Below are 41,806 nucleotides of genomic sequence, written 5' to 3'. Positions count from 1 at the left end.
GCCATTGCCAGAGCAAATGTAGTTTCATCGGCGGTAACTACGGTGTCTGAAGTTACGGTGTCGTCTACTAATGTTTGTGCTTTGCTAGAATCTACAACAACAGTATCCGGTTCATCAACCACTCTATTTGTCATCTTATTATTGCTTGAAAATGCTGTTGCACTTACTACCATCACTGCTGCTACTGCTACAAATAACTTTCTCATAATCTTATCGTTTTTAGTTTATATTTTCTTGTTTGCTTGTTCTGCTTAATATCATGCAAGTGGCGTGCCAATCGTACCAAAAAGTAGTAATACATTGATTCTCAAGAATAAAAAAAATCCACACTCCTGTGGCGAAGTGTGGAATTGTGGAATTTATGCAACCCGACTGTAGAATTTGTCCACAATCAGGACAGCTGATAAAGTTTGAGTTTGTTATAGAGCGTTTTCCGGTCGATGCCCAACAGTTGGGCCGCCTTGCTCTTGTTATTGTTCGTGGCCTGAAGTGCCTGGAGGATACGTTCCTTCTCTGATACGGCATCATGCAGGGCAAAAGTATTCTGCGGGGCAGCAGGACGCACCTCGGTAAGTTGCTCGCCCAAATCTTCGCGCGTGATGAAATCTCCCTTGGCCAACAAAGTGGCACGTTTAATCACATTTTTCATCTGACGCAAGTTACCGGGCCAGGAATAGGTTTGCAACGCCCGCTCGGCATTCATATCAAAACCAATCAAATCCTTGTCGAGCTCGCGGTTGGCCTGATCGAGGAAGAAATTGGCAAAAAGCAGAATGTCTTCCTGACGGTCCTTCAATGCCGGCATCTTCAACGTAAACTCATTGATGCGATGATACAAGTCCTCACGAAACTGTCCATTGGCAATAGCCTGCTCCAGATTCTCGTTTGTGGCACAGACCAGACGCACATCCACCTCGATTTCCTGAGTAGAGCCCACCGGACGGATGCGGTGTTCCTGAATGGCGCGCAGCAACTGCACCTGCACATCATAGCTCAAGTTTCCGACTTCATCCAAAAACAAGGTTCCCCCATTGGCCTCCACAAAAGCACCGGTCTTGTCGGTCACGGCTCCGGTAAACGAGCCTTTCACATGGCCGAAGAATTCGGAGGCGGCAAGCTCCTTGAGCATGGCACCGCAGTCAATGGCCACAAAAGGCTTGTCGGCCCGCTTGCTGAGCTGATGGATGCGGTGGGCCACATACTCCTTACCCGTACCGCTAGCTCCGTTGATGAGTACCGACATCGGGGTCGGCGCCACCAGACGCACATAATTATAGAGCATGCGCGCCGCTTCGCTTTCGCCTTCCAGAAAATTGTTCGTATAGGAGTCATGATCCGCTTCGCCCGCCACGACATCGAGTTTGCTGTCGTCGGGCAGAGGAGCGCTCAGGGCATCGTCAATCTTTTTAAGGAGTATGTCGGGCTGAACCGGTTTGGCAATATAATCGCTGGCTCCCTGCTTCATGGCATCCACCACATTTTGCACCTCGGCATAACTGGTCATGATGATAAACGGGGTGTTGTTGCCCATGCCGCGCAGCCAGGACAACAGATAAAGACCGTCCTCGTCGGGCAGACGGAGGTCGGAAAGCACCAGGTCGTATTCCTGCTGATGCAGGATTTTCCGGGCACGTGCGTTATTGCTCGCCGTATCCACGGCAAAGCCTCTTTTTCCTAACCAGGTTTTCAACATGGTAGAAAAAGTCAAATCGTCTTCTACAATTAAAATGGACTTCATTGTTCCCATATTTTATGACACTAAGGAGGCCTCGCGCTCTCCTTGTTTTATTATATCCTGAATCTGAAGCATCAGATTTCTGATCATTTCCTTTTCTTCCTCGTTCATGGTGTTCATGGTGCGTTTGGTTTCCAACACTTTCAACACCTGACACACTTCCTGCGCGCCGAGCATGGTGTACGAAGGGAGCATCTTGTGAGTTATCTCTCCCACACGCCTGATGTCTTCCTGCTCCAAAGCCAGCCTCATCTGCTCCACATTCTGTGTGCTTTCGGCCACGAAGGTCTCCAGAATCTGCCGCGAAGCCTCACGGTCTCCGTCGGCAAAAGCCAGCAGATTCTTGAAATCGAGCTGCGGTTCCGTAGCGGGAGCCGGTTCGGGCGTTTCATCGACCTGCACACCGGTACTCATTCCCAGAACACGTTCTACGGTCTTGACCAGTTCACCGGCATTGAACGGCTTATACAGGCTGGCCGCAAATCCGTGGGCTACAAAATCCTGCTCGCTCATGTCGCTGCGAGCGGTAATGGCCACCACCGGAATACTCCGTCCGCAAGTGCCCGAAAGGGCACGGACCGATTTCAGCAGCTCAAAACCGTTCATTCCCGGCATCTGTATGTCGGTAAACAAAAGGTCGTATTCCTGTTTCTTCAGGGCCTCGAACAGTTCTTCAGGGCTCAGGCAACAAGTCAGTTCCAGTTTCTGGTCGCCCAGAGTAGACTCGAACATCGCCCGGTTCAACTGCATCTGTATGCGGTCATCGTCAATCATCACCACACGCAGTTTGCCCCGCATCTGCGGCATCTCCTCATCCGCTTTCTGATGCAGCGGCTCGTGCTTCAAAGGCAGATAAACATGAAACGTGGTTCCATGCCCTACATGGCTGCCTATGCGGATGCTTCCGCCCAAAAGTTCCACCAGTTTCTGAGTAATGGACAGTCCCAGACCGAAACCTTCCTGTCCTTGCGCACTGGTAAGGCGGGTAAATGCTTGGAACACTTTCTTCTGTTCCTCAAGCGACATGCCGCAGCCGGTATCTTTCACGGCGATATGCATCAGGGGTTCTTCCAGTTTTACCTGAAGTGTGATTCCACCCTTTTCCGTAAATTTCAGCGCATTACTCAACAAGTTGTCGGTAATCTGACGAATGCGGAAAGGATCTCCCGCAAAGCTTCCGTTCAAGGCCTCGTCCAGTTCGGCGGTAATCTCCAGCCCTTTCTTATGGGCCAACGGCACGAAGCTGGTAAACAAAGTCTCGAAAAGCTGCTTGGGATTGAATGCCACACTCTGAATGTCCATCTTATTGGCATCCAGGCGATGAAAATCAAGCAGCGAAGTGACCAGCCGGAGCAGATGCTGCGCCGAACTGCGCATATTCTCCAGATAGAACTGCGAACGCTTCTCCTTGAGCAGGCGCGAAAGCAAATCTATATATCCCAGAATGGAGCCGACAGGAGCCTTGATATCATGGGTGATGGTGAGCATCAGTCGTTCACGCACCTGCAACAGGTCTTCAGCCCGCTTCTTGGCCTTTTCCAACTCCTTGCGGTAATGATTGCTCTGTGTGATGTCTCTCCACACGATAAAGGAGAACACCAAAGCCAGCAACACCGCCGATATGGAAATAATGGCCAGAGTCAAAGCCGCTTTCTGACGGATCTCGGCCTCACGTTGCATCCTTCGGTTCAGCAGTTGCTGTTCTTCCTGCTCGATGGTTTCCAGCATTTGGGTAACCTTCAGGCTGAGCAAGGCACCGGATGCCTGCTGTTCTTTCAGCCGGTTACGGATCAGGTCAGTGCGGCGTGACTTCTGCAGCGACACGCTGTCTTCTGCCCGCTGCAAGATATTCACCAGCGTGTCGGCCGCATTATAGGCTTCCTGCTGCACCGTGTCGATATAAACCTCCTGAACCACTTTGTTCACCTCGGTGGAATCTTCCTTGGCCGGAGAGAAAGCCTCGGCCAGACGCTGGAAGAATCGTTTCTTCTTTTTCTGCTTGACAACATAAGACTGATTGTTAGTGATCACCTTTTTCTGGATCTTCGGCTGGTTCACCACCGTATCCTGCTGAGCAATCATTTTCTTGATCTGGCTTTTGTAGGCCTGATTCTCCTTGGTGTCGCTCACCAGATGGAGCAACGACCGCATGTTCTTTTCCTTTTGTCCCAACAAATCCTTCAGTGTGTCGAGACGCAGGCGCTGCCCTTCGTCGGTAAATACAGTCCGCAGAGAGTCTATTGCCTCGCAAGCGCTCTTCATGGCTTCCTGATAGGCCTGTGAATTCGGAATCTGCCCGATGCTGACATACTGAGCCACGATTTCGGCTTCATACAGCCGGCTCACCACGGTATTCACGGCACGACGGCGCTCGGTGATGGCTTTTTCGGCCTGCTCAGACCGCTCCAACAGCATCAATTTGTCGTAGATATAAAAAATCGACACCATAAGCAGCAGAATAAGGATCACATAGCCAAAGGCCACCTTTATGGAAGTTCCCAGTTTCATCAATCCCTCCTTATTTCTGTCGTTCTATACAAGCAAGATAGTCGTAATGACCGCCTTCGAGAATCTTGGTCGCCGTAAAACCGTATTCCGAAGCATAATAAGATAATGTTTCAAAATCTACATAGAGCCAGTCGAACTTCGGACCGGAAACATTTCTGTATTTCATCTGATAGTCCACTTCTCCATAATAAGCGGCATTCAAGTCAATGTCCAGACTTCCGTCCTCGTTCTCAAAAATATATCTCAAGTCGGACGAATCCATATAGACGCGTCCTCCCTCGGCAAGTAAAAGCTTCATCTTGTTGAAAAATGCAGGCATGTTCTCCAGCTTGCCCACAATGCCCGATCCGTTCATCAGAAACAGGATGGTGTCATACTGCTCGGCAAAGGTCGGGTCGAACAGGTTGACCACACGGGCATCCCACACCCCTCTCTCCTGCTGTACCTGTACCGACAGCGGAGAAATGTCTATGGCAGTAACTTCCAGCCCTCTGTTCTGCAAGACCAGACTATGACAACCCGCACCGGCTCCCACATCGAGCACACGCCCCCGGGCCAGTTCCAGAGCCTTTCGCTCGATATCCGACATGTCTTTCTCTTCGCGGAACAACAGAGGCACCGGCAATTCATCTTCGTCAAACAAAGAAGAAAGCACGCGTAACTTGGAGGCTTTCCCCTTTTTCATATACTCCTGCAATGCCGCCCCCATCGGGTCGGAACTGGAATCCAATACTGTGGTTATCATAAAAAATAGGCTTTTGATATTATCGCAAATATAATGTTTTTTTTCGGCAACAGGGAGGACTCTCCCCGCGCAGCGTGTTAAAAATGAAAAATGCCTAGCGCTCCACGCGTTTTGCCTTCACACGTGAAGAGGAAACAAAGGCGCCGACAAAGGTAAGCACTCCGGCCAGCAACAGCGCATTATGAGGAGCTGAATCGGGAGTGAGGTGGAACATCAAAGCCACCAGAGTGGCTCCCGTGGTCTGACCGACGAGACGGGCCGTAGCCTGCATGCCGCTCGCACCTCCACTGCGATAGGCTGGAGCGGAACTGAGCATCAGGTGATTGTTGGGCGACTGGAACAGTCCGAATCCCAAGCCACACAGCATCAGTCCGGCAATCAGCAGCATCTGTGGCGCAGACGCCGGCATTGTAGACAACAGAAAACATCCGCAACTCATAATCAGCAGACCGATACCTCCTAACAGTCCGGCGTGAATCTTGCCGACCAGAAAGCCGGCAACAGGTGAAGCAAATACGATGACCAGCGGCCAGGCTGTCATAAACAAACCGGTACGCACGGCATCAAACCCAAAAGTGTGGTGCAACAGAAAGGGAATGGATACCATGGCCAGCATCTGCGAAGTGAAAGAACAAATACTTGTCAGAACGGACAAACCGAAAACCGGTATGCGCAACAGGTCAAAAGGCAGCATGGGATAAGGTTGCGACAACTGCTGGCGCACAAAGAGTGTGCCCACAGCAAGCAACAAAACGAGTCCGCCAAACACCCAGGTCAGGCTCGCACCATGAGCATAAGCTTCCAATGTGCCGATAAAAAGACCGAAAGTAAGGGCATTCATACAAGCCGAACGATAATCAAAACGGCGCCCTTCGATGCGTGTAGGATTATCGGGCAGATATTTCCAGGCAAAGTAGAAAGTGACCACTCCCACCGGAATGTTGATGGCAAACAGCCAGGGCCACGAAGCCACGGCAAGAATACCGGCGGCCAATGTCGGACCGGCCACAGCGGCCAAAGCAACCACCATGGCATTCAGTCCAAAGCCCTTGGGCAAATGTTTTTTGGGATAGATCAGGCGCACCAGTGAGCCGTTCACACTCATCACCATGGCAGCACCCACTCCCTGCAACATGCGCGAAAGCACAAGCTGTGTCAGGGTTACTGAAAAGGTGCAGCAAAGAGAGCCGACCAGGAATACCACCAGCCCGGTCAGATATACCTGTTTGAATCCTTTCAGTTCACCCAACGAGGAAAAAGGCAACAGAAACATCATCACCACGAGCTGGAATCCATTCACCACCCAAATGGAATCGGAAGAACTGACCTGCAGTTCCTTGGAAATGCTGGGAAGCGCCACATTACAGATGCTTCCGTCAATAACTGACAGAAACAAACCCGAAAAAATGGCGGCCATCGCATAAAATATCTGTGGACGGTGCAATCCGTCCCACTCCAGATTGCCTGTAACTTTCAGACTATCCATATTCATCCAATCTTTACCTGAAAACTTATTAACCTGAAAAACCTCCCCGCACAGCACAGAGCTGCACGCGGGGAGGCTGTATCTATAGGAGCACAGCTCGCTTTACTTGCTTACTTCCACAATGTGTGTCGGAGCCTGTTCCTGATTTCTCTTGTCTGTCTGGCGCACTACGGCAGCTGCCAGTTTCATGAACGACTTGCCCACCGGAGTTTCTCCATCCAAAGCTTCGGGAGTTCCCTTGTCGCCGTTCTCGCAGATGCTCTGCACCACCGGAATCTGTCCCAGCAACGGCACGTTCATTTCCTCGGCCAGATGCTTCACACCTTCCTTACCAAAGATGTAATACTTGTTCTCCGGAAGTTCGGCCGGCGTGAACCAAGCCATATTTTCCACCAGTCCGAGGATAGGCACATTCACCTTATCGTTCATATACATATTGATACCCTTGCGTGCATCGGCCAAAGCCACCTGCTGCGGTGTGCTGACAATCACGGCACCGGTAATCGGCAGCGTCTGCACCAGAGTGAGGTGAATGTCGCTGGTTCCCGGAGGAGTATCGAGCACAAAATAGTCCAAATCACCCCATTCGGCATCGCCGATGAGCTGCTTCAGGGCATTGCTGGCCATACCGCCACGCCACAAGGTAGCCTGGTCGGGGTCTACAAAGAAACCGATGGAAAGCACCTTGATGCCATACTTCTCCACCGGAATGATCATGTCGCGGCCATTAATATTCTCGGCATACGGGCGGGCATCCTCCATCTGGAACATCTTCGGCACACTCGGACCGAAAATATCGGCATCGAGCAAACCGACCTTAAAGCCCATCTTGGCCAACGCAACAGCCAGATTGGCAGCTACGGTAGACTTGCCCACACCACCTTTTCCAGAAGATACGGCAATGATATTCTTCACACCCGGCAACAGTTTGCCCACTTCGGGACGCGGGGCCTGAATGGTCTTTATGTTGATTTCCACCTCTACTTCCTTAGCCACATAAGCGTGAATGGCAGCCTCGGCCGCTTTCACGATGGACTTGATAAACGGATTTGTCGGTTTATCGAAAATAAGAGAGAAACTAACGTGCAAACCGCTGATGCGCAAATCATCCTCTACCATCTCTGCCTCGACAATATTCTTGCCGGTACCCGGATAGCGCACTGTGGCGAGCGCATCCATAATCAGTTTAGGATAGATATTCATATTCTGTTTTATATTTTAAATGTATAGATTCTTACTTGGAGGTAGCCAGACCGCTTCGCTTGCTGCGATTATAGCTTCTGTAATCATCCAGCTCGATTTCCACCTCAGGCTCCTGCAGCTCGCCGGCATGCGGCAGGCGGAAACGCAGGTATTTGATGTTCAGTCCGCGATCAATCCACTGCTGCTCGTAATAGGTCTGTATGCTCAGAATACGGGCCTCCTCCGTATCGGGATGCTCGGCCAGCACGCTGTGATACAGGTCTGTAGTGGAGAATTCCACCGGAAGAGCATTTTTCTCCACCATATAGTTGGTGTAGGTAAACAGGAAATTAGAGTCTGTTTTCAGGTGAATCAGACCGCCGTCCACCAGAAATTTGCGGTAGCGGTTCATGAAAAAAGTAGAGGTCAGTCGCTTGGTAACCTTTTTCATCTGCGGATCGCTGAAGGTAAGCCAGATTTCCTGCACCTCGTCCGGTTCGAAGAAACGGTCGATAATCTCGATATTCGTACGCAGAAAAGCAACGTTCTTCAGGCCCTCACGCATAGATTCCGTAGCTCCGGTCCACATTCGGGCCCCTTTGATATCTACTCCGATGAAGTTCTTTTCCGGATACAAGCGTGCCAGTCCCACGGTATATTCCCCGCGACCGCATCCCAGCTCCAGGACAATCGGATTCTGGTTTCCGAAGAATTCATGCCATTTTCCTTTTCCTTCGAACGGCACATTGTCAACTACTGAATACGGATACTCAAATACGTGCGGATATTCTGCCATATCGGCAAACTTAGCCAATTTACCTTTTCCCATGCTTTTCTTTGATCGTTACTGATTTTCTCTGTTTCTTATTCAAATTTTGGATACCTCCCTAAAATAAATAGATACCGCACGCGTTTTTCAACGTATGCGGTATTCTACTATGATTTTTCTGTCAGAATGACTTCATTTACTGCATCTGCTCTCCTTCAGTCTCCGGAGCCTTCTCGATCAGATCCATGAACTGATCCAGCTTAGGAGTAATGATAATCTGAGTGCGGCGGTTTCTCTGTTTTCCGGCAGCAGATGTGTTGTCGGCAATCGGGTTGTACTCTCCGCGTCCGGCAGCAGTCAGACGAGAAGGATCTACACCATACAGGTTCTGCAAAGCCTGTACTACAGAAGAGGCGCGCAGGGCACTCAAATCCCAGTTGTTTCGGATATTCGGACGTGAAATCGGATCTGTATCGGTGTTACCCTCTACCAATACATCGTAGTCCTTGTAGTCGGTTATGATCTTCGCAATCTTGCTCAGAGTCTCTCCGGCGCGGTCGCTGATCTCATAGCTACCAGACTTATACAACATGTTGTCTGACAAAGAAATGTAAACAACACCTTTCAGCACCTTGATGTCTACATCCTGCAACTCGTCACGACTCAAAGAACGGGTCAGGTTGTTGGTCAATACCATATTCAAAGAATCTGACTTGTCCTTAGCCTCAACCAGCTGTTTGATAAACTTGTTGGAAGCATTGATTTCGTCAACCAGTTTTGAGATATTCACGTTACCCTGTGAATTCTGCTGGATACTCTTGTCCAAAGAGTTCTGCAATGCTGCATAAGATGCCTTCAACTCGGCATTGGCCTTCTGAGCCTCAGCCAGTCTTTCTTCCAGGCTCTTGATATTTGCTTTATTTTCTGCCAACTGCAATTGTGCGTTCTGATACTGGGTCTCCAGTTTGCTCTTCTCTGTCTGCAAAGAAGCATACTTTTTCTTCGTTACACATCCTGAAAGCAGGAACAGCGCAACGACCATCGTAAACAACGAAATAGAATGTTTCATAATCAGGGATTTAATGTTTTCTATTACTAAATTAAGATTATTCGCGGACTTTATGGTCCATTATCGGCGCCAAAAATACGAATATATTTTAAAAAGAAGACTTTTTTCCTAGTAAAATAAATTTAAATGGCTGAATATTAGTAGAAATTACACCGCAAAAATAAAGCCGGCTTTCCGAAAATTCCTTTCAGAAGCCGGCTTCTATTCTGTAAAATGTTTTTTGAATGTCTCGCAAACGTCAGGTTATTCGATAACCACCTTGGTCCATCCGTGTACGTCTGGTTCGGTTCCGTATTGGATACCGCGCAAGTGGTGATACAGCTTGGTGCTGATTGGTCCCGGCTTGCCATCCTTACTGATGACATAGCTCTTCTTGTTTTCCAGATCATCAATCCGTTCAATTGGACTGATTACCGCAGCAGTACCGCAGGCACCGGCCTCTTCGAAGGTAGCCAGTTCCTCTTCCGGAATCTGTCTGCGCTCTACTTTCATACCCATATCCTCTGCCAGCTGCATCAGACTCTTGTTGGTAATTGAAGGCAGAATGGATGATGATTTCGGAGTGATGTATGTATTGTTCTTAATACCGAAGAAGTTGGCGGCACCGCACTCGTCGATGTATTTCTTTTCCTTGGCATCGAGATAGAACTCGCAAGAATAACCCAGATCGTGAGCCATCTTGTTGGCACGCAAGCTGGCGGCATAGTTACCTCCCACCTTATAGATACCTGTTCCCAGCGGAGCGGCACGGTCGAACTCGCGGATAATCACATAAGGATTGGTTGCAAAACCGCCTTTGAAATAAGGGCCAACCGGAGTTACGAAAATCACGAACATATACTCGTCGGCAGGATGAACACCCACCTGTGCTCCGGTACCGATCAGCAACGGACGGATATACAGTGAGGCACCGCTCTCGTATGGCGGGATGAAGCGCTCGTTCAGACGCACCACCTTGGTCACCATCTCTTCAAAAAGTTCGGTAGATACCTCCGGCATCAATATTCCGCGACAAGTGCTTTGCAGGCGTGCCGCATTTTCATCCATGCGGAATACACGCACTTTGCCGTCAGGGCAGCGGTAAGCTTTCAGTCCCTCAAAAGCTTCCTGTCCGTAGTGCAGGCAGGTAGCAGCCATGTGAATATTGATGGTCTGCTCTGAACACACTTCAATTTCTCCCCATTTTCCGTCGCGATAGTAGCAGCGGACATTGTAATCTGTCGGCATATAACCGAAAGACAGATTTGCCCAATCGATCTCTTTCATATTCAATCAATAATGCGAAAACGCAAAGGTTATGCTTTTGTATCTTCGCTCGTTAACCTATAAATTATTGTTTTTCTTTCTCTATTGTTCTGTCCGGCACCACTCATGCAGATGTCTGTGTCGGGCTGCTGTGTGCAAAGTTATAGAAAAATTTCATATTTTAAACAAAGAAAGGAAATAAATTCCAAATTGAAATTATTTTTCCTCGCTATCTAATATTTTTCGTATCTCCTCATCGGTATGGTACAGTTTTTCCTTACAATACGCAATCAGAGTCTTTGCTTCTTTCAATTTTTCGGCCAGCTGGTCAATTCCCAGTTCATTGTTTTCCACCTGTTTCAGGATTTCCTGCAGGGCGGCTATGGCTTCTTCATAGTTTTTGGCATTATTTTTTCTCGGCATAAGTCATCGGGTATTTTTTGATTCTCCTTATAAAACTTTTGAGTGCACGCGTCCCTCGGCCAGATGGGTTTCAATCACATCGCCCGGCTGCAGTTCGTCGGCACAGGTCACAATCTGCCCGTTCCGGTAGGTCAGGCTATAGCCCAGCTTCAACAAACGCTCCGGATCGAGTGCCTGCACCTGACGGGCATAGAAATCCAACTGACGTTTTTCGTGCTCCAGCCGGTTGCGGAATCCCTGTGCCAGGCGTTCCTCCTGCGTATCCAGCCTGAGCAACTCGCGCTGTACCCGCATACGGACTGCGGCCTGAAGAGCATGCTCGGCACTGAGAATCTGCTGTTCGGCCCGGCTTTTCACCGAATTGAAAACCACGGGCAAACGGGTAATCAGAGTCGTCAGGCGCAACTGCTCCTCCGTGAGACGTTCGCGGACAGACCGAAGAAGATCTTCCTGCAACTGCTCCAGCCGGGAGGCCGTCTGCAACATGTGGTTCAACAGACAGGCAGCCGCCGCCGTAGGCGTCTTGACCCGCGTGTGTGCCACGGCATCGAGCACCGTGTCGTCGCGCTCGTGACCGATACCCGTAATAATAGGCAGCGGAAACTGGGCACAGCTTGCCGCCAGCAGATAAGTATCAAAACCGGAGAGGTCGCTCGTGGCTCCTCCTCCGCGGATGATGACCACCACATCCCACCGGTCGCGCTGCTCCAGAATCTGATCGAGGGCGGCCAAGACGGTCTCTTCGACACGCTCTCCCTGCATCACGGCCGGAAACAGACGCACCGTAAAACGGAATCCGTAATCGTTATGAAGCAACTGATCGCAGAAGTCCTCAAATCCCGCAGCCGTTCTGGAAGAGATGACCGCCACCCGAGTGGCAAGCAGCGGCATCACCAGATTCTTGTTGTCGTCTATCACCCCCTCGCGGCGCAACTGGTCCAATATCTCCCGACGCCGACGGGCCAGATCGCCCAAAGTATAGGCCGGGTCGATATCCTCTACCGTAAGCGTATAACCGTAGAGTTCGTGAAAAACCACCCGCACGCACACCAGCACCTTGATTCCCGCGGCCAGACATTGCCCGGTTTCGCGTTCAAAATAAGGTTTGAGCACCCGATAGGCCGAAACCCAGATGGCGCCTCGCGCCTTGGCCACCAGCTGTCCGGAGAACTCATCCTTCTGGACAAACTCCAGATAGCAATGGCCCTGATAGGCCTCGCGCACCTCGCTCAGCTCGGCCTGAATCCAATAAGACTGCTGGAATTCCAGGTCGATTGTGCGCCGCACCATCCGGTTCAGTTCCAGCAACGACAAGGCATCTTTCATGCAAACTCCTCTATATAAGAATGTATTCCTTTCTGCGAAACAATATATCCACCGCCCACGACCAGATCATCTACGTAGAACACCGCCGACTGTCCCGGGGTGACGGCCGAAGCCGGTTCGTGGAAATGCACCAGATACAAATCGCCCTTGGCATCTTTTTCCTCCCACAGTCGGTTCACCTTCTTCAGGGTGCAGGGAATCGGCTTGCTGCGGTAACGGATGCGCACCGCCAGTCCCTCGGCAGGCAGCGCATCGGCATTCACCCAGTTGGGCTGCTCCACCAGCATATATTCTGTCATCAGGCGGTCGGCATCGCCCAGCATCACCGTATTCTTCTGCGGATTGATTTTCAACACAAAGGCCGGTTTTCCCAGAGCAATTCCCAGTCCTTTACGCTGTCCCACCGTGTAAAAGGGAAAGCCCTGATGGCGGCCCAGCTTATGACCCTGTTCGTCCACAAAGTCACCCGGCCCTACTTTCTGCTCCAGATCCGGAAGCTGCTCTTTCAGAAACTCCCGATAGTCGCCCGGAATGAAGCACACCTCCATGGATTCCCCGCCGCGGGCCTTGGCTTCAAAGCCCTTTTCGGTGAGATAGGCACGCACCTTGTCCTTGGTGGTATCTCCCAAAGGGAAGATACAGCGACGGAGCACCTCCTGCGACAGGCGCCAGAGGAAATAAGACTGGTCCTTCTTGGTGTCGGCACCGCACTTGAGGTAAACAGAACCGTCCTGCTCCACCTTCTGCACATAATGGCCGGTGGCTATATAGTCACAACCCAAACGGTCGGCCCATTCCATCAGCATGCGGAACTTAAAGGTGGGGTTACACATGACACACGGATTCGGAGTCCGTCCGTTGAGATATTCGTCGATAAAGTTACGCACCACCACGTCTTTGAAAGAGGCTCTCTCATCGGCCACATAGTGCTCTATGCCCAAACGCTCGGCCAGTTCGCGGGCCTGCATCACGTGGTTGGGCTGTTCCTGTCCGGGTTCCGAAAAATGCTGGGGCAAATCCCACACCCGCATGGTTATTCCGATTACTTCATATCCTTTATCCTTCAACATCAGGCACACGGACGAGCTGTCTATTCCGCCCGACATGCCTACCAATACTTTCTTCTTCATAATGTCTCTCTATTTCAGAAAAGCAAAAATACGGAAAAAAATGAATTGGCAGGAGCAAATTCACATATTATCGGATACGGCGACTGTTTTTAATATTTCCGTACAACCGGAACGCTCGCGACGGCAGGGGCGCAAGATGCTTTTTTTGAGAGCAAAAGAAAGCCGAAGTAGTTTTTTTTGTACCTTTGCAGCATCATTTATCGATTCATAAACAAAAGATTCATTATGTCAGGAAAAGCATCTTCACCCACCGAACTGGGCACACGCCCCGTGGGCAAACTTTTGATGGCATACGCCATTCCGGCAGTCATCGCCATGACCGCCTCCTCCTTATATAATATGGTAGACAGCATCTTTATCGGACAAGGTGTCGGCGCCATGGCCATTTCGGGTCTGGCCATTACCTTTCCGCTGATGAACCTGTCGGCAGCCTTCGGTTCCATGGTCGGTGTGGGAGCTGCCACCCTCATGTCCGTAAAGTTAGGACAGAAGGATTACCAGACAGCCCAGAACATTTTGGGCAATGTGGTGGTTCTCAACCTGATTCTGGGTATTCTGTTCGGAATCATTGCCCTGATATTCCTGGACCCCATTCTCTATTTCTTCGGGGCCAGCGAGACCACCATCCCCTATGCCCGCGACTATATGGAAATCATTTTGCTGGGTAATGTGGTGACACACAGCTATCTGGGACTGAATGCCCTGCTCCGCTCGGCCGGTCATCCGCAGATGTCCATGTATGCCACCATCCTCACCGTGGTCATCAACACCATACTCGACCCGCTGTTCATCTACCAGTTCCACATGGGCATCAAGGGAGCGGCCTATGCCACCATTCTGGCCCAGATTATTGCGCTGGTATGGCAGTTTGTGGTGTTCAGCAACAAGAAAGAGGCGCTTCACTTCCGGCGGGGCATCTACCGGCTGAAGAAAAAGATCGTTTTGGACACCATCGCCATCGGTCTTTCTCCGTTCCTGATGAACACCTGTGCCTGTCTCGTTGTGATTCTGATTAACCGCGGTCTGGCCGAATACGGAGGCGACCTGGCCATCGGAGCCTACGGTATCGTGAACCGCGTACTGTTCCTCTTCATCATGATTGTGATCGGTATCAACCAGGGCATGCAGCCCATTGCCGGATACAACTATGGAGCGGGGCACATTGACCGTGTGTTCCGGGTGCTTCGCTACACGATTTACAGCGCCACAGTGGTAACCACCCTGGGATTCCTCATCGGTGAATTTACTCCCGAGCTCTGTGCCCGCGCCTTCACCAGCGACGAGAAACTTATTGACATGGCCGCCCACGGTATGCGGATTATCGTCATTTTCTATCCGATTATCGGTTTTCAGATTGCCACGACAAACTTTTTTCAGAGTATCGGACACGCAGGTAAAAGTATTTTCTTATCTTTAACACGTCAATTACTGTTTCTGGTTCCGGCTCTTATCATCTTCCCCCGTTTCTGGCAACTGGACGGAATCTGGATGGCCATGCCGGCATCCGACCTGGTGGCTTGCATCGTCACAGCCGCCATGCTGGTGATACAAAACAAGAAAATGAAACAAAGACATTTGGCAAACAATGGACAACAATAAAAATTTTGTACTCAACATCGGACGCCAGCTGGGTAGCGGCGGCCATGCCATTGGCACTATTCTGGCCAAGGAATTCGGCATCAAGTTCTACGACAAGGAGGTGCTCGATCTGGCCGCACAGGAAAGCGGCTTCAGCAAATACTTCTTTGAGCGCGACGACGAGCACCGCGGCTTTGTAAAGAGTCTGTTCAACTCCATCATTCCCTTTACCAGCAGCGGCGACCCTTACGGCAACCAGCTCAGCTCGGAATCGCTCTTCAAGTTCCAGAGCGATGCCATCAAGAAAGCGGCCGAAAAGGAATCGTGTGTGTTTGTGGGCCGCTGTGCCGACTATGTGCTGCGCGACCATCCGCGCTGCGTAAACATCTTCATCTCGGCCGATATGGAAGACCGTGTGGCCCGCCTGATGCAGAATCTGCAGGTAGATGCCCAGGAAGCCGAAAAACGGGCTCTCGAAGGCGACGACAAGCGCGCGTCATACTACAACTATTACAGCGCTCTCACCTGGGGCGAGGCTGCCACCTATCACATCTGCATCAACTCGTCGGTGCTGGGCATTGAGGGAACGGCAGACTTCCTGAAGTCCTTCATCGTGAAAAAGCTGGGCTTATGAAACGGATAGGAATCCTTTCGGACACACACGGCTATTGGGACGACCGCTATCTGGAATACTTTGCCGAGTGCGACGAAATCTGGCATGCCGGAGATATCGGCTCGTTTGAGCTGATCCGCCGCCTGGAGGAATTCCGCCCCGTAAAGGCCGTATGCGGCAACTGCGACGGCGGCGACACCCGCAAGACTTATCCCCAGATTCTGGAATGGGAGTGCGAAAATACCCGTGTGATGATGACGCACATCGGGGGCTATCCCGGGAAATATGCACCGGGAATCCGGAAAATTCTGGCCGAAAAGCGCCCCCAGCTGTTCATTGCCGGCCATTCACACATCCTGAAAGTGATGTTCGACCGGCAGATGAATCTGCTTTACATCAATCCCGGAGCCGCCGGAATCATGGGCTGGCACAAGGTGCGCACCCTCATCCGGGTCACTTTATCACAGGGCAACTTCAGCAATCTGGAAGTCATTGAGCTGGGTGCCCGCGAAAACGAATAAGAAACCTAAAAACATATACACTCGTGAAAACTTATCTAGTAACAGGAGGAGCCGGCTTTATCGGCGCAAACTACGTGAAATATATCCTGAACAAATACAACGACATCACGGTCGTGGTTCTGGATCTGTTGACCTATGCCGGCTATCTGGGCACCATCGCCCAGGATATTGACAACGAACGCTGTATCTTTGTAAAAGGCGACATCTGCGACGCTCATCTGGCAGACGACCTGTTTGCAAAATACCGTTTCGATGTGATTGTGAACTTCGCTGCCGAGAGCCATGTGGACCGCAGCATCGAAAACCCGCAGCTGTTCCTGCAGACCAACATTCTGGGTACCCAGAACCTGCTTGACGCTGCCCGCCGTGCCTGGGTGACCGGAAAGGACGAAAACGGCTACCCAACCTGGCGCAAGGGCGTACGCTTCCATCAGGTATCTACCGACGAGGTGTACGGAAGCCTGGGCGAAGAGGGCTTCTTCACCGAAGAGACTCCGCTCTGCCCGCACAGCCCGTACAGCGCGTCAAAGGCCAGTGCCGACCACATTGTGTGTGCCTATAAGGACACTTACAAGATGCCGGTGAGCATCACCCGCTGCTCCAACAACTACGGACCGTATCAGTTCCCGGAAAAACTGATTCCGCTGATCATCAAGAACATTCTCGAAGGAAAGAAACTTCCGGTCTACGGTCAGGGTACCAACATCCGCGACTGGTTGTATGTGGAGGATCACTGCAAGGCCATCGACATGGTCATCAACCAGGGTGCCGACGGCAGCATCTACAATGTGGGCGGACATAACGAGCGTCAGAATATCCAGATTGTGAAGCTCACCATCCAGACCATCCGCGAAATCATGGAGAAGGAACCGGAAATGCGCTCTCTGCTGAAGAAGCAGGTGAAGAACGAAAACGGTGAAATCGCTGTTGACTGGATTAACGACGACCTGATCACCTTCGTAAAGGACCGTCTGGGCCACGACCTGCGCTACGGCATTGATCCGGAAAAGATCAAAACCGACCTGGGATGGTATCCGGAGACTGATTTCGAAACCGGTATCGTGAAAACCATCCGCTGGTATCTGGACAACCAGAAGTGGGTGGAAGAAGTGACCAGCAGCGACTATCAGAACTATTACGACCGGATGTACGGCAGACGCTAAGCACGGATTCCGGCGATAAAACGAACAAAATGTAAGCATCCCGAAGCAGAAGGCCTGATGCAAGGCTGTGCTTCGGGATGCTTTTTTGGTATCTTTATGCAGACTGTCCCCCGACATATACGGTCTGGAACGTATTTTTATGCAGCATCCAGAGGTGCGGATGCCTCTTCCCGCCTCTATCGGGAAACAAAAACACCGGCATGATTTTATCCTGGCATCAGCATGACTCCTTCATTTCATCACAATAATCCCCAAAACGGCCTCAAAAGTCCTGTCCGGAAGAATCCCGCAAACAAGGATACTTTTTTACAAGAAGCAGTGCATCAATACCTTACAGCCCCAAAGCCTCTGAGCCTTGAAAAAACAACGGCCGGTGGCCGTCCCTTCCCAAAATCAGCAGTCTGAACGACTGCCGGAATGCAAGAACTTACATTCTGACAAATCGTAAGCCGGCTCCCCGCAGGGCAGAGCACGAAAAAAGGGTATCGGAAATCCCGATACCCTTACTTTTCTGTATCTTAATAAATGCCTGATGCAGATTATTTGCCGAAACGAACCTTCAGTTTCTCAATCATATCCTTAGTCATGGCATCCAAGTCATACTCAGGCTTCCAACCCCACTCTTCGCGAGCGCAAGTGTCGTCCAAGGAGTTTGGCCAAGATTCTGCAATAGTCTGACGCAAAGGATCTACCTCGTACTCCATCTTGAAGTCTGGGATATACTCCTGAATCTTCTTGTAGATAGTCTCCGGCTCGAAGCTCATAGATGCGATGTTGAATGAGTTGCGGTGAACGAACTTAGAAGGATCAGCCTCCATGATTTCAACAGCTGCACGCAAAGCATCCGGCATGTACATCATATCCATATAAGTACCGGCAGCGATCGGACATTTGAAAGTCTCGCCCTTAACGGCTGAGTAATAAATGTCAACAGCATAGTCGGTAGTACCACCTCCCGGAGGAGTTACGTAAGAAATCAGTCCCGGGAAACGAACGGAACGGGTATCCACACCGAAACGGATGTTGTAGTAGTCGCTCAACAACTCACCGGAAACCTTAGTCACACCATACATGGTGCGCGGGTTACGGATTGTATCCTGCGGAGTGTTGTCCTTTGGAGTGTTGTTACCAAACACACCGATAGAACTTGGAGTAAACACGGCACACTTCATTTCGCGTGCTACCTCCAATACATTGAACAAACCGCCCATACCAATCTTCCAGGCCAACTGTGGCTTAGCTTCTGCAACGGCAGACAACAAGGCAGCCAGGTTGTAGATGGTGTCGATCTTGTACTTGGAAACGGTCTCGGCAATCTGCTGCTCGTTGGTGATATCTACGATGGCGCTCGGACCAGACTCTTTCAGTTCTCCTGTTGGTTCTGCACCCGGAATGTAACCGGCAACGATGTTACCATTATACAGTCCTCTCAATTTCATGGTCAACTCAGAACCGATCTGGCCGGTTGAACCGATAATCAATACATTTTTCATGCTTTATTGTTTCTTGATAACTAAAAAAATCAGATGCACAAAGATAGTATATTATTCTTGATTTTTTCTGATAATATTCGGGAGATTTTATTCGATATTTCAAAAAAAAATGAGACCTTTGCATAGAGATCCTAATATTAACATATATGTACGGTAAATTTAAAGACTTTTTGGCTCAAGAATTAGCCAATATCGAGGCTGCAGGCCTCTACAAGAAAGAGCGTATTATCACAACTCCACAGCGCGCTGACATCAAGGTCAACGCTGGAGAAGGTGTTTTGAACTTCTGTGCCAACAACTACCTGGGCCTTTCAGACAATACCCGCCTGATCGAGGCTGCCAAGGCAGCTATGGACAGCCATGGTTATGGAATGTCTTCTGTACGTTTCATTTGCGGTACACAGGATTTGCACAAACAGCTCGAAGCAGCTATTTCTGACTACTTCAAGACTGAAGATACAATCCTTTATGCAGCTTGTTTCGACGCCAACGGCGGTTTGTTCGAGCCTCTGTTGACCGATCAGGATACCATCATCTCTGACTCTCTGAACCACGCTTCTATCATCGACGGTGTACGTCTGTGCAAGGCTAAGCGCTATCGTTATGCCAACGCCGACATGGCCGATCTGGAGCGTTGCCTGCAGGAAGCTCAGGCTCAGCGTTTCCGTATCATTGCTACCGACGGTGTGTTCTCTATGGACGGTAACGTGGCTCCTATGGACAAGATCTGTGATCTGGCCGAGAAATACGATGCATTGGTAATGGTTGACGAGTCTCACTCTGCCGGTGTGGTTGGTCCTACCGGTCACGGTGTTGCCGAGCAGTTCGACGTTTACGGTCGTGTAGACATCTTCACCGGTACATTGGGTAAAGCCTTCGGTGGTGCCATGGGTGGTTTCACAACCGGTAAGAAGGAAATTATCGACATGTTGCGTCAGCGCTCTCGTCCTTACTTGTTCTCTAACTCTGTAGCTCCTGCCATCGTAGGTGCCAGCATCGAGATGTTCAAGATTCTGAAGGAGAGCAACGCTCTGCACGACAAGTTGATGGAGAACGTAAACTATTTCCGCGACAAGATGATCGCTGCCGGTTTCGACATCAAGCCGACTCAGAGCGCCATCTGCGCCGTAATGCTTTACGATGCGAAACTGTCTCAGGACTTCGCTGCCAAGATGCAGGAAGAGGGTATCTATGTAACCGGTTTCTACTATCCGGTAGTTCCGAAGGATCAGGCCCGTATCCGTGTTCAGCTGTCAGCCGGTCACGAGCGCGAGCATCTGGACCGTGCCATCGCTGCATTCATCAAGGTGGGCAAGGAACTGAACGTGATCAAGTAATCCACTCAGGAAGCATAAAAGAAAAAATCTCCATTCCGGCTGAGCCGGAATGGAGATTTTTCTTTTGTATCTGCTATAGTTATGGGAACAACACCGAGCAGGGAGTGACGTATCCGCTGCGGATGCGCCAGGCATCGGGATAGAGATTGTTGGCGCGGTTTCCAATCTGCTTGGCAAAGCCGAGCGGGAAATTCCGGTAGGTGAGCATCACAAATCCTTTCGGAGTATCTGCCGGAAGAACCAGAGCTTCCTTGCGCAGATAGGCCACAGCCTGTTCATAACTCAACTCTACCTGTGGAAAACTGTCCCGGCAACAGGCCCGGTTCAGAGCCAGTCCGTGACGCGGCACCCAGTCGCGCCCCTTCAGTTCGGCCACCGGTACACCACAGTGCATCACCGTCAGGCATTCTTTTACGGCTCGGCAGGCATCGGCCCATTCTTTCGGAACGGCCGAGATTTGCGTGTCTTCCGCCAGCCACTCCCAGTCGCTGCCCGAAAGCCAGCCGGAAAGTGTAATCAGCTCACTGGCCGAAATCTCATTTCTTCCCTTATTCTTATCTTTCTTATCGGGCTTTCCCTTTTTTGCGGCCTTACGGGGCAGGCAGGCACGCCATCCGTCCTCGGCTTCCTCACACTGTCCGTGCTTGCGCAAAACGGCCAGGAAGAACCCTTCGCCACGTGTCCAGCCGGGCAGGAAATGATACACGGGCAGGTTGCTGCCGGTAAGATCGCCTTGAATGCCCCACTCTTCGGCACAAGGCACCGGTATCAGATCGGCTCCCAGTTCACGGGCTATCCAGGCTACATTGTCTTCGTCTTCGAGTGCGTTGAAAGTGCAGGTGCTGTAAATCAGATAACCGCCGGGCTTCAGAGCCGGCCAGATGTCGGCAATGATGGAGCGCTGGCGCTTCCAGCAGAGTTCCACATTCTCCGGACTCCAGTCGGCAATGGCGCCTTCGTCCTTACGGAACATACCTTCTCCGGAGCAGGGCACATCAGTCACCACCACATCGAACAGATGCTCCAAAGCCGAGAAATCGGCCGGATAACCGTTGGTCACCATACAGGCAGGATCGCCCCACTTCATCATATTTTCAGAAAGTACCTGAGCACGGGGACGCATCGGCTCATTGCTGACCAGAAAACTTCCCTCGGGCAGCAAACTGCGCAAATGGGTGGACTTGCCACCGGGTGCAGCACACAGATCGAGCGCCATCAGCGGCTCCTGAAAACCGGCATCGGCCGACAGGGCGGCAAAGGCCTGCTCCAGAAACATGGAACCGGCTTCCTGCACATAGTAGGCACCGGCATGAAGCAGAGGGTCGAACGTAAAGGCCGGACGGTCTTTCAGATAATAACCGGTGCGGCACCAGGGTACAGCCACATCGGCCGACTGCGGCACCGGACATTCGTGTCCGCATCCTGCCAGTTTGCGACGGTTCAGACGAATGCTGACCTGCGGCTCGTCGGCCAGTCCCTGCTCCAATCGGCGGCAGGCTTCTTCGCCTATCAGGTGCGCCATATACTCAGTAAATGCTTTCGGTAAGTCCATATAGTTTGTTTTTATGCTGATATTTATTGATACAAAGATAGCATAAATGCCCTAAAAGATAGTATTTTTGCAACTAAATAAAACCAAGACGATATGAAAACGGAAATCTTCTCGAAACTGCCTGTATCTCTGCGTGTGTTGTTCTTGCTGGTCACTTGTCTGCTACCGATGGGCCTTGCCGCGCAGACGACAGCCGACCCAAATGACCCAGAGGAAGGTATCGTGGTATATTCCGACACGAGCGGAGTGACCACAAACAGCGATTATGTGCAGCCCGACACCAGTGCTCTCAGTCAGACGGACAGCATGCAGACAGCCGTCAATCTCTGGAATACTCTATTTTCTCAGGATCAGGATGCAGACAGCGGTGAGGATGGTTTCTTCCAGTCCGGACATCCGCTGATTTATCTTTTCCAGCACATGCTCGGAATCAGTCTGATATTAGGTATCATTCTGATCATTCTTTTTATCGGCATTCCGCTGCTGATCATCATCGGTCTGATTTATCTGATTCTGAAAATGACGCGCCCGGTTGTTCCGGTTGCCCGCCCCGGAGAACCGCCTCTCACCCCGGAAGAAATCGAAAATCTGAAGAAACAGCAAACCATCCGTCTGGCATCTGTCGGAGTGGCTCTGCTGCTGGTGGAATGGTTCTTCGGCATGGCTCATATCGTCGGCATCGTGGGTATCGTGCTGCTGTGCATTGCCGGCGGACAATGGCTCGGACGAAAAAGATAGACAGCCAACGGACATGAGGCAAAAGGTGATACAGGGAGCTCTTGTAGAAACAAACAAATAAATGTACCTTTGCAACAGAAACGATAAGAACATAATTACAATACATACATGAAACAATATCTTGACTTGCTCAACCGCATACTGACCGAGGGCACAGAAAAGAGTGACCGCACCGGTACGGGTACCATCAGTGTGTTCGGGCATCAGATGCGTTTTAATCTGGAAGAGGGTTTTCCGCTGCTCACCACCAAGAAGCTGCATCTGAAATCTATCATTTACGAACTGTTGTGGTTCCTGAAAGGAGATACAAACGTGAAGTATCTTCAGGACAACGGCGTGCGTATCTGGAACGAATGGGCCGACGAGAACGGCGATCTGGGTCACATCTACGGTTATCAGTGGCGCTCATGGCCGGATTATAAAGGGGGCTTCATCGATCAGATTCAGGAGGCTGTAGACACCATAAAAAACAATCCGGACTCACGGCGCATCATCGTCAGCGCCTGGAATGTGGGCGATCTGGATAATATGAATCTGCCACCGTGTCATGCCTTCTTCCAGTTTTATGTGGCCAACGGACGCCTGAGCCTGCAATTGTATCAGCGCAGCGCCGACACATTCCTGGGAGTTCCGTTCAACATTGCCTCTTATGCCTTGCTGCTGCAAATGATGGCACAGGTAACCGGACTCAAGGCGGGCGACTTCGTTCATACCTTGGGCGATACGCATATCTACAAGAATCACCTGGAACAGGTACAGCTCCAGCTGACTCGTACGCCGCGCCCGCTGCCACGCATGATTCTGAATCCGGACGTGAAGAACATCTTCGACTTCCAGTATGATGACTTCAAACTCGAAGGATATGACCCGTGGCCGCACATCGCCGGAAAAGTATCTGTTTAACCCCATGCTAATCACAAACTGCTTATGATGACCATCATTGCTGCCGTGGCTCAGAACAATGCCATCGGCTTTGAAAACAAACTGATATATTGGCTGCCGAATGACCAGAAAAGATTCAAGGCACTCACAACAGGACATACCATCATTATGGGCCGGAAGACTTTCGAGTCTCTGCCGAAAGGCGCCCTGCCCAACCGACGGAATATCGTGCTTTCACGACAGAGCACATTCACAGCGCCGGGAGCCGAGGTATTCCACTCTCTGGAAGAGGCTCTGAAGGCCTGTAAACCGGAAGAGGAACTGTTTATCATCGGCGGATCAAGCCTGTATCAGGAAGCACTCGGACAGGCAGACCGCCTTTGTCTGACTCATATCGAGAATACACCGGAGCAGGCGGATGCCTTCTTCCCGGAAATAGATAAAACGGTGTGGACCGTAGAAAACGAGGAAGCACACGATACGGACGAGAAGCATGAGTTCCGATATCGCTTCACGGACTATCTGCGCCGCTGATGCCACAAAAAGCCGTTTTTGGTTTGAGCAACTGAACTTGCAACCAAAAACGGCTTTCTCGACTAAACCAATCAAACTGGAACCCAAAACACTTTAAAAATCTGTTTGTTTATGATTCAAATTGTGCTTTGCCTGGAAATCGTTGCTTTCACCGCATTGGTTATGTCTGCAATATTTCTGGCCGTTGCTTATATCCCTCACGAACGGAAGGTCCTGAATGTGAAGCGCAGCAAAAATCTGGTCCAGCTGGCCTCTGTTCTTTTGGGCAGCAGCGGCATTGTGCTGGTGGCACAAAACTATCAGCTGCGCGACATCACTTTTTACGTTCAGGTCATGGCGCACATAGAAAGTGCGATCCTGATTCTGGCCATGATCTTGCTGTTGACCAAAAATTTCAATACCCAGAAATTCGTCTTCACGCAAAGTATCTGGATTGCCGCGTGCATCCTGATTCTATACGGTTATTACTATGTCTATAAGGGCAGCATACAGAATGGCTGGTATTACCTGCTGAACTGCATCTATATCATACAGTTCTTTTTCTATTTCTTCACCTATAAGCATTTGTTCGAAACCTGGAGAAACAAAAAATATCAGTACGGAAAGTATGGCAGTACCATCAAGTTTCTTTGGCTCCTGCTCAACCTGATGGCTACATTCGTGATGTCAATGCTGTTTTTCCCCAGCCGGACATTGTTCTCCGTGCTTATCGTATTTTACATTATTACGTTTATAACCTTTACCATCCTCTTTTATCGCTTGCTCATCATCCTGAACATAGCCGACTTTGAAAGGGAATATCAATACAATATGAAGGGACGGGACAAGGCCAGTACGCAAAAGAATATGGAAAGCGCACTGCAAGGATGGATCGAAAACAAGGGCTTTGTTGAAAGAAACATCACCATCACCACTCTGGCCAAGCAGCTGGGCACCAACCGCACCTATCTGTCGAATCATATTAATGAGAACTTCGGGGAGAATTTTAATACCTGGATCAATCAACTACGAATAAAGGAAGCTCAGGTTCTGCTAGAGGAAAGTAACCGTTCCCTGCATGAAATTGCAGATTCGGTAGGCTTCACAGACCTGCCTCACTTCAGCAGAACCTTCAAATCAGTCACAGGACAGTCTCCCTCTGCATGGAGAAAACAAAGTGGAAAAAGTGAATAAATATTCCAAAGTCCTGACAATCATTTAAAAACATTTACAAAATTCTTGTTGAAAGGTACAAATAGGGTCTCATTTTTGTTGTTTCGTACAATTATACAATAATATGAACTCATATTAAACATATATTTGCATCAACCAAATAATCCAAAACTGTATTATATGGTTTATAGAATGGAACTAATACAACCTGACGCATAAGGGTTGATTAATTCTAGAATTTGATTATACTTTCCTACATCGTTCGGTACTATCGTGAGATACTACCGAACATTTTGTTTTTATACCTCATGCTCCAAAAGCATGCCGCCCCAAAATGATCTTTTAAAAGTAAAGGCAAGGAAAGAACAGAATATCTTCGGAAAAAACAGCCCACACAGCATCTGGCAATATCAAGATATGGAATAAGAACTGCAGCAAACGCATTTTAAAGGCATCAGAAGCACGCAAAGAGGATCTGACCATGGGTAGATACCAGAAAAGAAAAAGACCTCAGCAGAACGTTTCTGCTGAGGTCTGACAATATACTTAGCTTTGAATCTGCTGACTCCAATAAAAGATGCGGAAGATTATTCAAGCTCCAGATCCTCGGTCTCATCATCTTCTCCACTTCTGCGCTCAGAATCCTTTGTCGCAATGTCTACAATAGGCATCTGACGGGAAAAGGCTTCGTGGAAGGAAATGATGGTTTCCGTACGTTGCAGGCCCAACGGCTGCAACTTGTCATGAATAATGCTCAGCATGTGGTTATTGTTGCGTGCATAGATTTTGATGAACATATCATAGTCTCCTGTAGTATAATGGCATTCTACCACCTCAGGAATCTGTTCCAAAGCAGCTACCACACGATCAAAGTCCGATGGGTCTTTCAGGAATAGCCCCATATAAGCACAAGTGTCATAACCGATTTTCTCGGGATCCAGAATGTATTGAGATCCTTTCAAGACACCCAGTTTTACGAGTTTCTGAATTCTCTGGTGAATGGCTGCACCAGAAACCCGACAAGCACGGGCCACCTCCAAAAACGGAATACGTGCGTTTGAGGCAATCATCTGAAGAATCTGCTCATCCAAGCTGTCTAAGTTTAAAGCTTTCATATTGTTACATTTTATAGATTACTACAAAAGTAGCAATTTTAGTAATACAATCACAAAAAAAAGGCATCTCCGATTAAGGAAATGCCTTTTTTTAATAATTATTTGAATAATCAACAAATTGCTTAATTACGTTTACTAGCTGAATAGTTGATCTTCAAAGCCCATGACTTACGCAATACCTGCTTGATATCAGTAATGATACCCATCTTGGTCTTCTGGTCTACCTTCAATGAGATCTGCTGTGCGGCCTGATCTGACATGCTTGCGCGCTCCTGTGCAACGAAATCCATGATTTCAGCTGGCTCTGCAAAGCGGTCGTTCAACTGAATACGGGTTCCTGAACCCATTGTGGCACGCAACTGATCTGTTGGAGGACCCACATAAATGAAAGATACTGCTGATTTCTTCTCCAGTTTCTCCAGTTCGGTACCGGCCGGAACGGTGAATTTCACCTTCAGCGTAACCTCACGCATTGTGGTTACAATCATAAAGAAGAACAGAATGGTAAAGATCAAGTCAGGAAGTGAAGATGTATTCATTTCGGGCATCTCTCTACTACCCTTTTTATTAAATCTGCTCATTACTTTTCTCCTCCATAATTTTTAGGTTCTGCCTCAGAGATCTTCTGCGGATAATAACCGCGGATAGCCTCCTGCTGCTCATCGGTACAGTTTGCATACAGTCTGCCGAATTTAGCTTTTGCCAACTCATCACGCAGTTCGTTGTAAGCACGTACCAATTCATTCTGAACCTGGAAGTACACATTATAGCTTGTACCACGGTCGGTCTGTACAGAAATCACATGTTTGTCGGTTACCGCGCACATACCCAGCAATGGGATGTTTTTGGCATGTTTCTCTGGCAATGACGGTGAGTTGTTCGGATTCTGAACAAATTCCTTTGCACGTTCGCAAAGCTGATCCAAAGCGATAAAGTCACCGTTTACCATCAAATTACCGGCAGAGTTGATTTTTACGTTCAGTACGTTTCTTTCCTTTACATCGATTTCAGCTTCGTTCTGTTCGTCCTCTGGTGGAGGCGGAAGGCGGCGAACCAAACCCATGTCAGTATCCATAGAAGTGGTCACCAGGAAGAAAATCAGCAAAATGAAAGAAATGTCCGCAGTAGAACTCGCGTTCAAACCAGGTACTGATCTTTTTTTCTTTGCCATTTAATTTTTAGTTTTATAAATTGAAAACGATGTTGTTATTTCTTTTGTGCGCTCTTCTTAACGATACCTGACATATTAACCACAACAGCGATTGCAGCTACAGCCATCAGGATATAGATAGAGATGATGAACATATCCACCACTGAAACCATGGCACCGCTGGTTACGTTACCGTCAGCAGCTGTAAAGTCAGGCTCATTCAGATTGGTCAGCAAGCCAACGGCCAAAGAACCAACCAACAGAACTACAGATATAAAACTAATCTTGCCACCGGGAACACCACTCAGGTTCTCACCTGAAGCTCCCATACCGTCTTTAATGCTCTTAATTGCGCTCCATACAGCCAGCACGGCAGTTACACCGATCAGCACGTACATGAGGTAAATAACAGCCTCGGTACATTTGGGCTCATTGTAATCGCCCATTGGGTTGTCATAACCGTACAAGAAGAAGAATGCGAATACAACCAGGATGATTGCAATGCAGACATTCAGGACGGTTCTAGACAATTTTTCTGTCTTTATCATGATTTATTATTTTTTCAAGTTATACTTCATACACATATCCAACAGAGAGATTGTAGCCTCTTCCATGTGAGAGGTGATAGTCTCGATCTTAGACAGGATATAGTTGTAGAAAATCTGCAGGATCAAAGCAACCACGATACCGAAGATAGTAGTAATCAAGGCCACCTTCATACCACCGGCAACAACTGTCGGAGAGATATCACCAGCCTGCTGGATCTGGTCGAACGCCATAACCATACCGATCACAGTTCCCAAGAATCCCAAAGACGGAGCCATGGCGATGAACAGTGTGATCCATGAGCAACCCTGCTCCAAGTAGCTTGACTGTACGCTTCCGTAAGCAACAACTGAACGCTCAACGTTTTCGATACCCTCGTCGATACGCATCAGACCCTGATAGCAGATAGAAGCAACAGGACCACGAGTGTTGCGGCATACTTCCTTAGCACCTTCTACATCACCAGCTGACAACTTCTCTTCCAAAGAAGCCAACAGTTTCTTCACGTTGATTTCTGCCAAGCTCAAGTAGATGATACGCTCGATACAGAAAGCCAAACCCAATACCAATGCAATGGCTACCAATGACATAAAGCCAGCGTCACCTTCGATAAACTTAGTCTTCAACTCTTTGTGGAGACCACCTTCTTCTACGATAGGCTCCTGAGCGATTTCTTCTGAAACAGCAGCAGCTGTATCAACAACAGTTGTGTCAACGGCAGCTGAATCTACGGCAGCTGAGTCGGCCTGAGCCATCATCGACTGAGTCGCACCAAATGCAAAGACTCCCATCATCGCAATAATTGCAAATAACTTTTTCATTGTGTGTCTAATTTTTTAAGATTATTAATTGTTTTATATTTATCGCGGAGAGAGGGGGATTCGAACCCCCGATACGCTTTTGACGTACACACGCTTTCCAGGCGTGCCTCTTCAGCCACTCGAGCATCTCTCCTTTAACTGAAAATGTTCAAAAAAAATGCTACATTCTCAAAACGGGTGCAAATTACAAAAAAAATGCGATATGCAAGCGAAATCAGGTGCAAAAATATTCTTTTTTTGTTCTTATCCACTATTCCACAAAGAAAAATTTGCGTTAACTTATGAAATATTTCTTTTTTTCCTTTTTTAAGCTTCCACCCGGTCAAATATTTTCAGTGCCGTGGCAGCAGTGTGCCGTATAATTTCGTTCTCATCCACCCCGTAAATCTGGCTCAATTTCTGAACGACCTGAGGCAGATAACCACTTTCATTGCGCTTGCCCCGATAAGGCACCGGAGCCAGATAAGGCGAATCGGTTTCGAGCACCAGACGATGCAAAGGAACCACCGTCTGCAAGGTTGCCGGCAAATCGGATTTCTTGAAAGTCACGATGCCGTTTATGCCCAAGGCAAAATCCTTGAACGCAAGCAGCTCTTCGGCTTCTTCGACGGTACCAACAAAGCTATGGAAAACGCCCCGCAGCGGTTCTCCGCGATAGACATCCAGCACGCGCACCAGATCGGCATGTGCGGAACGGCTGTGAATCATCAGCGGCAAGTCGTACTTCAGAGCAAGCTGTACCTGAAAGTCGAAAGCTGCCAGCTGTTCCTTTTTCATACTGTCGTCCCAGTAATAGTCCAGTCCCACCTCACCGATACCAATATAAGGATGTCCCGGTGCCGCCACCAGTTTCTCCATGCGCTGAAGCACTTCCCGGTAGTCCTGCCCCAAATCCGTAGGATGCAGCCCCATCATCGGATACAGGAAACCGGGATTTTTCTCCACCAGACGATTCATGGCCGCGATGCTGGGCTCATCAATATTCGGCAGGAAAATCTTACCCACTCCATTTTGACGGGCCCGTTCGAGCACCTGGTCTATATCTTCTGAAAACTCCTCACCATAAAGATGAGCGTGTGTGTCGATAATATACATAATTATACGTCGCGGTCCAGCAAAGTAAGTACAAACTGTTTCAGACCCTCTTTTTTCTCTTCGGGCAGAGCTACCTTTTCGAGCAGTTGCAGGGCTTCTTCAAAGTAGGCATTGATCTTTTCGTTGCAGCATCCCGGTACACCCACCGCATCATAGATGGCGCGTACCGAAGAGATTTTCTCCTCTTCTACATAAGATTTGCAGTCAATCCAGCTTTTCAGGATGCGGCGCTGCTCTTCGTCGGCAAGTTCGAAAGCCTTGATCAGCATATAGGTCTTCTTGTTGCAAAGGATATCTCCTCCGATTTTCTTACCGAATTTTTCAGGATCACCGTAAACATCCAGATAATCATCCTGCAACTGGAAAGCCAGACCGACTTTCTCACCGAACTGATACAGCAAGTCGGAATCCTTTGCCTCTGCCCCACCGGTCAGGGCACCGATTTTCAAGGCGCAAGCCAACAGGACGGAAGTTTTCAGACGGATCATTTCGATGTATTCGTCCTCGGTAACATCGTTACGTTCCTCAAAGTCAATGTCATACTGTTGTCCCTCTCCGATTTCAAGAGCGGTGCGGGTAAACAGGTCGAGCACGGCGGCCAGATGTTCAGCCGGTGCCTGCTGCATCATGGAATAAGCCAACACCAACATGGAATCTCCACTGAGGATAGCCGTATTCTCATTCCATTTCTTATGCACGGTAAGATGACCACGGCGCATATCGGCATGGTCCATCAGGTCATCATGCAGCAGGGTATAGTTATGATAAGTCTCCAGACCCAAAGCCAACGGCACGATGCGTTCGAGATCCTCACGATAAAGGTTATAGGCCATGAGCATGAGCACCGGACGGAGGCGCTTGCCTCCCATAGACAGGACATAACGGATAGGATCGTAGAGTCCGGCCGGTGTGGCCTTGATATTCATCTTTTCAACCTGCTCTCTGACAAAAGCGATTATTTCTTTTGAAGTATACATAAGCGAAACATTAATGATTAAAAAAAGGCTGCACAAGGCAGCCTTTGATTTTTCCTATATTACTGTAAGCGGAATGTTACCGGCAAAGAGAATTTCACACGTACTGGTTTTCCACCCTGACGACCAGGCTTCCAGCGTGGCATCATCTTCAACACGCGCTCAGCTTCTTTTGACAAATATGGATCCGGGCTTCTTACGATTGTGATATCCACGATAGAACCGTCCTTATTTACCACGAAGGTTGCGATAACACGTCCCTGAATATTCTGTTCTACACAGATTGGCGGATACTTGATGTTTTCCTGCAACCATTTCATACAAGCGGCATCACCACCCGGGAATTCCGGATTCTGCTCAGCCATGTTATAAATGGTTTCATCTTCTACAGCCTCTACTACAGGACCGACAGGACCAGTAGGACCTGTTGAAGCCACACCACCGGTACCGGTTACAGGGGCGATAGCCTGATTCATTTCCTCAGAACTTTCTACCTCTTCCTCTACCAGTTCGGTCTCGTTGTCCACGATGTTCAGGATTTCGGCAATCTTAGGAGCAGCTGCTGGAGGAGGAGCCATAACTTCAGGTTGTTTTGAGATTGGAATCATGTCTTCCTCAATGGCTGCGGAGAATACGGGTTCCACCTCTACAACTTTCTTTTCGCGCTGTGTCCATTCGAACGCAACGAAGATAGCAGCAAGAACAATCACATAGCCAATCAACATGCTGGTGCTTTTCTTACCTTCAAGATCTGCTTTCTGCGATTTTTTTATTTCCATAATATATTTTATTTTTACTTATTCGTCTTAACGTGGCAAATGTAGCACATTTTTTTATTTTAAGATACTGAAATCCTCTTTTTTTTTTCGGCAAGCGCATTCTTTTTTATTTTTTCGGGTATCTGACACCCTAAACTCCTTTTTTCTACGTTATATTTTAAAAAAGATGTATCTTTGACCACAAAATTAGAATGATAATGAAAAAAACTGGCTGTCTACTTTTCGGAATACTTCTGCCCCTGTTTGCCCAGGCACAGGAGGCTTCCAGCGTTTTTAATTTTCTGAAGCAGCCGGCATCGGCTCATGCCACGGCACTGGGCGGACCGGCCGTTTCGCTCATCGAAGACGATGCTTCGCTGGTTTTTCTCAATCCGGCTCTCTCGTCGGCCGTTTCCGACAATACCATCAATCTGAACTTCATGACTTATATGCAGGGTTCCAAAAGCGGAAGCGCCGCCTATATCCGCACTGCAGGCGAACGGAACACCTGGGGGGTGCTGGCGCAGTTCAGCAACTATGGCAAAATTACCGAAACCAATGAAGAAGGTATCGAAGGGGGCACACTCTCATCGCTCGACATGGCTCTCGGCGGAGTCTATTCTTACCTGTTCAATGACTATTGGGCGGGCGGTGTCACCGGAAAATTCATCTACTCCGGTCTGGCGGGCTACCAGTCTATCGGTCTGGCCGTCGATCTGGGACTGAACTATTATAATGAAGATGCCGATTTCTCGCTCTCGGCAGTGGCCAGCAATGTGGGCGGCCAGGTGAAAGCCTATAACGACCAGTTCGAACGGATTCCGTTTGACTTGTCTGTGGGATTCACCAAGGGAATGAACCATGCCCCGGTGCGTGTCACCGTAACGATGAACGACCTGACCCGCTGGAACTATAAATATTATTACAATCCGGAAGGAAAGGAAAAGTTCGGCACCATGCTGCTCAATCACTTCAGTCTGGGTGTCGACATCACACCGTCCAACTCCTTTTATCTGTCGGCCGGCTATAACTTCCGCCGCGCTGCGGAGATGAAGGAAGCCGGCAAGTCGCACGGCGCCGGTCTGTCGTTCGGAGGCGGACTGATGCTCCAGCGCTTCAAACTGGGCGTGGCCTATGCCCAATACCATGTATCCACACCAACCCTGGTATTCAATGTGTCTTATCAACTATAAATAGAAACAAGCAATGAATCATTCTACAAAAAAAATAGTCATCGCCGTAGACGGTTTTTCATCCTGCGGCAAGAGCACTATGGCCAAGGATCTGGCCAAGGCCATCGGATATATTTACATTGACAGCGGAGCCATGTACCGCGCCGTCACGCTTTTTGCCCTGCGCCGCAACCTGTTTCTGGCCGACGGACAGGTAAACGAAGAGCAGCTGCGCGCCGAACTGCCGGAAATCCGCATCACTTTTGTCCTGAACCAGGAACAGCGCCCGGAGACTTACCTGAACGGCGAGAATGTGGAGAAAGAAATCCGCGGACTGGAAGTTTCCTCACGCGTAAGCCGCATTGCCGCACTCGACTTTGTGCGCGCCGAACTGGTACACCAGCAGCAGCTGATGGGTCAGGAAAAGGGCATCATCATGGATGGACGCGACATCGGTACCTGTGTGTTCCCGAACGCCGAACTCAAGATTTTTGTCACGGCATCGGCCGAAATCCGGGCACAGCGACGCTATGACGAGCTCACCGCCAAAGGAGAAAAGGTGAACTTCGAGGAGATATTGCACAATGTGCAGGAGCGCGACCGCATTGACATGACGCGCGCCGTGAGCCCGCTGCGCAAAGCCGATGATGCGCTGGAGCTGGACAACAGTCATCTGACTCCCGAGCAGCAGAAAGAATGGCTTCTGAAACAGTATAACCGTGTAATCGCTGCCCTATGATCATCGAAATCGATCAGGAATCCGGATTCTGCTTCGGGGTGACCCGCGCCATCCGCAAGGCGGAAGAGGAACTGCAAAAAGGCCAGACGCTGTATTGTCTGGGCGACATCGTGCACAACGGCAAGGAGTGCGACCGGCTGAAGAAGCTGGGTCTCATTACCATTGACCACGAGCAGTATGAACAGCTTCAAGGAGCAAAAGTCTTGTTGCGGGCTCATGGAGAGCCGCCGGGCACTTACCTCAAAGCGCGCGAAAACCAGATTGACATCATTGATGCCACCTGCCCCGTGGTGCTCCACTTGCAGGAACGCATCAAAAAGGAATACCAAAGCAACAACCCGCAGCGCCAGATCGTGATATTCGGCAAGAACGGTCACGCCGAGGTATTGGGTCTGGTGGGGCAGACCGAAGGCACAGCCATCGTGCTGGAAAGTCCTGAAGAGGTGACCAAGCTGGACTTTACCCGCGACATTTCCCTCTACTCGCAAACCACCAAGCCGCTGGACGGCTTCCGCAAGATTGTGGAATATATCGAAGCGCACATCGCCCCGCAGGCCACCTTCAAATACTACGACACCATCTGCCGTCAGGTGGCCAACCGCATGCCGAACATACGTAAATTTGCGGCGCGCCATGATGTCATCCTCTTTGTCTGCGGCAAGAAAAGCTCCAACGGCCGTGTTCTCTACAATGAGTGCTGTGCCGTAAATCCCAACACTCATCTCATTGATGCGGCACAGGAAATCGACATGGACTGGTTCCGGGACTGTGCTTCGGTGGGAATCTGCGGAGCCACTTCCACTCCCAAATGGCTGATGGAAGAATGCAAGAGCTACATCGAGTCGGCCTCGGCGCCACAGGACTGAAAACGTCCGTCCGGAACGTTCCTTTTTTTTCATCCCAATGAATTGAACCCATGATCGTGATGTTTTTTGAAAATCATCACGATGAATTTCAACAGGCATCCCAACCCGGTTTCCACGGGGAGGAATGCAGCATAAAAACGAGTGCGGCCCGTCAGCTGAAAACTGACGGGCCGCACTCGTTTTTATCGGTATCATTTCTTTTCTTCCTGCTTGATTTCCGTACGGATTTTCACCGGAATGGTCACCTTCGGACGGGCCGGATCGTTGGTAATAAGCAACACTCTCGGCTTGTTCTTTGCCTTGACCAGATATTTGTCCTGAATAGTAATCTTCAGTTTGGTCTTGCCGCCGGCCTCAATCTTCCGGTCGCCCAGACTCACATTGACAGCGCGGTTGAACACCTGGATGGTACGGATTTCGAGGGTGGACTTACCCTGATTCTCGATGGTAATCACACCGGTCTTTTTCTTGCGCCGGCCCATTTCGCCCAAATCCAGCGAGTCGGCCGAAAGCACCATCTTGGGAGCGCGCTCCAGATCGGCCTTAGTCAGTTTGGAGAAGTCGGGCAGCAACACTGCCGAAACCACGATTTCATTCTCCTCGCCAATCTGATCGCCCACCTTGCGGGCCAGATAAATATTCGTCTGGTTCAGTCCCAACTGCTGCAGATGCTCGCTGTCCAGGGTGAGCTGTATCTTTCCGATTCGTCCTCCGGACAGTTTCTCGGGCAAATAACGTGCTTCGAGATAAGGAGGCAGGTGCATGAGCTGCGGCACATAGCTGGTGCGCGACGTATTGACCACCGCGATTTCTACCATCGGACGGTCGCCCTTGTTCACATTGTCAAACTCAATGTTATTGGTATTCAGGCGCACATTTCCCAAATCAATAGGGAAAAGTCCTTCATAATTAGCCAGTTTGGAAACCACACGGCCCTGAATGTGCAGATAGAAAGGTTCCTCGGAAGCATTGGTGTAGACCTCCATGTCTTTCTGGAACACACCGAGCATCTGCGCATCGTAGACCACCTCAATCTTACCTTTCTCTCCGGGGGCAATGGGGGTTTTCGTCCAATCCACCGTCGTACAGCCGCAGGAAGGGTTGATGTCCGTAATCAGCAAGTCGGAAGTTCCGGTATTCTCTATCTGGAATTCGGCTTTTCCCGGCATCTGGAACATTATCTCTCCCATATTGGCCACATCGCGGTCCACTTTCAGGTCCGGCTGTGCCCAAAGTGTGCCTGCCACCAGACACGCCGCTCCCCACATATATATTCTTCTCAATATCATCTTTATTAGCTTATTTATGGCAAAGATAAAGATTTTGAAGCAGATTACAAGAAATACTTACCTTTTTCTCACTTCTTAATCTTCTCCAGCGTGCGCAGGGCCGCTTCCATGCGGCGCATCAGATTGCGCTTGTCCGTGCGCGGAGAATAGACAAATCCCTCGCACACGATGACCTTGTTCTCGGGGGTGTCGATCCGTGCCAAAGAGACAAACGGACCGCCGATTCCACCGTGGCGCAACTCCCAAAGGCCGCGCACCTCCCAAGCCTGACGGTTGCCGATGACGCGCTCCCGCATGCTCACAATGGGTCTGTCCTCCTCCCAGGTGGTCGTCATCCACTGGTCCGGACGGCTGCCGGGGATATTCTTTTTCAGGGCTGAATCGCGCTTGGCAATCCAATAGTTCACCTCCGAGAAATCGGCTGTCGGTTCATAGGGGAAGGTATACATCACCAGATTCAAATCCTTTTCGTTCAGATCCGTTGAAGCCCAAAGGAACTGTTCACGCTGCTTCATGGAGCGCATCTCGTCGGGCACACAAATGCGATAGCCGAAGGTTTTCCGGGCAGCCTGCTCGGTGTCGCGATGATAGCGTTGCTTCAGCCGCTCCGCTTCGAGATTGAGTTCGGACTCCACAAAATAATCCACAATCTCCTGACGGCGTTTCATCAGAATGTGTTCCAGACCGTTCAGATTGGGTGCCTTGAGCTCTACATAGACCTGCGGTCGGGCCTTTACGTTGTAGGCCACCGCCAGACGGGGCTTTTGGAGCGTGGAATCAATCTCTACAAACATGGTGTTGCGCATGGTGGTATACATCTGCACATAGTTTTCGGGAAATACACGGAGCATCTTGAACAGCGGTTCGTGTTGCGGCAGTCCGGGCACACTTCCCTTTAAGACTGCTTGCAGGGAATCGCCCAACGGGCTCTCCCACGCCGCACGGTCCACCACCAGCAATAGTTCATAGGGCACTCCCTTCGAAGCGGGCAGTTCGGCCTTTTTCTTTTCTTCGCGGCAGGCACTCAGCGCAAACAGAGCCAGCAGGAAAAAGGACAACAGACGTATGATTCTGACTTTTCTCATAATAGACGAGGATTAAGCGTTAATTTTTCGTTTGTGTTTTTGCGGGAAGCACCAGCACCCGCAGATAGTCTTTCAGATGAAACAGCCGGTTTCCGGCACCGCTCTGTGCATCGCAAAGCAGCAACACGGTCTGCCGCCCGTCGGCCAGACGGATGCCGGCAGCCATCCCTTCGAAATTGGCCAGCCGATAAGACAGAGGATTGAGACGGGTGCGGAAGGTAGCAACGGGAGTCTTGGCTACCGTTTTTCCTCCGGCCGTCCACAAGGCTTCGGGGTCTACCCGATAGACCGTGTGGTTCACCCAACTGCGCAGATAGTTCCTGCTGGCAAAAAACTCGCGTTCCAGCACCAGCAGACCATAACCGGGCAGGACAAGCAGTTCGGACACTCCGTAACAATAGGCGCGACCGGACGTCCGGGCACGGGGTACATCGGTGGGATAACGAGCCGCCAGACGTGCCGTACCGTCGTCGTTCAGGCAGAACACGGGCACGGATGCCGCCTCGCGCCGCAACGGACCGACCGGCAGCCCTTCGGCCCGCAGGACGTTTTCCGTACAGGTCCAGAAGCAGGAATGAGCCTCATCACGGGCCAGGGATTCAAATCCATAGTTGGCATGTATCTTTTCGGGGGCAGCCTCAACTGGCATCGGCCACCGGAAGTCTACGGGAGCTCCCGTCAGATCGTAGGCCAGAACCGTCTGTTTCTGCTCCGACATCAACAGCAGGCAGTTACGCTCCGGCCACCAGCTCACGGCTTCCAGGTCAAGGCGCGGCTCCGTCTTGCGGTCCTGCAAGGCCACCTGCCGCACTTCTTTCACCTGCATCACGCGCCCGGTCAGCGAATCCTGACGGATTTCCCACAGGCAGAATCCGTTCCGCTTGTCGTTGACCACGGCATAAAGCCCCTGCCCCACCGGAGTGATACCGCTGTAATCGCCCGCCGGAATGTTCCAACGGGCCAGATTGTAGGTTCCCGCCCACACGGTTCCGGCTGAGGACGCCCGGTGCGGCAGCAAGGCACCGCACCAGCAGAGCAGCCCCAACAGACTGTAATGTAAAATATTATTTCGCTTCATTTACTTTTATCTTTTTGCCCGGCAGATAGGTTCGGAACTCCGGAGCGTAATAACTCTGGAACTCGGCTCCTCCATGCAGATAGTTGCCGCTGAACTGCACCTTGTAGGGCACTTCCAGCACATAGTTTCCTTTCGGCAGATGGTCGAAATAGAGCAGCATGCCGTCCTCTTCCAAAGAAAGATAGTACCCCACACCCTGCACGGAACGGTAACCCGAGGTGAGCCATGCCGGACGGCAGCAGGCTGCCGACTTGAGGTGCAGCAGCATATAGTCATAGTCGCGGTCGGCCCGGATCATATACACGGCATTCAGGTCCTGACCCACCGTGAGGCTGTCGGGCATGCGACTGATCTCTACCGACAGGGCGCCCCACTCTTTCTGCTTCCGCATAATCTGGTCGGGCGACAGGTCATATTGCGTATAGGCAGTACCCCACGTCAGCCGGTCGTCCTGCTTCTTCACGGTCAGCGCATCCGGACAGCCGTTCTTTCCGTCCAGCGGCAACACATAACGCACCACGGGCAGTGCAGCCGGAGCCGCAGCCACACCCTGACGGACTGTGCCGGTATGCAGCCACAGCGAATCGCCGGCCGAGGCAGGAACAGCCTCAGCGGCATCGGCCAACAAGGCCTGTACGGCACAGGCGGACAGATAGTTGTTGTCCCATCCCTGAATGCGTTTTTGCAGCAGTACCCAGCGCAGCATACCCTGTGCCGGCTCTTTCTGCTCTGGTTGCAGGGTGCGGAACTGTTGCAGAGCAGCCAGATGGAGCAGAAGACGCTGCTCGCCGGCTGTTTCTCCGGCCAGAGTCGTATCAAAGTAACGGGCTCCCAAAGAATCGGTCACCAGATGCTCGGCCACGGAATTCAGGCAGGCCAGTGCCTCATCGCGATAACCGTAGGCATGAAGTGCACGGGCCGCAGAAATCTTGCGGGCATAAGGCAGCGTGCTGCTATGACGCGCCAAAGCCTCTACCGCCGACTTCACAGCCGGAAGTTTCCGGGCTTCATCGGCTCCCAGATGACAGGCAGCCAGCCAGAGAAAATCGGTCTCATCGGCGCTTCCTGCCATAGACAGCGGCTCCACGCCCACAGAACGCTCCTCGAATGTTTTCTGGAGATAGCGGAAGGCACGGTCGCGCAACAGCTGTTCCTTGCGGTTCAACTCCTCATCGGCCAGAGCGGCACTGTAAGGACGAAGGGTCTCCAGCAGGGACAGCACCCGCAGGGTTACCGAAGAACGGCCTCGCAATCCGGGCATCCAGGCAAACGAACCGTCGGTCTGCTGGCAGGCCAGAAGTCCGTCGAGCAGACGGCTTCGCTGTTCGGCTATCTTGGCGGGATCATTCTGGGCTGCATAAACGGCCGCCAGACGGTTGCCGCTTTCTTCATAAGAGCGGCTCCACGGAGTTTCTTCCCACAAACGCGGATTCAGACGGCGCACCCACTTCCACCACTCGTCTTCGTAGCGGAGATATTCCGGATCGTTCCAATGCTTCAGCCAGTCACCGATCTGAGGACGGGTCTTCAGCAAATGGGCCGAGCAGACTGTGGCATAATAACCGGCAACCAACTCCTCGGCACCACGGCTTTCGGTGTTCTGCAACAAAGGAAGCACCTGAACGGCTGCAAACAGCGGATTGGTGTTATACTCCAGGAACCAGGAAGAAGGTGACAGTCCCTGCCGGCGGTAAGCATCCTGCACCGGCAGACCGATCTGATGTACTCCGCTTCCCTCTACCACAAACGGACGGGCATAAGTGACCGGAACGGTGGCCGGAAGAACCTGAAGATACTGCTGCTCGCCATCGGAATGATGCTGTCCGTCGGCCAGAATGCGGCACACCAGAGTGCGGTTGCCCTGCTCGGGCACAAAATCAAAGGTATATTGTGCCGACTCTCCTCCGGCTATGCGGAACGGCTGTTCCTCACGGAAGACCATCGAATCGGTTTCTGCATCACGGATTTCCAGTGTCAGCGTTCCCCGGTCTGCCTCATCAGACAGATTGGTCAACGTGGTCTGTAAGCGGGCCTGATCTCCGACATTCAGATAAGCCGGACGGAACAGCTGCGCCATGAGTTGCTGTTGTGTCACAACGGTGGTATCAATGCGGCAGTAGGCCATATCCTTGGTATATCCCACTCCCAGCAGTCGCCAGCGGGTCAGAGCCTCGGGAACCGTAAACGACAAACTGACCTTTCCCTCCTTGTCCGTATTCAATTCGGCATTGAAATAGGCTGTTTCCTGCAAATTCTTCCGAATCACCGGATTTGTTTCCAGAGAAGGCGCAGCGGCCATATCCATAGATTCCTCAACTTCAGCCACGACAACCTCGTCCAGCATCTTCGGACTGTGCATCCGGTTGACCGAAACGCCGGCAGCGGACTGATACAGCAAAGGTGCTCCCTTGGTCTTTCCTCCGGACGGCATTCCTCCCAACAACTGGAGATTCAGTTCCGACCAGATCTCAGCCGGCTGCAGCTCATGCTTCCACGGGAAGGAGATGCCAAAACTGGTTACTGACAGGTAACGGCTGTTCCACGAAGGCATGGCCAGATAAGGTACCGACGGTGGGGAAAGTCTCCAGGAGTGTCTGCGGATAGCATCGAGCGAGGCATCATAGAGCGTAAAGAAGCAACGGGCCTCCACGGGGTTGCCCTTGGAATCGGTCAGCTGCAAGGTCCATTTCTCACGGGCACCCGGAGATAGCTTGTCGCGGAACGTATGCCATTTATAATGCAGGCGGGGCGTTTCGATGCGATGATTGATGCGGATATCACGGGTGTAGACCTTATTGTCCTTGACAAATGCCAGATGCAGACTGGCTCCATCGGCATAGTCAGACTGGTAAGGAAGCTGCAAGGTAAAGAGTGAATCGCTGAACTCCAGCACTTTGCGTTCCTGAATCTTTCCGTTATGACACAAGGTATAATATAAGGTTACCTCACGTTCCGATGAACCGACCTCGCAAACAAAAGGCTTGCTTTCCGTAAAATCGGGCTGCAATGTGCGGAACCAGAATACGGTATCCGCCGGAACACGGGTATCTTTCGGAGAATACACGATGACCGGACGGGAAGCTTTCAGCGTATCGTTTTCAACAACCGAAGTGGCTTTCAGAATATATCGTCCGGACGGAAGTCCCTGCAATCCCTCCAAGGCAAAATCTTTATTGGCTATATACTTGCCGGTGGCCTGAACCGGAGCACCGGAAGAAGCACCATCTGCCGGAACAAGTTGATAGAAGACAGTACCTTGCAGCAACTCGTTCCGGGTATTATTCAAATGGAAACAAACCTGTTCGACAGAGTCTCGGTTCAAAACCTCGGGTACTTCCAGAGAAAGCTTATTGCGGAGCGTCACCACCTGAAGAAAAGCTCTTTGTTCCGCCTGTTCGCCCGACGGATGCAGCGCCGTACAGCTCACGCTGGCCGGATAGGAATAATCCGGTTTGTCGGGATTCAGGGAAGCGCCCACGGGGAAAGAGAAACAGAAACGGCCGGTTGCATCGGTCTGAAGCGTATCGTTTACCGGACTTCTGTTTTCCCAGGAACTTGCAAAAATATTGCTTATCCGGAACTGAGCGGCCACACGGGCATAGGCGGCCGGTGCTCCGTTATAATTGCGCACGACACCCGAAACTTGCAGAGTATCTCCCCAGGCCTTTGGAGCCATATCGGTCTGATCCAGCACGATTTCAAAATGAGGACGTGCATATTCTTCCACGGAGAAGTTTTCGGAAACTTCGCCCACCCGGACCCGGTAACTGCCGTTTGCTCCCTGCTGGGGCAACTGATAATCCATACGCCAGGAGCCCCAGGCATCGGTCTGCACACTGTCACGGTAGACTTCCTTGCCGGAAACATCGTAAACGGACAACGGCAAACGGGTATCAGGCATCACCTGATAGGTCGTACTCTGACGCTTGCCCGCAAC

38 protein-coding genes and 1 tRNA gene (1 of these 39 cut by a window edge) are annotated in these 41,806 nt (G+C 50.5%); 12 read left to right on the top strand and 27 right to left on the bottom strand.

Annotated features, from left to right (window positions below; translation table 11 throughout):
• The 12 genes from DXA74_RS01870 to mnmA all read right to left on the bottom strand — a co-directional run.
• A partial coding sequence (locus DXA74_RS01870; protein ID WP_147400997.1) for a hypothetical protein occupies window positions 1-206 on the bottom strand: 206 nt, incomplete at its 3' end.
• Window positions 207-391: 185 nt separating this feature from the next.
• Window positions 392-1,738 (bottom strand): sigma-54 dependent transcriptional regulator, encoded by a 1,347-nt coding sequence (locus tag DXA74_RS01865; RefSeq protein WP_118525138.1) that lies wholly within the window; start codon window positions 1,736-1,738, stop codon window positions 392-394.
• Window positions 1,739-1,750: 12 nt separating this feature from the next.
• Complete coding sequence (locus DXA74_RS01860) at window positions 1,751-4,243, bottom strand: hybrid sensor histidine kinase/response regulator (RefSeq protein WP_118525122.1); 2,493 nt, start codon at window positions 4,241-4,243, stop codon at window positions 1,751-1,753.
• A gap of 10 nt (window positions 4,244-4,253) precedes the next feature.
• Window positions 4,254-4,988 (bottom strand): bifunctional 2-polyprenyl-6-hydroxyphenol methylase/3-demethylubiquinol 3-O-methyltransferase UbiG, encoded by a 735-nt coding sequence (locus DXA74_RS01855; protein ID WP_118525121.1) that lies wholly within the window; start codon window positions 4,986-4,988, stop codon window positions 4,254-4,256.
• A gap of 94 nt (window positions 4,989-5,082) precedes the next feature.
• Window positions 5,083-6,474, bottom strand: a complete 1,392-nt coding sequence (locus tag DXA74_RS01850; RefSeq protein ID WP_233550410.1) for an MFS transporter — start codon at window positions 6,472-6,474, stop codon at window positions 5,083-5,085.
• Window positions 6,475-6,576: 102 nt separating this feature from the next.
• Complete coding sequence (locus DXA74_RS01845) at window positions 6,577-7,677, bottom strand: Mrp/NBP35 family ATP-binding protein (protein WP_118525119.1); 1,101 nt, start codon at window positions 7,675-7,677, stop codon at window positions 6,577-6,579.
• A 31-nt stretch (window positions 7,678-7,708) separates the two neighbouring features.
• Window positions 7,709-8,485 (bottom strand): tRNA (guanosine(46)-N7)-methyltransferase TrmB, encoded by a 777-nt coding sequence (trmB, locus tag DXA74_RS01840; protein WP_118525118.1) that lies wholly within the window; start codon window positions 8,483-8,485, stop codon window positions 7,709-7,711.
• Between the two features lie 136 nt (window positions 8,486-8,621).
• Window positions 8,622-9,494 (bottom strand): OmpA family protein, encoded by an 873-nt coding sequence (locus DXA74_RS01835; RefSeq protein WP_118525117.1) that lies wholly within the window; start codon window positions 9,492-9,494, stop codon window positions 8,622-8,624.
• 243 nt (window positions 9,495-9,737) lie between these two features.
• Window positions 9,738-10,760 (bottom strand): branched-chain amino acid aminotransferase, encoded by a 1,023-nt coding sequence (locus DXA74_RS01830; protein WP_118525116.1) that lies wholly within the window; start codon window positions 10,758-10,760, stop codon window positions 9,738-9,740.
• 195 nt (window positions 10,761-10,955) lie between these two features.
• The gene (gene xseB / locus DXA74_RS01825; RefSeq protein ID WP_118525115.1) at window positions 10,956-11,162 is read right to left on the bottom strand and encodes an exodeoxyribonuclease VII small subunit; all 207 of its coding nucleotides are present in this window, start codon (window positions 11,160-11,162) and stop codon (window positions 10,956-10,958) included.
• A 27-nt stretch (window positions 11,163-11,189) separates the two neighbouring features.
• A complete protein-coding gene (xseA, locus tag DXA74_RS01820) occupies window positions 11,190-12,488 on the bottom strand; it encodes an exodeoxyribonuclease VII large subunit (protein ID WP_118525114.1) in 1,299 nt (432 codons plus the stop codon).
• The gene (gene mnmA, locus DXA74_RS01815; protein ID WP_118525113.1) at window positions 12,485-13,618 is read right to left on the bottom strand and encodes a tRNA 2-thiouridine(34) synthase MnmA; all 1,134 of its coding nucleotides are present in this window, start codon (window positions 13,616-13,618) and stop codon (window positions 12,485-12,487) included. Before mnmA ends, xseA begins: the two co-directional genes overlap by 4 nt.
• 225 nt (window positions 13,619-13,843) lie before the next feature.
• Between mnmA and DXA74_RS01810 the strand changes: the two genes are divergently transcribed.
• Genes DXA74_RS01810 through rfbB form a run of 4 tightly spaced genes read left to right on the top strand, consistent with a single transcriptional unit; the run spans window position 13,844 to window position 17,493 of the window.
• Window positions 13,844-15,217, top strand: coding sequence for an MATE family efflux transporter (locus DXA74_RS01810; RefSeq protein WP_118525112.1), 1,374 nt, complete (start codon window positions 13,844-13,846; stop codon window positions 15,215-15,217).
• Window positions 15,204-15,830, top strand: a complete 627-nt coding sequence (locus tag DXA74_RS01805; protein ID WP_118525111.1) for an AAA family ATPase — start codon at window positions 15,204-15,206, stop codon at window positions 15,828-15,830. The genes DXA74_RS01810 and DXA74_RS01805 overlap by 14 nt, the downstream gene beginning before the upstream one ends.
• Window positions 15,827-16,330 (top strand): metallophosphoesterase, encoded by a 504-nt coding sequence (locus DXA74_RS01800; protein ID WP_118525110.1) that lies wholly within the window; start codon window positions 15,827-15,829, stop codon window positions 16,328-16,330. Before DXA74_RS01805 ends, DXA74_RS01800 begins: the two co-directional genes overlap by 4 nt.
• Window positions 16,331-16,353: 23 nt before the next feature.
• Window positions 16,354-17,493, top strand: a complete 1,140-nt coding sequence (rfbB, locus tag DXA74_RS01795; protein WP_118525109.1) for a dTDP-glucose 4,6-dehydratase — start codon at window positions 16,354-16,356, stop codon at window positions 17,491-17,493.
• 539 nt (window positions 17,494-18,032) lie between these two features.
• Here rfbB and DXA74_RS01790 read toward each other — a convergent pair.
• Entirely contained in the window at window positions 18,033-18,986 is a 954-nt protein-coding gene (locus DXA74_RS01790; RefSeq protein WP_118525108.1) for an NAD-dependent epimerase/dehydratase family protein, read from the bottom strand.
• A gap of 146 nt (window positions 18,987-19,132) precedes the next feature.
• On the opposite strand from DXA74_RS01790, the gene kbl reads away from it, so the two are divergent.
• Window positions 19,133-20,323 carry a glycine C-acetyltransferase gene (gene kbl / locus DXA74_RS01785; RefSeq protein WP_118525107.1) on the top strand — a complete coding sequence of 397 codons (1,191 nt, stop codon included), beginning with the start codon at window positions 19,133-19,135 and terminating at the stop codon, window positions 20,321-20,323.
• A gap of 79 nt (window positions 20,324-20,402) precedes the next feature.
• Here kbl and DXA74_RS01780 read toward each other — a convergent pair whose 3' ends face one another.
• The gene (locus DXA74_RS01780) at window positions 20,403-21,875 is read right to left on the bottom strand and encodes an rRNA cytosine-C5-methyltransferase (protein WP_118525106.1); all 1,473 of its coding nucleotides are present in this window, start codon (window positions 21,873-21,875) and stop codon (window positions 20,403-20,405) included.
• Between the two features lie 93 nt (window positions 21,876-21,968).
• Between DXA74_RS01780 and DXA74_RS01775 the strand changes: the two genes are divergently transcribed.
• From DXA74_RS01775 to DXA74_RS16510, 4 genes are all read left to right on the top strand, one after another.
• Window positions 21,969-22,613 (top strand): hypothetical protein, encoded by a 645-nt coding sequence (locus DXA74_RS01775; protein WP_118525105.1) that lies wholly within the window; start codon window positions 21,969-21,971, stop codon window positions 22,611-22,613.
• A 108-nt stretch (window positions 22,614-22,721) separates the two neighbouring features.
• The gene (locus DXA74_RS01770; RefSeq protein WP_118525104.1) at window positions 22,722-23,516 is read left to right on the top strand and encodes a thymidylate synthase; all 795 of its coding nucleotides are present in this window, start codon (window positions 22,722-22,724) and stop codon (window positions 23,514-23,516) included.
• A gap of 18 nt (window positions 23,517-23,534) precedes the next feature.
• The gene (locus tag DXA74_RS01765; RefSeq protein WP_199666057.1) at window positions 23,535-24,029 is read left to right on the top strand and encodes a dihydrofolate reductase; all 495 of its coding nucleotides are present in this window, start codon (window positions 23,535-23,537) and stop codon (window positions 24,027-24,029) included.
• Window positions 24,030-24,140: 111 nt separating this feature from the next.
• The gene (locus DXA74_RS16510; protein ID WP_233550409.1) at window positions 24,141-25,202 is read left to right on the top strand and encodes an AraC family transcriptional regulator; all 1,062 of its coding nucleotides are present in this window, start codon (window positions 24,141-24,143) and stop codon (window positions 25,200-25,202) included.
• A gap of 566 nt (window positions 25,203-25,768) precedes the next feature.
• Here the strand turns inward: DXA74_RS16510 and DXA74_RS01755 are convergent.
• The 9 genes from DXA74_RS01755 to DXA74_RS01715 form a co-directional block, all read right to left on the bottom strand.
• On the bottom strand, window positions 25,769-26,296 hold the full coding sequence (locus DXA74_RS01755) for an Lrp/AsnC family transcriptional regulator (protein WP_118525102.1): 528 nt from the start codon (window positions 26,294-26,296) through the stop codon (window positions 25,769-25,771).
• Between the two features lie 122 nt (window positions 26,297-26,418).
• Window positions 26,419-26,877 carry a biopolymer transporter ExbD gene (locus DXA74_RS01750; RefSeq protein ID WP_118525101.1) on the bottom strand — a complete coding sequence of 153 codons (459 nt, stop codon included), beginning with the start codon at window positions 26,875-26,877 and terminating at the stop codon, window positions 26,419-26,421.
• Entirely contained in the window at window positions 26,877-27,467 is a 591-nt protein-coding gene (locus tag DXA74_RS01745) for a biopolymer transporter ExbD (protein ID WP_118525100.1), read from the bottom strand. The genes DXA74_RS01750 and DXA74_RS01745 overlap by 1 nt, the downstream gene beginning before the upstream one ends.
• Before the next feature lie 35 nt (window positions 27,468-27,502).
• Window positions 27,503-27,994: a hypothetical protein gene (locus DXA74_RS01740; RefSeq protein WP_118525099.1), complete on the bottom strand. Its 492-nt coding sequence runs from the start codon at window positions 27,992-27,994 to the stop codon at window positions 27,503-27,505.
• A 6-nt stretch (window positions 27,995-28,000) separates the two neighbouring features.
• Entirely contained in the window at window positions 28,001-28,813 is an 813-nt protein-coding gene (locus tag DXA74_RS01735) for a MotA/TolQ/ExbB proton channel family protein (protein ID WP_118525098.1), read from the bottom strand.
• 45 nt (window positions 28,814-28,858) lie between these two features.
• A tRNA-Ser gene (locus tag DXA74_RS01730) sits at window positions 28,859-28,946 on the bottom strand.
• Window positions 28,947-29,119: 173 nt separating this feature from the next.
• Complete coding sequence (locus DXA74_RS01725; RefSeq protein WP_118525097.1) at window positions 29,120-29,908, bottom strand: TatD family hydrolase; 789 nt, start codon at window positions 29,906-29,908, stop codon at window positions 29,120-29,122.
• A 2-nt stretch (window positions 29,909-29,910) separates the two neighbouring features.
• Entirely contained in the window at window positions 29,911-30,885 is a 975-nt protein-coding gene (locus DXA74_RS01720) for a polyprenyl synthetase family protein (RefSeq protein WP_118525096.1), read from the bottom strand.
• A 59-nt stretch (window positions 30,886-30,944) separates the two neighbouring features.
• Entirely contained in the window at window positions 30,945-31,661 is a 717-nt protein-coding gene (locus DXA74_RS01715; RefSeq protein WP_118525095.1) for an energy transducer TonB, read from the bottom strand.
• 197 nt (window positions 31,662-31,858) lie between these two features.
• Here DXA74_RS01715 and porQ point away from each other — a divergent pair, with 197 nt between their 5' ends.
• Genes porQ through DXA74_RS01700 form a run of 3 tightly spaced genes read left to right on the top strand, consistent with a single transcriptional unit; the run spans window position 31,859 to window position 34,417 of the window.
• Window positions 31,859-32,833 carry a type IX secretion system protein PorQ gene (gene porQ, locus DXA74_RS01710; RefSeq protein WP_118525094.1) on the top strand — a complete coding sequence of 325 codons (975 nt, stop codon included), beginning with the start codon at window positions 31,859-31,861 and terminating at the stop codon, window positions 32,831-32,833.
• A gap of 13 nt (window positions 32,834-32,846) precedes the next feature.
• Window positions 32,847-33,551, top strand: a complete 705-nt coding sequence (gene cmk, locus DXA74_RS01705; protein ID WP_118525093.1) for a (d)CMP kinase — start codon at window positions 32,847-32,849, stop codon at window positions 33,549-33,551.
• Window positions 33,548-34,417, top strand: coding sequence for a 4-hydroxy-3-methylbut-2-enyl diphosphate reductase (locus DXA74_RS01700; protein WP_118525092.1), 870 nt, complete (start codon window positions 33,548-33,550; stop codon window positions 34,415-34,417). The genes cmk and DXA74_RS01700 overlap by 4 nt, the downstream gene beginning before the upstream one ends.
• A 191-nt stretch (window positions 34,418-34,608) precedes the next feature.
• Here DXA74_RS01700 and DXA74_RS01695 read toward each other — a convergent pair whose 3' ends face one another.
• The 4 genes from DXA74_RS01695 to DXA74_RS01680 all read right to left on the bottom strand — a co-directional run.
• Window positions 34,609-35,706, bottom strand: a complete 1,098-nt coding sequence (locus tag DXA74_RS01695) for a DUF1573 domain-containing protein (RefSeq protein WP_118525091.1) — start codon at window positions 35,704-35,706, stop codon at window positions 34,609-34,611.
• 68 nt (window positions 35,707-35,774) lie between these two features.
• Entirely contained in the window at window positions 35,775-36,791 is a 1,017-nt protein-coding gene (locus tag DXA74_RS01690; protein WP_118525090.1) for a DUF4837 family protein, read from the bottom strand.
• A gap of 19 nt (window positions 36,792-36,810) precedes the next feature.
• Window positions 36,811-37,869: an esterase-like activity of phytase family protein gene (locus tag DXA74_RS01685; protein ID WP_118525089.1), complete on the bottom strand. Its 1,059-nt coding sequence runs from the start codon at window positions 37,867-37,869 to the stop codon at window positions 36,811-36,813.
• A protein-coding gene (locus tag DXA74_RS01680; protein ID WP_118525088.1) for an MG2 domain-containing protein crosses the window boundary here: on the bottom strand, window positions 37,856-41,806 show its 3' portion. 1,689 nt of this gene lie beyond the right edge of the window; only the last 3,951 of its 5,640 coding nucleotides appear in the window; the start codon falls outside the window, past its right edge; it ends in the stop codon at window positions 37,856-37,858. Before DXA74_RS01680 ends, DXA74_RS01685 begins: the two co-directional genes overlap by 14 nt.

It is taken from the genome of Bacteroides sp. OF04-15BH, from assembly GCF_003477995.1.
In the GTDB taxonomy this organism is placed as follows: Bacteria; Bacteroidota; Bacteroidia; order Bacteroidales; family Bacteroidaceae; genus Paraprevotella.
This window is presented reverse-complemented; position numbering and strand designations above follow the sequence as displayed.

Excerpts from the sequence above, each read along its gene's own strand:
- DXA74_RS01745 (WP_118525100.1), bottom strand. The coding sequence starts at position 27,467 with ATGGCAAAGAAAAAAAGATCAGTACCTGGTTTGAACGCGAGTTCTACT.
- DXA74_RS01750 (WP_118525101.1), bottom strand. The coding sequence starts at position 26,877 with ATGAGCAGATTTAATAAAAAGGGTAGTAGAGAGATGCCCGAAATGAAT.
- cmk (WP_118525093.1), top strand. The coding sequence starts at position 32,847 with ATGAATCATTCTACAAAAAAAATAGTCATCGCCGTAGACGGTTTTTCA.
- DXA74_RS01755 (WP_118525102.1), bottom strand. The coding sequence starts at position 26,296 with ATGAAAGCTTTAAACTTAGACAGCTTGGATGAGCAGATTCTTCAGATG.
- DXA74_RS01740 (WP_118525099.1), bottom strand. The coding sequence starts at position 27,994 with ATGATAAAGACAGAAAAATTGTCTAGAACCGTCCTGAATGTCTGCATT.
- DXA74_RS01735 (WP_118525098.1), bottom strand. The coding sequence starts at position 28,813 with ATGAAAAAGTTATTTGCAATTATTGCGATGATGGGAGTCTTTGCATTT.
- DXA74_RS01685 (WP_118525089.1), bottom strand. The coding sequence starts at position 37,869 with ATGAAGCGAAATAATATTTTACATTACAGTCTGTTGGGGCTGCTCTGC.
- DXA74_RS16510 (WP_233550409.1), top strand. The coding sequence starts at position 24,141 with ATGATTCAAATTGTGCTTTGCCTGGAAATCGTTGCTTTCACCGCATTG.
- xseA (WP_118525114.1), bottom strand. The coding sequence starts at position 12,488 with ATGAAAGATGCCTTGTCGTTGCTGGAACTGAACCGGATGGTGCGGCGC.
- DXA74_RS01770 (WP_118525104.1), top strand. The coding sequence starts at position 22,722 with ATGAAACAATATCTTGACTTGCTCAACCGCATACTGACCGAGGGCACA.
- DXA74_RS01810 (WP_118525112.1), top strand. The coding sequence starts at position 13,844 with ATGTCAGGAAAAGCATCTTCACCCACCGAACTGGGCACACGCCCCGTG.
- DXA74_RS01720 (WP_118525096.1), bottom strand. The coding sequence starts at position 30,885 with ATGTATACTTCAAAAGAAATAATCGCTTTTGTCAGAGAGCAGGTTGAA.
- DXA74_RS01790 (WP_118525108.1), bottom strand. The coding sequence starts at position 18,986 with ATGAAAAATGTATTGATTATCGGTTCAACCGGCCAGATCGGTTCTGAG.
- xseB (WP_118525115.1), bottom strand. The coding sequence starts at position 11,162 with ATGCCGAGAAAAAATAATGCCAAAAACTATGAAGAAGCCATAGCCGCC.
- DXA74_RS01835 (WP_118525117.1), bottom strand. The coding sequence starts at position 9,494 with ATGAAACATTCTATTTCGTTGTTTACGATGGTCGTTGCGCTGTTCCTG.
- DXA74_RS01725 (WP_118525097.1), bottom strand. The coding sequence starts at position 29,908 with ATGTATATTATCGACACACACGCTCATCTTTATGGTGAGGAGTTTTCA.
- DXA74_RS01855 (WP_118525121.1), bottom strand. The coding sequence starts at position 4,988 with ATGATAACCACAGTATTGGATTCCAGTTCCGACCCGATGGGGGCGGCA.
- porQ (WP_118525094.1), top strand. The coding sequence starts at position 31,859 with ATGAAAAAAACTGGCTGTCTACTTTTCGGAATACTTCTGCCCCTGTTT.
- DXA74_RS01860 (WP_118525122.1), bottom strand. The coding sequence starts at position 4,243 with ATGAAACTGGGAACTTCCATAAAGGTGGCCTTTGGCTATGTGATCCTT.
- DXA74_RS01715 (WP_118525095.1), bottom strand. The coding sequence starts at position 31,661 with ATGGAAATAAAAAAATCGCAGAAAGCAGATCTTGAAGGTAAGAAAAGC.
- DXA74_RS01845 (WP_118525119.1), bottom strand. The coding sequence starts at position 7,677 with ATGAATATCTATCCTAAACTGATTATGGATGCGCTCGCCACAGTGCGC.
- DXA74_RS01780 (WP_118525106.1), bottom strand. The coding sequence starts at position 21,875 with ATGGACTTACCGAAAGCATTTACTGAGTATATGGCGCACCTGATAGGC.
- DXA74_RS01775 (WP_118525105.1), top strand. The coding sequence starts at position 21,969 with ATGAAAACGGAAATCTTCTCGAAACTGCCTGTATCTCTGCGTGTGTTG.
- mnmA (WP_118525113.1), bottom strand. The coding sequence starts at position 13,618 with ATGAAGAAGAAAGTATTGGTAGGCATGTCGGGCGGAATAGACAGCTCG.
- DXA74_RS01690 (WP_118525090.1), bottom strand. The coding sequence starts at position 36,791 with ATGAGAAAAGTCAGAATCATACGTCTGTTGTCCTTTTTCCTGCTGGCT.
- DXA74_RS01805 (WP_118525111.1), top strand. The coding sequence starts at position 15,204 with ATGGACAACAATAAAAATTTTGTACTCAACATCGGACGCCAGCTGGGT.
- DXA74_RS01700 (WP_118525092.1), top strand. The coding sequence starts at position 33,548 with ATGATCATCGAAATCGATCAGGAATCCGGATTCTGCTTCGGGGTGACC.
- DXA74_RS01830 (WP_118525116.1), bottom strand. The coding sequence starts at position 10,760 with ATGAAAGAGATCGATTGGGCAAATCTGTCTTTCGGTTATATGCCGACA.
- DXA74_RS01865 (WP_118525138.1), bottom strand. The coding sequence starts at position 1,738 with ATGAAGTCCATTTTAATTGTAGAAGACGATTTGACTTTTTCTACCATG.
- DXA74_RS01850 (WP_233550410.1), bottom strand. The coding sequence starts at position 6,474 with ATGGATAGTCTGAAAGTTACAGGCAATCTGGAGTGGGACGGATTGCAC.
- DXA74_RS01800 (WP_118525110.1), top strand. The coding sequence starts at position 15,827 with ATGAAACGGATAGGAATCCTTTCGGACACACACGGCTATTGGGACGAC.
- kbl (WP_118525107.1), top strand. The coding sequence starts at position 19,133 with ATGTACGGTAAATTTAAAGACTTTTTGGCTCAAGAATTAGCCAATATC.
- trmB (WP_118525118.1), bottom strand. The coding sequence starts at position 8,485 with ATGGGAAAAGGTAAATTGGCTAAGTTTGCCGATATGGCAGAATATCCG.
- DXA74_RS01695 (WP_118525091.1), bottom strand. The coding sequence starts at position 35,706 with ATGATATTGAGAAGAATATATATGTGGGGAGCGGCGTGTCTGGTGGCA.